General features: G+C 48.9%; 53 protein-coding genes, 1 other RNA gene and 1 riboswitch (2 of these 55 cut by a window edge). Of the genes, 25 read left to right on the top strand and 29 right to left on the bottom strand.

Features of this window, described 5'->3' with window-relative positions; all coding sequences use genetic code 11:
* A protein-coding gene (gene cobN, locus QEZ41_RS05200) for a cobaltochelatase subunit CobN (protein ID WP_289410330.1) crosses the window boundary here: on the bottom strand, positions 1-2,305 show its 5' portion. It extends 1,769 nt beyond the left edge of the window; the window shows 2,305 of its 4,074 coding nt (coding positions 1-2,305); the start codon lies at positions 2,303-2,305; the stop codon falls past the left edge of the window.
* 1 nt (position 2,306) lies between these two features.
* The gene (locus QEZ41_RS05195; RefSeq protein WP_289410329.1) at positions 2,307-4,553 is read right to left on the bottom strand and encodes a TonB-dependent receptor; all 2,247 of its coding nucleotides are present in this window, start codon (positions 4,551-4,553) and stop codon (positions 2,307-2,309) included.
* 433 nt (positions 4,554-4,986) lie between these two features.
* On the opposite strand from QEZ41_RS05195, the gene QEZ41_RS05190 reads away from it, so the two are divergent.
* Entirely contained in the window at positions 4,987-5,544 is a 558-nt protein-coding gene (locus QEZ41_RS05190) for a nitrous oxide reductase accessory protein NosL (RefSeq protein WP_289410328.1), read from the top strand.
* Positions 5,545-6,009: 465 nt separating this feature from the next.
* Here the strand turns inward: QEZ41_RS05190 and rpiA are convergent, their stop codons facing one another.
* Positions 6,010-6,693: a ribose-5-phosphate isomerase RpiA gene (gene rpiA, locus QEZ41_RS05185; RefSeq protein WP_289410361.1), complete on the bottom strand. Its 684-nt coding sequence runs from the start codon at positions 6,691-6,693 to the stop codon at positions 6,010-6,012.
* A 131-nt stretch (positions 6,694-6,824) separates the two neighbouring features.
* On the opposite strand from rpiA, the gene ilvA reads away from it, so the two are divergent.
* On the top strand, positions 6,825-8,339 hold the full coding sequence (ilvA, locus tag QEZ41_RS05180; protein WP_289410326.1) for a threonine ammonia-lyase, biosynthetic: 1,515 nt from the start codon (positions 6,825-6,827) through the stop codon (positions 8,337-8,339).
* A 10-nt stretch (positions 8,340-8,349) separates the two neighbouring features.
* A complete protein-coding gene (locus tag QEZ41_RS05175) occupies positions 8,350-8,793 on the top strand; it encodes a DUF2269 family protein (RefSeq protein WP_289410325.1) in 444 nt (147 codons plus the stop codon).
* Positions 8,794-9,264: 471 nt separating this feature from the next.
* Here the strand turns inward: QEZ41_RS05175 and glyS are convergent, their stop codons facing one another.
* Both glyS and glyQ read right to left on the bottom strand, forming a co-directional pair.
* Positions 9,265-11,310 carry a glycine--tRNA ligase subunit beta gene (glyS, locus tag QEZ41_RS05170; protein WP_289410324.1) on the bottom strand — a complete coding sequence of 682 codons (2,046 nt, stop codon included), beginning with the start codon at positions 11,308-11,310 and terminating at the stop codon, positions 9,265-9,267.
* On the bottom strand, positions 11,307-12,254 hold the full coding sequence (gene glyQ, locus QEZ41_RS05165; RefSeq protein ID WP_289410323.1) for a glycine--tRNA ligase subunit alpha: 948 nt from the start codon (positions 12,252-12,254) through the stop codon (positions 11,307-11,309). The genes glyS and glyQ overlap by 4 nt, the downstream gene beginning before the upstream one ends.
* A 224-nt stretch (positions 12,255-12,478) precedes the next feature.
* Between glyQ and QEZ41_RS05160 the strand changes: the two genes are divergently transcribed.
* The 6 genes from QEZ41_RS05160 (at position 12,479) to QEZ41_RS05135 (ending at position 18,646) form a co-directional block, all read left to right on the top strand.
* A complete protein-coding gene (locus QEZ41_RS05160; RefSeq protein ID WP_289410322.1) occupies positions 12,479-13,879 on the top strand; it encodes a coniferyl aldehyde dehydrogenase in 1,401 nt (466 codons plus the stop codon).
* A 63-nt stretch (positions 13,880-13,942) separates the two neighbouring features.
* The gene (locus QEZ41_RS05155; protein ID WP_289410321.1) at positions 13,943-15,244 is read left to right on the top strand and encodes an MFS transporter; all 1,302 of its coding nucleotides are present in this window, start codon (positions 13,943-13,945) and stop codon (positions 15,242-15,244) included.
* A 69-nt stretch (positions 15,245-15,313) separates the two neighbouring features.
* Entirely contained in the window at positions 15,314-16,099 is a 786-nt protein-coding gene (locus QEZ41_RS05150; RefSeq protein ID WP_289410320.1) for a sulfite exporter TauE/SafE family protein, read from the top strand.
* Between the two features lie 8 nt (positions 16,100-16,107).
* Positions 16,108-16,914: a prolipoprotein diacylglyceryl transferase gene (lgt, locus tag QEZ41_RS05145; RefSeq protein ID WP_289410319.1), complete on the top strand. Its 807-nt coding sequence runs from the start codon at positions 16,108-16,110 to the stop codon at positions 16,912-16,914.
* Positions 16,899-17,693, top strand: a complete 795-nt coding sequence (locus QEZ41_RS05140; protein WP_289410318.1) for a thymidylate synthase — start codon at positions 16,899-16,901, stop codon at positions 17,691-17,693. The genes lgt and QEZ41_RS05140 overlap by 16 nt, the downstream gene beginning before the upstream one ends.
* 2 nt (positions 17,694-17,695) lie before the next feature.
* On the top strand, positions 17,696-18,646 hold the full coding sequence (locus QEZ41_RS05135) for an adenosine deaminase (protein WP_289410360.1): 951 nt from the start codon (positions 17,696-17,698) through the stop codon (positions 18,644-18,646).
* 97 nt (positions 18,647-18,743) lie between these two features.
* Here the strand turns inward: QEZ41_RS05135 and QEZ41_RS05130 are convergent, their stop codons facing one another.
* Entirely contained in the window at positions 18,744-20,045 is a 1,302-nt protein-coding gene (locus QEZ41_RS05130; protein ID WP_289410317.1) for a ferredoxin reductase family protein, read from the bottom strand.
* Between the two features lie 109 nt (positions 20,046-20,154).
* On the opposite strand from QEZ41_RS05130, the gene ligB reads away from it, so the two are divergent.
* The gene (gene ligB / locus QEZ41_RS05125; protein WP_289410316.1) at positions 20,155-21,828 is read left to right on the top strand and encodes an NAD-dependent DNA ligase LigB; all 1,674 of its coding nucleotides are present in this window, start codon (positions 20,155-20,157) and stop codon (positions 21,826-21,828) included.
* 6 nt (positions 21,829-21,834) lie between these two features.
* On the opposite strand, the gene QEZ41_RS05120 is transcribed toward ligB, so the two are convergent.
* Positions 21,835-22,245 carry a c-type cytochrome gene (locus QEZ41_RS05120; protein ID WP_289410315.1) on the bottom strand — a complete coding sequence of 137 codons (411 nt, stop codon included), beginning with the start codon at positions 22,243-22,245 and terminating at the stop codon, positions 21,835-21,837.
* A gap of 167 nt (positions 22,246-22,412) precedes the next feature.
* A riboswitch (S-adenosyl-L-homocysteine riboswitch) is annotated at positions 22,413-22,507 on the top strand.
* Between the two features lie 23 nt (positions 22,508-22,530).
* Here QEZ41_RS05120 and ahcY point away from each other — a divergent pair.
* The 3 genes from ahcY to QEZ41_RS05105 all read left to right on the top strand — a co-directional run bounded on the left by ahcY (position 22,531) and on the right by QEZ41_RS05105 (position 26,996).
* Positions 22,531-23,931: an adenosylhomocysteinase gene (gene ahcY / locus QEZ41_RS05115; protein ID WP_289410314.1), complete on the top strand. Its 1,401-nt coding sequence runs from the start codon at positions 22,531-22,533 to the stop codon at positions 23,929-23,931.
* A gap of 90 nt (positions 23,932-24,021) precedes the next feature.
* The gene (gene metF / locus QEZ41_RS05110) at positions 24,022-24,867 is read left to right on the top strand and encodes a methylenetetrahydrofolate reductase [NAD(P)H] (protein WP_289410313.1); all 846 of its coding nucleotides are present in this window, start codon (positions 24,022-24,024) and stop codon (positions 24,865-24,867) included.
* Positions 24,868-25,178: 311 nt separating this feature from the next.
* Positions 25,179-26,996, top strand: a complete 1,818-nt coding sequence (locus QEZ41_RS05105) for a DEAD/DEAH box helicase (RefSeq protein ID WP_289410312.1) — start codon at positions 25,179-25,181, stop codon at positions 26,994-26,996.
* 64 nt (positions 26,997-27,060) lie between these two features.
* Here the strand turns inward: QEZ41_RS05105 and QEZ41_RS05100 are convergent, their stop codons facing one another.
* The 3 genes from QEZ41_RS05100 to gmhB form a co-directional block, all read right to left on the bottom strand.
* The gene (locus QEZ41_RS05100; protein ID WP_289410311.1) at positions 27,061-27,528 is read right to left on the bottom strand and encodes a flavodoxin family protein; all 468 of its coding nucleotides are present in this window, start codon (positions 27,526-27,528) and stop codon (positions 27,061-27,063) included.
* Between the two features lie 96 nt (positions 27,529-27,624).
* On the bottom strand, positions 27,625-28,404 hold the full coding sequence (locus tag QEZ41_RS05095) for a lysophospholipid acyltransferase family protein (RefSeq protein ID WP_289410310.1): 780 nt from the start codon (positions 28,402-28,404) through the stop codon (positions 27,625-27,627).
* Between the two features lie 10 nt (positions 28,405-28,414).
* A complete protein-coding gene (gene gmhB, locus QEZ41_RS05090; protein ID WP_289410309.1) occupies positions 28,415-28,954 on the bottom strand; it encodes a D-glycero-beta-D-manno-heptose 1,7-bisphosphate 7-phosphatase in 540 nt (179 codons plus the stop codon).
* Positions 28,955-29,364: 410 nt separating this feature from the next.
* Here gmhB and yccS point away from each other — a divergent pair, with 410 nt between their 5' ends.
* On the top strand, positions 29,365-31,563 hold the full coding sequence (yccS, locus tag QEZ41_RS05085) for a YccS family putative transporter (protein WP_289410308.1): 2,199 nt from the start codon (positions 29,365-29,367) through the stop codon (positions 31,561-31,563).
* Between the two features lie 25 nt (positions 31,564-31,588).
* Here yccS and QEZ41_RS05080 read toward each other — a convergent pair whose 3' ends face one another.
* On the bottom strand, positions 31,589-31,810 hold the full coding sequence (locus QEZ41_RS05080) for a DUF3820 family protein (protein WP_289410307.1): 222 nt from the start codon (positions 31,808-31,810) through the stop codon (positions 31,589-31,591).
* Positions 31,811-31,931: 121 nt separating this feature from the next.
* Between QEZ41_RS05080 and QEZ41_RS05075 the strand changes: the two genes are divergently transcribed.
* Complete coding sequence (locus QEZ41_RS05075; protein WP_289410306.1) at positions 31,932-32,312, top strand: glutathione S-transferase N-terminal domain-containing protein; 381 nt, start codon at positions 31,932-31,934, stop codon at positions 32,310-32,312.
* A gap of 270 nt (positions 32,313-32,582) precedes the next feature.
* Entirely contained in the window at positions 32,583-33,650 is a 1,068-nt protein-coding gene (locus QEZ41_RS05070; RefSeq protein ID WP_289410305.1) for an RNA-guided endonuclease InsQ/TnpB family protein, read from the top strand.
* 13 nt (positions 33,651-33,663) lie between these two features.
* On the opposite strand, the gene QEZ41_RS05065 is transcribed toward QEZ41_RS05070, so the two are convergent.
* The 5 genes from QEZ41_RS05065 to QEZ41_RS05045 form a co-directional block, all read right to left on the bottom strand.
* Positions 33,664-35,013 carry an adenosylmethionine--8-amino-7-oxononanoate transaminase gene (locus QEZ41_RS05065; RefSeq protein WP_434556793.1) on the bottom strand — a complete coding sequence of 450 codons (1,350 nt, stop codon included), beginning with the start codon at positions 35,011-35,013 and terminating at the stop codon, positions 33,664-33,666.
* Between the two features lie 64 nt (positions 35,014-35,077).
* Positions 35,078-36,751, bottom strand: a complete 1,674-nt coding sequence (gene ggt / locus QEZ41_RS05060) for a gamma-glutamyltransferase (protein ID WP_289410304.1) — start codon at positions 36,749-36,751, stop codon at positions 35,078-35,080.
* 6 nt (positions 36,752-36,757) lie between these two features.
* The gene (locus QEZ41_RS05055) at positions 36,758-37,009 is read right to left on the bottom strand and encodes a YfhL family 4Fe-4S dicluster ferredoxin (RefSeq protein WP_289410303.1); all 252 of its coding nucleotides are present in this window, start codon (positions 37,007-37,009) and stop codon (positions 36,758-36,760) included.
* Between the two features lie 86 nt (positions 37,010-37,095).
* Positions 37,096-37,575, bottom strand: a complete 480-nt coding sequence (coaD, locus tag QEZ41_RS05050; protein ID WP_289410302.1) for a pantetheine-phosphate adenylyltransferase — start codon at positions 37,573-37,575, stop codon at positions 37,096-37,098.
* Positions 37,576-37,729: 154 nt separating this feature from the next.
* Positions 37,730-39,049, bottom strand: a complete 1,320-nt coding sequence (locus QEZ41_RS05045) for an MvaI/BcnI family restriction endonuclease (protein ID WP_289410301.1) — start codon at positions 39,047-39,049, stop codon at positions 37,730-37,732.
* 214 nt (positions 39,050-39,263) lie between these two features.
* Here QEZ41_RS05045 and dcm point away from each other — a divergent pair, with 214 nt between their 5' ends.
* Positions 39,264-40,643, top strand: coding sequence for a DNA (cytosine-5-)-methyltransferase (gene dcm / locus QEZ41_RS05040; protein ID WP_289410300.1), 1,380 nt, complete (start codon positions 39,264-39,266; stop codon positions 40,641-40,643).
* A gap of 162 nt (positions 40,644-40,805) precedes the next feature.
* Here the strand turns inward: dcm and QEZ41_RS05035 are convergent, their stop codons facing one another.
* The 5 genes from QEZ41_RS05035 to ectA all read right to left on the bottom strand — a co-directional run bounded on the left by QEZ41_RS05035 (position 40,806) and on the right by ectA (position 45,223).
* Positions 40,806-41,225 carry a DsrE family protein gene (locus QEZ41_RS05035; RefSeq protein WP_289410299.1) on the bottom strand — a complete coding sequence of 140 codons (420 nt, stop codon included), beginning with the start codon at positions 41,223-41,225 and terminating at the stop codon, positions 40,806-40,808.
* A gap of 112 nt (positions 41,226-41,337) precedes the next feature.
* Complete coding sequence (locus QEZ41_RS05030) at positions 41,338-42,780, bottom strand: aspartate kinase (protein WP_289410298.1); 1,443 nt, start codon at positions 42,778-42,780, stop codon at positions 41,338-41,340.
* Positions 42,781-42,953: 173 nt separating this feature from the next.
* Positions 42,954-43,337 (bottom strand): ectoine synthase, encoded by a 384-nt coding sequence (locus QEZ41_RS05025; RefSeq protein ID WP_289410297.1) that lies wholly within the window; start codon positions 43,335-43,337, stop codon positions 42,954-42,956.
* Between the two features lie 84 nt (positions 43,338-43,421).
* Positions 43,422-44,699, bottom strand: coding sequence for a diaminobutyrate--2-oxoglutarate transaminase (ectB, locus tag QEZ41_RS05020; protein WP_289410296.1), 1,278 nt, complete (start codon positions 44,697-44,699; stop codon positions 43,422-43,424).
* 8 nt (positions 44,700-44,707) lie between these two features.
* Positions 44,708-45,223, bottom strand: coding sequence for a diaminobutyrate acetyltransferase (gene ectA / locus QEZ41_RS05015; RefSeq protein ID WP_289410295.1), 516 nt, complete (start codon positions 45,221-45,223; stop codon positions 44,708-44,710).
* 355 nt (positions 45,224-45,578) lie between these two features.
* Here ectA and QEZ41_RS05010 point away from each other — a divergent pair, with 355 nt between their 5' ends.
* Positions 45,579-46,337, top strand: a complete 759-nt coding sequence (locus QEZ41_RS05010; RefSeq protein ID WP_289410294.1) for an SIR2 family NAD-dependent protein deacylase — start codon at positions 45,579-45,581, stop codon at positions 46,335-46,337.
* 78 nt (positions 46,338-46,415) lie between these two features.
* On the opposite strand, the gene QEZ41_RS05005 is transcribed toward QEZ41_RS05010, so the two are convergent.
* From QEZ41_RS05005 to gabD, 4 genes are all read right to left on the bottom strand, one after another.
* Positions 46,416-46,637: a penicillin-binding protein gene (locus QEZ41_RS05005; RefSeq protein WP_289410293.1), complete on the bottom strand. Its 222-nt coding sequence runs from the start codon at positions 46,635-46,637 to the stop codon at positions 46,416-46,418.
* 17 nt (positions 46,638-46,654) lie between these two features.
* Positions 46,655-47,347: a DUF1294 domain-containing protein gene (locus QEZ41_RS05000; RefSeq protein ID WP_289410291.1), complete on the bottom strand. Its 693-nt coding sequence runs from the start codon at positions 47,345-47,347 to the stop codon at positions 46,655-46,657.
* A gap of 68 nt (positions 47,348-47,415) precedes the next feature.
* A complete protein-coding gene (locus QEZ41_RS04995) occupies positions 47,416-48,180 on the bottom strand; it encodes a TSUP family transporter (RefSeq protein ID WP_289410290.1) in 765 nt (254 codons plus the stop codon).
* A 41-nt stretch (positions 48,181-48,221) separates the two neighbouring features.
* Positions 48,222-49,667 carry an NADP-dependent succinate-semialdehyde dehydrogenase gene (gene gabD, locus QEZ41_RS04990; protein ID WP_289410289.1) on the bottom strand — a complete coding sequence of 482 codons (1,446 nt, stop codon included), beginning with the start codon at positions 49,665-49,667 and terminating at the stop codon, positions 48,222-48,224.
* Positions 49,668-49,801: 134 nt separating this feature from the next.
* Here gabD and pnuC point away from each other — a divergent pair, with 134 nt between their 5' ends.
* Both pnuC and QEZ41_RS04980 read left to right on the top strand, forming a co-directional pair.
* The gene (gene pnuC / locus QEZ41_RS04985) at positions 49,802-50,365 is read left to right on the top strand and encodes a nicotinamide riboside transporter PnuC (protein WP_289410288.1); all 564 of its coding nucleotides are present in this window, start codon (positions 49,802-49,804) and stop codon (positions 50,363-50,365) included.
* Complete coding sequence (locus QEZ41_RS04980) at positions 50,362-50,895, top strand: AAA family ATPase (protein WP_289410286.1); 534 nt, start codon at positions 50,362-50,364, stop codon at positions 50,893-50,895. Before pnuC ends, QEZ41_RS04980 begins: the two co-directional genes overlap by 4 nt.
* On the opposite strand, the gene QEZ41_RS04975 is transcribed toward QEZ41_RS04980, so the two are convergent.
* From QEZ41_RS04975 to QEZ41_RS04960, 4 genes are read right to left on the bottom strand one after another with little or no spacing between them, the layout of a single operon-like run.
* Positions 50,888-52,120, bottom strand: a complete 1,233-nt coding sequence (locus QEZ41_RS04975; RefSeq protein WP_289410285.1) for a 2-octaprenyl-3-methyl-6-methoxy-1,4-benzoquinol hydroxylase — start codon at positions 52,118-52,120, stop codon at positions 50,888-50,890. The genes QEZ41_RS04980 and QEZ41_RS04975 overlap by 8 nt on opposite strands.
* A 12-nt stretch (positions 52,121-52,132) precedes the next feature.
* Complete coding sequence (gene ubiH, locus QEZ41_RS04970; protein WP_289410284.1) at positions 52,133-53,323, bottom strand: 2-octaprenyl-6-methoxyphenyl hydroxylase; 1,191 nt, start codon at positions 53,321-53,323, stop codon at positions 52,133-52,135.
* Positions 53,324-53,325: 2 nt separating this feature from the next.
* Positions 53,326-54,657 (bottom strand): Xaa-Pro aminopeptidase, encoded by a 1,332-nt coding sequence (gene pepP, locus QEZ41_RS04965; protein WP_289410283.1) that lies wholly within the window; start codon positions 54,655-54,657, stop codon positions 53,326-53,328.
* 11 nt (positions 54,658-54,668) lie between these two features.
* Positions 54,669-55,235 (bottom strand): UPF0149 family protein, encoded by a 567-nt coding sequence (locus QEZ41_RS04960; protein ID WP_289410282.1) that lies wholly within the window; start codon positions 55,233-55,235, stop codon positions 54,669-54,671.
* A 157-nt stretch (positions 55,236-55,392) separates the two neighbouring features.
* Between QEZ41_RS04960 and QEZ41_RS04955 the strand changes: the two genes are divergently transcribed.
* From QEZ41_RS04955 to QEZ41_RS04935, 5 genes are all read left to right on the top strand, one after another.
* Positions 55,393-55,602: a TIGR02449 family protein gene (locus tag QEZ41_RS04955; protein ID WP_289410281.1), complete on the top strand. Its 210-nt coding sequence runs from the start codon at positions 55,393-55,395 to the stop codon at positions 55,600-55,602.
* Positions 55,599-55,901, top strand: a complete 303-nt coding sequence (locus QEZ41_RS04950) for a cell division protein ZapA (RefSeq protein ID WP_289410280.1) — start codon at positions 55,599-55,601, stop codon at positions 55,899-55,901. Before QEZ41_RS04955 ends, QEZ41_RS04950 begins: the two co-directional genes overlap by 4 nt.
* 36 nt (positions 55,902-55,937) lie before the next feature.
* Positions 55,938-56,116: non-coding RNA, 6S RNA (gene ssrS / locus QEZ41_RS04945), on the top strand.
* A 157-nt stretch (positions 56,117-56,273) separates the two neighbouring features.
* Complete coding sequence (locus QEZ41_RS04940) at positions 56,274-56,885, top strand: 5-formyltetrahydrofolate cyclo-ligase (RefSeq protein ID WP_289410279.1); 612 nt, start codon at positions 56,274-56,276, stop codon at positions 56,883-56,885.
* 125 nt (positions 56,886-57,010) lie between these two features.
* A protein-coding gene (locus QEZ41_RS04935; RefSeq protein ID WP_289410278.1) for an HlyD family secretion protein crosses the window boundary here: on the top strand, positions 57,011-57,671 show its 5' portion. It continues 311 nt past the right edge of the window; only the first 661 of its 972 coding nucleotides appear in the window; the start codon lies at positions 57,011-57,013; its stop codon lies beyond the right edge, outside the window.

Genomic DNA, 57,671 nt, shown 5'->3' with positions numbered 1-57,671 from the left:
TTAAGTCCTTATAATCACGCTTAAACTCTGCTGCTAAGTTATCCAAGCCTAAAGCTGTTGCTAAAGGCTCTTGTAACATCAGCATCAAGGTTAAAGTTAGGTGATCGGACTCGGCGCTTTGACCGAAAGTATGCAGGCCTAAAGGTTGGATTGCCGCTCCAAGGTCTTCGAGGTAATTCTCTAACTCTCTAGAGAATGCGGCAAAATCGGTATGTAAATTCGCAACGTCCCACTCCAAGTCTTGATGAATATTCATTTTGACCACCTGCTCGATAATCAGCGCTTGGTTGTTTTGTTTGACCATGCCCTCATCCAGCAGTTGATACTCTTCAAGTAAATTATTGATGGTGACAAAGTCATCGGATAAGCCAGCCGGTGAGAGCGGAGCGGTTTGGTGGCTAATAATCACCCCGCGACCACGACGTTTAACATGAATGGCTTCGGCAATATTATCGACAATATAGGGATAAATGACCGGCACTGAGCCAACCGCTAGATTGGGTGCATCATAGGCCCATAAGCCGCGTTCTTTACCCGGCAACCACTCCTGCGAGCCGTGTGTACCAAAGTGGATAATGGCATCAGCTTGATAGTGCTCACGAATCCATAAGTATACCGCAGCATAGTAATGACTCATCGGCACCTTAACGTCATGGAAGATATCTTTATCTTGGCTGGGGTCATTACCGCCACGACTGGGCTGCGGCATCACAATTAAGTTGCCCGCTTCTAGACGTGGAATAACAAAGCCTTGCTGGCCTTGGTAAGACACTAAGCCGCGGTAAGTATCGGCTGCTCCCCAGTAGCCATTGATTTCACTCTGCACCTCTTCGGGTAGCGTTTTAAACCAAGCTTGATAGGCCTCTAGAGGCAGAAAGCTCCACAAAGCTGTGTCCATTAATTCGTCTAAGTGGTCAGGGCGATAGCTAGGCTTTAGCATTGCAGCGACTGCATCAATCATTGTTTGTTCAGCGACTGGGCTAACCTGATAGCCCTCTTTTTGTAAATCGCTGGTGAGCTTTTCTAAAGAACGCGGCACATTTAGATTCGAAGCTCCTTGGTTGGTTTCTCCTGGAGGGTGATTCCAAAACAACAGCGCTAATTTTTTATCCTGATTGTCCTTGCGCTGTAAGCTGGCCAAATTAAGTGCTTTCTTGACCAGCAAATCCAGCTGTTCAGGTATCGGCAGCATTTCTCCACCTTCATTAGTGGTTAAAATCACCGGATCCTGCATGCCGATATATTCCGCATTGGTTAGGGTGAAAGGCAACGAAAAGCTATCAATACCTGCATTATCCGCGAGATAGGCGGCATAGTTATCCGCACGGTAGTGCACAATGTGCAAAACAGGGATGTTGAGCTGCTGGTACTTAGCTTTACGCCCTTCAGTATCACCGCCCAAAAAGGTATTGACCAAGAGCACATTGGCGATCATCTGGTTGTCGAGTTGTAACAAGGGTTCAATAGCGACAGGGCGGCGCTGGCTTTTTGGGTTAGGGAAAGCCACAGCTGCTTGGATTGTTTCGCTGGCAGGGGCAGCGGCTGGTGTGCTTGACGGGCGAGGCTGGCCGGTTAGAGATCGAGATTTAGGGTAATAGACAATCGGCAGGCCATTGTTTTGTTCAATGGCATTAATGACGGCATCTAAATGCGCGGTTTGTGCATCGGCAATATAACTGGAGGTGGTCTCCATGGCGATCACAGACTTTTCTTGCCAATCACTGTGTTGCTGTTGCTGCCACCACGCGAGGTATTCTTCTAAAGAAGTGAAAATCTTGCTCCCCGCTTGCGGGTGATAAATGCCGCCATCGGGTAAGGGTTGTGGTTTTTCCACCTGTGATAGATCCACACCTTGCAAGTAATGCTCAATATAGCTGAGCAAGCCACGCCGATTATTGTCCATGCCGGACAAATAGTAGTCCTGAATCGCTTTAGCATGCTCAAAAGGAATATTTTTATACAGCAAAGGCTGGTGCGGCGTCATACGCTGAATCTGTATGAAAGGTACGTCAACCTTGCTTAAGGCTTCTGTTAACCGGCTACTCACAACAGCTTGATCTTCACTTCGAGGTGCATCAACTATAATGAAATCAGCTTGCTCTATAAAATGGCTGTCTTCTTGCAAATTCTCTGCGTAATAATAGTTAAAATCTAACTGGCTTTTTTCCGCCAACAAAGCCAGCTGTTTAAATTTGTTTTCAATAACAAACTCAGTCGTTACTACTAATAATTTAGGCTTTTGTGCAAAAGCATTAACGCTGACGGCCATTAAGCAGCATAAAAAAGCACTTAAAAACTTTCGCATTTTAAAACCTCACCGACACACCAGCCGACCAAGTGCGGCCGGGGTCGACAATAATCGACAAGTCTTCTGAGTTATAAACGCCATCATAATTGCCATCTATGCCTGCCGAATCCTGAGCGCCATAGGCAGTACGGTAATACTTCTTGTTGGTGACGTTTTCTAGCTTTACAAAAGCAGTCACAGTACTGTCAACTGCTCTGAATAGACGAACATCTCTTTTATAGTTCGCCACTAGATTTAACAGTGTTCTTTGCTTAATTTTTTCCTGGTTGATCTCATCAGCATAGCTAGAGCTTTTATAGTCAGCTTCTGCAGTAAAATACAGATCTTTATAGGGATGCCAGTGGGTTCTAAAATTAGCACTATGTTTAGGTGTTCGGGGTACTTGGTTATTTTTATTATTGTAATGCTGAAAATATACCTGGGTGTTTGGGTTTGTTAAGCTGCTATAACCATTTACCTTAGCGCCACGTGCATTACCTAATGCGAGATAAAAATCATCATATCTCTTGTAATAACTATCTAAATATGTATAAGCAAGATCAAAAGATAGCTGATGTTTAATATCAGTGCTTAATGCAAGCTCAAGTCCCTGACTAACCACATCACCGATATTATCATACATCATATCGCTCGCCGCTTGAGCACTCACATTCTGACCTACGGTGCTAGTAATAAAGTCTTTGCGACGCATATGGAAAATTGAGCTATTAATTGAAGTGTTCCAGCCCAGTAGCGATTGCTCACTACGCAGTCCTATTTCATAGTTTCTGGTATGCTCAGGATTAAGCTTGTTATTAGTTGAGAGCTGACTTAAGGCTGGCGTTCTAAATCCCGTTGACACTCCCGCATAAACAGCAGTTCTGTCGGTTAAACTTTGGTCAATACCTAGACGCCATGATGAGATATCAAAGTTAGACTTACGTTTTTTTAAATTTAACTCATTAGTATCATTCAAAACAATATGATCAAAGCGATAGTTAGCGGTTAACGTGGTGAAATCTGTAAGGCCATACTTTAACTCAGAGTATGCAGCCTTGGTTCGCTCAGTACGTGTGTATTGACTATTGATAGTTCCCTGCCTGACCACAGGTGAAAAAAATGATGGCGAGTTTTTATAGTCTTGTTTAGCAACTGCTATATCATCAAAACTATCTTCTCTAAAATCCAATCCTCCTAGAACAGCCAGGTTTCCAAAACTTTCTTTCACTTCTAGTTTGGCACCTCGCTGTGTTTGTTCATAGTTATTTATTTCAGCATAGGCATTGTAGTTACTATTAGGCACAGGCTTGCCTAAACCATCAAACCTAACTGGAGCTGACCAGTAGGAGGTCTTATCTTTAAACTGATAGCCAACTAACGAAACATTCCCTGTATCAGAGAAATTATGCGAGTAAGTGAGGTTAAATCTTTTTAGGTCAGCATCTGTATTGCGCGTATAGCCACGATTTGCGTCTTTTGCTTTTGGATCTATTTTAGCTTGCGTCTTACCCGAAACAAAACCATCACCCTCTCTAAATCGATCGATACCTTCATAGTTGAATTTCAATGTTGAATTATCACTTAAATTTAAGTTTAGGTTTAAAAAATACGTTTCACTGTCTCGATTTGATAAATAATGATAGCCATCCGTTTCTCGTTTTGAGTATTGGAAGCGACCGGATAGTATTGATTGTGAAAAGTTAGCCGATAAGAGTTCTTTGTTATAACCAAATGAACCTTGCTCATAGCCTAAGCTAATATCATTTTTATCTTTGGCGCCTTTGGTGGTAATGATAACCGCGCCGGCTAATGCATCCTCACCGTATAAATAGGAAGCACCACCTTTAACCACGCGAATTGATTCAATATTGTCTAAGTCAATATTCACTTTTCCGGTGCGTTCAAAAATAGGTACGCCGTCAATAACAATAGCCACCCCGGGCTGCTCACCAAAAAAGCGTTGATTTTCAATACCGCGAATTTTAATTTTTACTCCGTCACCATCACCATACAAATCAGAAGTAATACCAGGTATGCCTCTTAATATTTCTTGAATATTCTTAGCATGCTGATCATCTATATTCTCACCACTAATAAATGTTGAGCTGGAGGGGTTTTGTTGGGCAGAGTCAAATCTGTCAGTAATCGCTGAACTATAGGTGGTGACTGTTTTTAATTTATATGGCTGCTCTTCAGACGCTAATGAAAGATTTATGCAAAGCATTGCCACAGGCAACACTAAGTGTTTTCTTGATAATAAAAGCATATTGCCCCCGATGTTAGGTTTAAATTTGCTTTATATTATTTATTAATTTTCCACCCGCAATATGTCGCTTTGTCACAAGGACAGTATGACGCAGTAAAGCTAAGCTAATGTTTAGTTGTGTTTTTGCGCTAATTGTACTAATCAAGACTAGCTATCGCCTGAACTGGCTAGCTTAAAGTCTTACCTGCGGAATAAGCTATTATACATATTATAATTATTTGTATATTATAAGCATGCTACGGACTCTTGCTGTTGGGCATTCGCTGAATAATTATCGATACCCTCAGAGAGGCTCTAAGGAGCAACTATTTTTAATAACAACGCTGCGACAAAATGTACTCTTGCGCTAGATGCCCAGTACCATAATATCTGCTGCTAGTTTGTAAACTAACGAGCATTGCATATTGTCACAGTCGCCAACGGGGTAAGAATTATGAAGCGTAGAACACTATTAAAAAGTACTGGGTTAGCTATCACTAGCCTAGCAGCCATGAACGGACTTAGCGGCCAAGTATTTGCAGCCGATAAACCAGCTATCAAGCCTGATACCGCTCCATTAAGCGATGAGCTGGATAAGTATCCACGCTGTGTTATTTGCAATATGGACAGGCGCAAGTTTCACTTCTCCCGTCACTTATTGCATTACGCTGACAGCCATGCCGAGGGAACCTGCTCGATCAACTGTGCCAGCGAGGCCATGCTGCGCGAACGCAAACGCGGCTTCAAAGCTATTTATGCTGCGGATTTTGGCGTTGCCGGCGAGCCGAAACCACTGACAGAAGCCTCTTCTGCCACTTACTTGATTGGTTCCAGCTTACGTGCCGTTATGAGCCCGGTCAGCAAATACGCTTTTGCGCAACGCTCCGCTGCAGAAGCGGCCATGTCCGATGCTGGTGGTCAGCTAGCTAGTTTTGAGCAAGCTGTGGCGGCCTCGTTGGAAGACTACTCCCGCATGCTTACTCAAAAATACGCCAAGGATAGAGAATCTTAAACTTTATAAATACTCTGTAGCGTGACTTTTGCGCGAACCGGCCTAGCCAGCAGTGGCTAGGCTTAATCCTGAAATTCTGGACTTGGCTTAACTAGCGCAAAAGTTCAACCAAGGCACAGTCTAATGTGGGACCTGCCTTGGCGGGGAAACAGAGCCTCTTGCTCAGGCTTGGTTTTGGTGTGCTCTTCGCTCCCCGACCAGTCGAGCTACATTGGTTTAGTGCCTGACGCAAAATCTCGTTTCAGCTCAACGTCGAGTCGCGCATTAGATGCGCTCCAACAAGGCCGATTGGACTGAACCGGCTTGCTCTGCAGCTGCAGGTTATTTTCTTTCGCGCAAAAGTTGCGCTCCCACAAAAAGCTCTTACAAAAAGCTCTTACAAAAAGCTCTTACAAAAAGCTCTTACAAAGAACTCCCACAAAGTGCTTCCACAGGGCGCTTGCCTCATTAAGCTTGGCTGATGCTTTAACTCAGTTCTGTTTTTTTGATAGTACTAACACCTGTTTTCGTACCTAGCAACAGCACATCTGCTGGTCGTGCGGCAAACAAACCACTGCAGACCACACCCACGATGGCGTTAAGCTTTTCTTCTAAGCCGCGCGGGTCGGTGATCTGCATATTGTGTACATCCAAAATCACGTTGCCGTTATCGGTCAGCACGCCGGTGCGATAAACAGGATCACCGCCCAGCCCAACAATTTCACGCGCCACATAGCTGCGCGCCATAGGAATAACTTCAACCGGCAAAGGGAATTCGCCGAGAAAATCAACTTTTTTGCTTTCATCGGCAATACAAATAAAGGTTTTCGCTACTGCCGCAACTATTTTTTCACGGGTTAGCGCTGCACCACCGCCTTTAATCAGCTCCAAGTGTTTGTTGCACTCATCCGCACCATCCACATAAAACTCGAGCTCAGGCACGCTGTTTAGATCAAACACTTCAATGCCATGACCACGCAAACGTTCAGCCGTCGCTTCAGAGCTGGCTACAGCACCAGCAAAGTCGTATTTATGCTCAGCCAACAAATCGATAAAAAAATTGGCGGTAGAACCGGTGCCCACACCAATAATCGCTTGCTTGTCTAAGCGTGGTACAACGATGTCTATGGCCGCTTGAGCTACGGCTTGCTTGAGTTGATCTTGGGTCACGATGAGGCTCCACAGGTGAATTTTGTACATTATACCCCTTCATCCATGGTTGAGCGCGCTTGTCTGGAGTAGACTTACGAACTTCTTCAAATGTTTTTTAACTTCACACACACAGCAACTACGGCCTCCTTATGCTCGAACATTACGTCAGGAAAATTCTCAACGCACGCGTGTATGACGTGGCAATTGAAACCCCGCTACAACAGGCGCATCAGCTTTCCGAACGCCTCGGCAACCAGATTTTGCTTAAGCGTGAAGACTTACAACCCGTATTTTCCTTTAAGATTCGCGGCGCCTACAACAAAATAGCCCAGCTCACTGCTGCAGAAATGGCCGGCGGCGTGGTCACTGCTTCAGCCGGCAACCATGCTCAAGGTGTAGCGTTAGCGGCTAAATTTCTGGGGATTAAAGCCACCATTGTGATGCCAAAAACCACACCTGATATTAAAGTGAAGGCGGTGCGTGCTCGCGGCGCACGGGTGGTATTGCACGGCGAAGCCTTTCCTGACGCGCTGGAATACTCACTCAAGCTGGTGGAAGAAAGAGGCTTGGTTTATATCCATCCTTATGATGATCCCGAGGTCATAGCAGGGCAGGGCACTGTAGCCATGGAAATTTTGCGTCAACACCAAGGGCCCTTGCATGCTATTTTTGTACCTTGCGGTGGTGGTGGGCTAATCGCTGGGGTAGCGGCTTACATTAAATACCTGCGCCCTGAAATTAAAGTGATTGGCGTTGAACCCAAAGATTCCAACTGTCTACAACAAGCCTTAGCCGCGGATGAGCGTGTACAGTTGGCGCAAGTGGGTTTATTTGCCGATGGTGTAGCGGTCAGCCAGATTGGCGAGCATACCTTTGAGATCTGTCGCTACTATGTGGATGAAGTAATCACCGTTAGCAACGATGAAATCTGCGCAGCAATGAAAGACATCTATGACGATACCCGCTCCATTACGGAACCGGCCGGCGCGTTGGCTTTGGCGGGGATTAAAAAATATGTGCATAAAGCTGGGGTGACTGAGCAAACACTGGTAGCTATTGATTCAGGCGCCAACGTCAACTTTGATCGCTTACGCTATGTGGCTGAGCGCGCTGAGTTGGGCGAACGTCGCGAAGCTATTATTGCAGTGACTATTCCTGAAGAGCCGGGCAGTTTTAAACGCTTCTGTGAAGCCTTAGGTAGACGACAAATTACCGAGTTTAACTATCGCTACCACACCAACGGTCAGGCACATATTTTTGTGGGCGTGCAAACCGATCCTGAAACCGATCCGCGCAAAGCCTTGATTGCCTCGTTACAGGATCAGGGTTTTCCGGTTTTAGACCTGACCAAAAACGAGCTGGCTAAGCTACATATTCGCCATCTCGTCGGCGGTCATGCACAAGCAGTTAGTCATGAGCGCGTGTTTCGCTTTGAGTTCCCAGAGCGTCCCGGGGCGTTGTTTAACTTTTTAAATAAGCTTGGTGGACGCTGGAATATTTCCATGTTCCACTACCGCAATCACGGTGCCGCTGATGCACGCGTGCTGGCAGCTTTGCAAGTCGATGAAGCAGACTATCCTGCTTTTGAACAAGCGCTGGAGGCGATTGGTTATCCCTACTGGGAAGAAACCGACAATCCGGCGTACCAATTATTTTTAGCTTAAGGGTTATACATTGAGTACTTATTTAGCCATACGTATTGGCCACGGCTTACCTGCCGTTCTATTGTTATTGGGTGTGCTGGTGCATGTGCTGATTGTATGGCGCGCTCGTAACAAGGGTGCAGAAGTGTTACAGAAAAAACTGCAACGCACGCAACACATTAGCCTGCCGCTGTTTGCTCTGTTAGCCCTGAGTTTGCCAATTAGCGGTTGGTGGATGACGCATCTTGCCGGCATTGCACTCAGTCAGAAATGGCTCATGCTGAGTATTATCTTATTGCCGCTGATATTCGTATTTATGGGTTTGTTATACAACAATCTAGCGCGCTGGCAGCATTTACTGGCCACGAAAAAAACCGCTAGCAACAAGCAGCAAATCTTCGCTTTAATCTGGGCTATTGCAGCGTTCGTGCTCGTATTGGCAATCAGTGCAATTATGGGTGCTAAGCCTATCTAGCTGATTGCGTTACTGTTTGGATGTGTTGTTGGAACGCTGGAATCAACGCAGAAATATCTTCAAACCGATGTTCGCCATATGCACAACTAATAATAGGCAAGCATTGTTGTTTGGCGCGCAACGATACTTTAAGACCGGGGCACCGGCTGCTTTATTGTGGGAGCGCTTCTTAAGCTAAGCGCGATGGTGCTTTCAGCCCGTGCAATAATTAGCTTAGTGCACATGCTAGCAGGTAGGCTTTTGTAGATTGTGGCAAATGCATAACTCAATGCTGCTGGAGAATCCCAATCGCGCAAAAGTTGCGCTCCTACAAGAGCTGTGCTGTGCTACCCCAAGCTCGGGGCACCGGCTGCTTTGCTGTAGATGCTCATACTCGCTCCTTGGATTATTGTTCATTTTATCCTTGCAGCATGCAGCGAAAGTACTGACATCAGCCATGGCGAACAAGCTTGCCCGCCACGGCTTAAGTGCTTAGTTAAGCTGTGAAATATCCGCCACGGTTAAGAACAACTGCCGTAGCTGTGCCAGCAGGGCATGGCGGTTGGTGCGGATGGCGCTGTCGTCGGTGTTGACCATGACGTCATCAAAGAACGCATCCACCGGGGCTTGCAGATGTGCCAGCCGGGTGAGGATGCCGGTGTAGTCGTGGGCGGCAGCCAGCGGGGTGACATCTTGCTGTGCCTGTTGTAGGGCGGCAAACAAGGTTTTCTCTGCTGCTTCAGCCAGCAATTGCTGCTGTACCTGGCCAGCCTCGGCATCACCGAGAATATTCGAGACACGTTTGTTCGCGGCCGCCAAGGCCTCGGCCTCGGTCAGACTGCGGAAGTGTTGCACTGCCTCTACGCGCTGGTCAAAGTCCAGCGGTGAATCAGGATGCACCGCACGCACAGCTAGGTAGACACCCACATCCACGCCAGCATCTTCGTAACGCGCACGCAGGCGGTCGAAAATAAAGTCATGCAATTGGGTTAGTAGCCCGTCTGTTTTAATCTTATCGCCGTACAGTTCGATTGATGCGTTGAGCAGCTCGGTTAATGACAACTCCAGCTGTTTCTCAATCAGAATACGCAATACACCCAGTGCCGCGCGGCGTAGGGCATAGGGGTCTTTGCTGCCGGTGGGCAACATGCCGATACCGAAAATCCCCACCAGCGTATCGATTTTATCCGCCACCGCGACTGCAGCACCGGTTTGGGTGCTCGGCAATTCAGCGCCAGCACCACGGGGCATGTATTGCTCGTTCAGCGCCAGCGCAATATCACCGGGCTCTTGATTCAGGCGAGCATAGTAAAAACCAGCAACCCCCTGCATTTCCGGGAATTCGGTGACCATTTCACTGGCCAAATCGCTCTTGGATAACAAGCCCGCACGCGCGGCATGCTCTGCATTGCTACCGATTTTTTCGGCAATCAACGCTGCTAATTTGCTTACCCGCACGGCTTTGTCGTAAACAGTGCCTAGCTGGGCTTGAAAGACTACGTTCTTTAAGCGCTCGTTAAAGCTTTCCAGCGGCTGTTTTTGGTCTTGCAGATAAAAGAACTCGGCATCGGTTAAGCGCGGGCGAATCACTTTTTCGTTACCTGAGACCACCTGCGACGGATCGCGGCTTTCTAGGTTGGCGACTGTAATAAAGCGTGGCAACAGCTTGCCCTGCTCATCCAACAAGCAAAAATACTTTTGGTTGTCCTGCATGCTGATAATCAAGGCTTCTTGTGGCACTTGCAGGAAGTGTTCTTCAAAGCTGCACACCAGCGGTACGGGCCATTCCACCAAGGCGGTGACTTCATCTAACAAGGAGTCGGGCATGATGGCTGTGCCGTTTTCCGTGGCGGATAGCTGTTCCACCCGCTGTTTAATTAGCGTACGGCGCTCGTTGAAATCCGCGATAACTTTTGCGTTACGCAAAGCCTCAACATAGTCGCTCGGCTGCTTAATCTCGACCGCTTGGTTATGGTGGAAGCGGTGACCTTGCGAGTGACGACCAGCCGTTTGACTAAGAATGGTGCAATCAACCACATCACTGCCAAACAGCATCACCAACCACTGCGTAGGACGGACAAAGTCTTCACGGCGTGCGCCCCAGCGCATGCGCTTAGGGATGGGTAATTTATCTAAGGATTGCGAAACGATTTCTGGCAGCAGATCAGTTGTCGCTTGACCTTTAATTTGTTGGCTGTAGCTCAGCTTGGCGCCACTGCGATCCAGCTCATCGACTGCAACACCGCACTTGCGCGCAAAACCTTGCGCGGCTTTGGTCGGCTGGCCTTCGGCATCAAAAGCCGCCTGTACCGGTGGGCCTTCCATGCGTTGGGTGCGATCGGCTTGGCGTGCGCTTAATTGTTTCACCCACACGGCTAAACGGCGGGGCGCAGCATAGACTTGGACTTCGGCATGGGCCAAATCAGCTTGTTTAAGGCCCGCCTTAATGCCATCGGCAAAGGCTTGCGCCAAGGTTTTTAAGGCTTTAGGTGGCAGCTCTTCGGTGCCCAGTTCAACTAAAAAATCCTGTGCACTCATTGTTCTGCCTCCAATTTAGCTAAGACTTCATCACGTAAATGATCCGGCGCCATCGGGAAGCCTAGTTTGGCGCGTACATGCAAGTAGCTGTGTGCCACGGCGCGCGCCAAAGTGCGCACACGTAAAATATAACGCTGACGCTCGGTTACAGAAATCGCCCGGCGTGCATCCAACAGGTTAAAGGTGTGTGAGGCCTTGAGCACCATTTCGTAACTCGGCAGGGGCAACTCCAACTCCATTAAGCGGCTGGCTTCGCTTTCAAAGAAATCGAACTGCTCAAACAACTTATCCACATTGGCGTGTTCAAAGTTATACGCCGATTGCTCCACTTCGTTCTGGTGGAACACATCGCCATAGGTCACCACACCAAAGGGGCCATCGGTCCACACTAAGTCATAAACCGAATCCACACCCTGCAGATACATGGCCAAACGCTCTAAACCATAGGTGATCTCGCCCGTGACGGGATAACACTCCACACCGCCCACTTGTTGGAAATAAGTAAATTGCGTCACTTCCATGCCGTTAAGCCAGACTTCCCAGCCTAAGCCCCAAGCACCCAAGGTTGGGGATTCCCAGTTGTCTTCGACAAAACGAATATCATGCACCAGCGGATCCACACCAATGCGGCGCAATGAGTCCAGATAGAGCTCTTGGATATTGTCGGGGTTGGGCTTGAGCACCACCTGAAACTGATAGTAATGCTGCAAACGGTTGGGGTTATCGCCATAACGGCCATCGGTCGGACGGCGGGAAGGCTGCACATAAGCTGCGTTCCAAGTCTCAGGGCCTATGGCACGTAAAAAGGTGGCGGTATGGAAGGTGCCGGCACCCATTTCCATGTCGTAGGGTTGCAACACCACACAGCCCTGCTCAGCCCAGAAGCTTTGCAAAGCAAGAATAAGGTCTTGAAAGGTGCGCACGGTGGGGGTTATTTGGCTCACGATGATCATCCACGAGTTGAAAATGGCAGAAAGTTACTAAGTATAGCGTAAAGTTTGCTTAAACGTGAGGTGCGCTAAGGTTGAACAACTAACCTAAAAGCCAACATACCTGCCATATCCTTTGCTTTATGCTCAATACAAAAACCCTTAAAAATAAACTACGCATCATTGGGCGAGCCTTACTACGCAAAGTAACGGGCTGAATAGGCGAAAGGATTTAAACTATGACCTGCGAATTACTACGCCAACACTTTACTAGGCTGCAACAGGCATTTGCCAAAAACCCTATGCCCTCGGCGGCAGAGCGCAGTGACTGGTTAGAGCAATTACGGCAGGCGCTTATAAAACAGCAGGATGCCATTGCGGCTGCCATCAGCCAGGATTTCGGCCATCGCAGTGCCGATGAAACACGCATGGTAGAGCTTTTGCCAAGCGTGCTGGGTATTGCTCATGCGCGGCGTAATCTGAAGCGCTGGATGCGGCCACAAAGACGCTGGCCCAGTCTGTTATTTCAACCTTCGTGCGCCAAAGTGTATTACCAGCCCGTCGGTGTAGTAGGCATTGTCGTGCCGTGGAATAGCCCAGTGTTTTTATCCATTGGCCCGCTCACCAGTGCCTTGGCCGCCGGCAATCGCGTGATGCTGAAAATGAGCGAGCACGCACCCGCCACGGCCAAGCTTATGCAGCAGCTTGTGCAGTCCATATTTCCCCAAGATTTGGTGAGCGTGGTCTTAGGCGATGCACAATTAGGCAAGGCTTTTACACAACTGCCCTTTGACCACCTGTTGTTTACCGGCTCCACGGCTGTTGGTAAGAAAGTGATGCGTGCGGCAGCAGAAAATCTTACCCCTGTCACTTTGGAGTTAGGCGGTAAGTCACCGACTATTGTGGATGAAAGTGCCAATTTGGCCGATGCGGCTGAGCGGATCGCTTTTGCTAAACTGCTTAATGCAGGTCAATTTTGTGTCGCTCCTGACTATATCTTGCTGCCAAAACAGTGTTTAAATGAATTCATTGTGCAGCTGCGCTTAGTGCTGCAGCGGTTTCAACCCACCTTGGCCGACAACCCTGACTGCACTTGGATTATTAATCAGCAACATCAACAACGCTTACGTGCGTTGGTTGAAGATGCACAAATCAAGGGAGCTAAGCTCACCAGTTTGCACGCAGAGCAAGCGCATGAACGTAATATGCCATTGCTGGTGCTTACCGAGGTCACTGATTGCATGCGCGTTATGCAAGAAGAAGTTTTCGGCCCTGTGCTGCCTATTATGGTCTATGAAGACTTTTATGATGCGGTGGCTTATGTGCAGCAACGTCCGCGGCCTTTGGCTTTGTATTTTTTTTCACACAACAAAGAACGACAACAACACATACTGGCGCAAACACATGCTGGGGGCACCTGCATCAACGAAGCCTTATTGCATGTCGCTCAGCCGGATCTGCCCTTTGGCGGAATCGGCTCTTCCGGAATAGGCAGTTATCACGGCCGCGAAGGGTTTCTAACCTTCAGTCATGCCAAGGCCGTATTAACAAAATCACGGATTAATCCGATGCGCTTAATTTACCCCCCTTATGGTGGGCGATTTCAGCGTATTATCGAATGGTTGTTTTTGCGCCGCTAACCTGCAAAGCCGGCTTGAACCCTCCGTTTCCCGTTACCCATAAACCTTAATAAAGCGTTGTTCATGTCTGTATTGAAATCATTTCGTAGTTTGTATTTTGCCACCCTGTTAATGCTGTTGGGTTCGGGCCTATTAAGCACTTATTTGGCGCTCAATGTGGCCGACCGAGCCAGTGGTATCTGGGTAGGTGCCATGATGTCCAGCTTTTACCTTGGCTTGGTTACCGGCGGCAAGTTCGGTCACCGACTGATTGCTCAGGTGGGTCATATTCGTGCTTATGTCGCGAGCGCTGGCGTGGTTACCGCAGCCGTATTGGGACACGGTTTGATTGATAATCTTTGGGTGTGGTTACTGCTGCGTGTGATTGTAGGTCTGGGCATGATGTGCCTGTATATGGTCATCGAAAGCTGGCTCAATGAGCAAAGTAACAGTGATGAGCGTGGCAGGGTATTTTCAGGTTACATGATGGCTTCTTACCTAGGTTCGGTGATCGGTCAATTAATGCTAGCGTCGCTATCGAACCTAGAAGCTCAGCTGTTATTGCTAGTGGCGCTGTGTTTTTCTCTGTGTTTGGTACCTGTTGCTTTAACCAAGCGTATTCACCCAGAACCGTTAAAACCCGCGACCTTGTCACCCAGATATTTTTATCAGCAAGTGCCTGTTTCCATGTTCACCAGTCTTATCGCTGGCGCTATTGTGGGTTCCTTTTATGGTTTAGCACCTTTGTATGCCTCGCGGATTGGCTTGCCCACTCAGCAAGTGGGTTTGTTTATGGCTGTCTGTGTGGCCGCTGGTTTCTTTGTACAAGCACCTTTGGGTTATTTATCGGATAACATTGACCGCTCCAAGCTTATCCGCTGGTGCAGCATACTGTTGTTATTTGTTGCCATGCCACAAGCGGTGAATACAGATTGGCCAATCTGGCTAACCTTTTCCTTAGGCGGCCTCACTTGCGCATTGCTGTTTAGCTTATATCCGCTAGCGGTGGCTTTTGCTAATGACAATATCGCAGCCGAAAAACGGGTTTCTCTTGCAGCGGTGCTGTTAACCATTTTCGGTTTGGGCGCCAGCATTGGTCCTTTGTTGATCGGTAGTTTAATGCGCGTCTTTGGCCCGAATATGCTCTTTGCTTTTTTCTGCTTAAGTGCAGCGGTCATTGCTATTAAAATTCGCCCACAAGTAATTACGGGCGATACTCTGGTCGAAGAAGCACCCTTGCCGCACTTGGCTATGCCTGATGGTTTAGCCAGCTCACCCTTGGTAGCTGCACTTGACCCGCGTGTTGAAGAAGAATATGTACTGAATCAAATGCATGAATATGCTATGGAGCATGTGCCAGAAGAAAATGAAGAGCAACACTATTAATACTCTTTTAATATGACCTGTGGACTCTATGCAAGCACAGACTAAACACTGCCACAGGCGATACCTTTGATGGAAATTATTTTATATATAATCGTGGGCGCTGTGTCTGGCACCTTAGCCGGTTTGTTTGGCGTGGGCGGCGGGCTGATTATTGTCCCAGCTCTGGTTTATAGCTTGACAGCACAGGGCGTTCCTCCAACGGTGCTGACCCACATTGCGGTTGGCACTTCACTGGCGGTGATTGTCTTTACCTCGATTAACTCTATTATTGCCCATCAGCGTCATGCCGCCATTCTTTGGCCTCTGGTACGTTTTATTACGGTAGGCGTGCTGATTGGCACTGTTTTAGGTGCTATTACCGCGGCTTATATCCAAGGTCCTGTGCTGCAAAAAATTATCGGTGTATTTGCCATTATTATGGCGCTACAAATGGCGCTGGAATTTAAGCCCAAAGCCAGCCTTCCACCGCCTCAAGCACCTGAATTGATCAGCGCCGGCGGCGTCATCGGTTGGGCTTCAGCTATTTTTGGTATCGCTGGAGGTTCATTAACCGTGCCTTTTTTACTGTGGCGCAGTGTGCCGATTCAAAAAGCCGTTGCCACCTCGGCGGCTTGCGGCTTTCCGATTGCTCTGGTTGGTGCTTTTTCGTATGCCGTGACCGGCTGGAGCGCTGAGGGCTTACCCGCCTGGAGTTCGGGCTTTGTTTACTGGCCGGCACTGGTCGGAATCGCGGCCACTTCTATGTTCTTTGCACGTGTCGGTGCTAAACTTGCGCACCGTTTAAACCCCAAACGCCTCAAGCAAATGTTTTCTCTAATGCTGCTGTTAATCGGCGCTAACTTCTTACTAGGTTAAGACTTTTTATGCTGGCATACCCCAATATAGACCCTGTAGCTATCGCGCTGGGCCCATTAAAAATTCATTGGTACGGTCTGATGTACCTGTTTGGTATTGGCAGTGCTTGGTGGCTGGCTAAACAAAGGCTTAATCAATTTGATCCCAGTTGGAGCAAAGACACCCTGTCTGACTTGGTGTTTTGGTGCGCGCTGGGCGTAATTGCCGGTGGGCGGCTGGGCTATGTATTGTTTTACGATTTGGCGGCTTATATTGCTAATCCAGCGTTGATTTTGCGCATCTGGGAAGGCGGCATGTCCTTTCATGGCGGTTTTTTAGGCGTCTTGTTAGCGGTCTGGTGGTTCTCACGTAAACAGAACAAACCTTTTTTTGCGCTGATGGATTTTATTGCTCCCTTGGTTCCAATCGGCTTAGGCGCTGGGCGCATCGGTAATTTTATTAACGCCGAACTCTGGGGCAAGGCAACCGATGTATCTTGGGCGATGGTTTTCCCCACGGATCCGGCCCAGCTGGCGCGCCACCCTTCGCAGCTGTATCAGTTTGCTCTGGAAGGCGTTGCCCTGTTTGTCATTCTTTGGCTGTATTCGCGCAAACCGCGCCCCATGATGGCGGTGTCAGGTATGTTTGCGCTGTGCTATGGCCTGTTTAGATTTATCGTTGAATTTGTCCGCGTGCCTGATGCACAGCTAGGTTACTTGGCCTTCGATTGGCTAACCATGGGACAGGTTCTGTGTCTGCCGATGATTATCGGTGGAATCGGCTTGGTGGTTTGGGCGTATCGACGTCAGGAGACAGCAGCATGCAACAATACTTAGACCTAATGCGCCATGTGCGTGATGAAGGCATAGACAAAAGCGATCGCACTGGCACAGGAACACGCAGTGTGTTTGCCTACCAGATGCGCTTTGATTTAACCGCTGGCTTCCCCCTAGTCACCACCAAAAAATGCCATCTGCGCTCCATTATCCATGAACTGCTGTGGTTTTTGCAGGGCGACACCAATATCAAATACCTGCAAGACAATGGCGTGCGAATTTGGGACGAATGGGCGGATGAGAACGGTGATTTAGGTCCGGTGTACGGCTATCAGTGGCGTAACTGGCCTGCCCCTAATGGCGAGTCGATTGACCAAATCAGTCATCTTATCCACGCCATCAAAACCAATCCAGACTCGCGCCGCCTGATTGTCAGTGCGTGGAATCCAGCGCTAGTCGACGACATGGCGCTGCCACCCTGTCATGCGCTGTTTCAGTTTTATGTGGCCGATGGCAAGCTCAGTTGCCAGCTGTATCAACGTTCAGCCGATATTTTCCTTGGCGTGCCGTTTAACATTGCCAGCTATGCGCTGCTTACCATGATGATCGCGCAAGTTTGTGACTTAGAGCTGGGCGAATTTATTTGGACGGGTGGTGATTGCCACCTGTACTCCAATCATATGCAGCAAGTTGAAGTGCAACTCAGCCGCACGCCTTACGCGCTACCCACGATGAAAATTAATCCAGCCATAAAAGATATTTTCGCTTTCAAGTTTGAAGATTTTGAGCTCTGTGATTATCAAGCGCACCCGCATATCAAAGCACCGGTGGCGGTATGACAATGTACGACTGGCTCAACGCCTTACCCAAAGCAGAACTGCATGTGCACTTAGAGGGCACACTTGAGCCTGAGCTCATGTTTAAGCTGGCTGAGCGCAACAAAATCAAATTGCCATGGAGCTCAGTTGAGCAAGCTCGCCAAGCCTATCAGTTCAATAACCTACAAGAGTTTCTCGATCTCTATTATCAGGGCGCTCATGTATTGCAAACCGAGCAGGACTTTTACGACCTGACTATTGCTTACCTCCAACACTGTGAAGCACAAAACGTGCTCCACGTGGAACCTTTTTTTGATCCGCAAACCCATACCCAACGCGGCATCGCCATGGAAACGGCCATTGTTGGTATCAGTGAAGCCCTGGCCGATGCACGGGATTTAATGGGTATTAGCAGCGGCTTGATACTGTGCTTTTTACGCCACCTCTCTGAGGAAGATGCCTTTGCTACCCTAAAGCAAGCGATGGCGTTTCGTGATTTGTTCTTTGCCGTCGGCTTGGATAGCTCTGAAATGGACCATCCGCCCAGCAAATTCGTGAATGTGTTCGCCAAAGCCCGTGCTGAAGGCTTGTTGGCGGTTGCCCATGCCGGTGAAGAAGGCCCGCCTGAGTATATTTGGCAAGCACTGGATTTGCTTAAAGTTAGCCGTATCGACCATGGTGTGCGTGCTTGGGAAGATCAGCGGCTGATGCAACGTCTGATTGACGAACAAATTCCGCTCACGGTCTGCCCACTGTCCAACACCAAACTTAAAGTTTATGGAAACATGAGCGAACACCCCATTCTCAAAATGCTAGAGCAGGGCGCGCTGGTTACCGTTAACTCGGATGATCCGGCGTATTTTGGTGGCTATATGACGGAAAACTTCGCTGTCTTACACCAAGCACTGGATATGTCGCATGAGCAAGCCGAACGCTTATCTGAAAACAGCTTTAAAGCACGCTTGGCACCCTAAAACTCATCTCGCCAATCCCTATCGTCAAGACATAAAAAAACCGCCTCTAAACAACGAGGCGGAAAGCTTTGAGGAATTTGTTACTGTCATAACACGACTAACGCATTTGGAAGGCTTCCTGATGGAAGTGTCTGGTACTTAGACCCAGCTTGCGCATGCCATTGCGCAGAGCCTGTGAAAACCCATAAGGCCCACAAAACCATACTCGTACATCCTGCCCGCAGCCAGCAAAAATTTTATCCGCTGTCAGAAAACCCTCATCATCGCTGTAATGGATGTGCAGTTTAATGTTCGGCAGGTGCGCGCACAGCTGTTGCAACCGCTCAGCAAATACACCTTCTTGCGCGTTATTCACGCAGTAATACAGGCGCGTTTTAGGTGCTTTGTCGGGCTGTTGCTGCAAAGCCTCCAGCCAAGCAATAAAGGGGGTAACCCCAATACCACCAGCAATCCAAATCTGCTCGCGCCCAGCCCTAGCTTTTGGCAAGGTAAAGTTACCGTAGGGGCCTTCCACCTGTACCTGTTGGCCAATCTCAATAGTGCGGGCTAAATCAGCGGTGTAGTCTCCTAAGGCTTTAATAGAAAAACGCACCTGTCCGTCCGCATGATCAGCACTGGCAATGGTAAAAGGGTGCGGCTCGCTCAGCCCAGCAAAGCGTAAGAAAGCGAACTGCCCTGCTTGGTGCCGCCAAGATGCGGGTAACTGACAGGTCAACTCAAAGGTGTCGGCATCATATTTCTTAACCGTCAAAACATGCCCTGCATAGGTACGGCTGCGGCCAATAGTGCCAGTTAAGGACAGCCATGCGCAGTACGCACCTATCACAGCAGCCAGCGCCACCAACACCCCAGCTGGTTGCAACCACCACTGAGTTGGCGTCAGTACTATGCTATGAAAAACAATCACTAAATAAAACACCGCCATGGCTTTATGCAGATAACGAAAAATATGGTAAGGAAAACGTTTCCATAAGGCGATCAGCACCATGATGGCAAAAATCCACACCGCCCACTCGCCCAGATCTTTAGCGCTACCACGAAATATTTCCAAGAAATTCTTTAAGCGTGGCTCTTTAACTCCCTGCTCAAATATCCACAGCAGCGGATCCTTAGCTAATTTCAATCCATAGTGCGTCACTGCCAAAGACACCGCCCAAATACCAGCCCATTTATGCACCTGGTACATTTTATCCAAGCCGCCCATGGGCTTTTCTAACCACTTCGGACGCACAGCCAATACCATAATCAACGTCATCAGTAAAAATGATGCCAAGCCAGTCCAATAAATTAGCTGTTTACGCCAAACCCACACATCCATGCTGCTTAACTGACCTGTGCTAAGGGTGAGCAACCATGCCAGCAACGACAGCCCGACCACCCCACCAATAATTTTTTTCATCATTCACCTCCTGACTTTATGGGTACAGCTTAATGGGCTTGGCTTAAGCGAAACTTAAAAAACGGTCTAGACTGGTTGATATATATTTCGCACTCATGGAGGAGTAGATATGCGATATCTTCTGGCTGGCTGTTGTTTATTGCTGATTACCCCTTTTTTACACGCGGCGTCAGGCTGCCCTAACTGGTCGGCGTTGCACTTACAACAAGAAATCCAAGCCTTGACTCAACGTATAAAAAACTGGGATCAGGCTTACTTTGTGCATGGACAACAGCCCGTTGACGATGAGCTGTATGATCAAGCTCACGGGCAACTTGCAAGCTGGCAGCTCTGCGCGCAACAAGCCGTTAACGAGCAGTCATTACCCACTCATGACAGTTATCGAGTTTCCCACACTTATCAACAGTCCGGCTTAACTAAACTCAAAGAAAATCAACTGCAACAATGGCTGCATGACAAACAAAACTTGTGGGTGCAACCTAAAATTGACGGGGTTGCCGTGACCCTGGTTTACCAACAGGGTCAGCTGCAACAGGTCATCAGCCGTGGCGATGGGCGTTTTGGACAAGACTGGTTACATCACGCACAACACATAGACGCTATTCCAAAACGTTTACGTACGAACCGAGCAACAGTGCATTTACAGGGCGAGCTTTACCAAAAGCTCAAACAACACCGACAAGCGCAACCAAGCACGCATAGTGCACGCAGCTCAGTAGCTGGCTGGCTAAACCGCCATGAACTGAGCCAGCAACAAGGACAGCAGATTGGGCTTTTTGTCTGGGAATGGCCAGATGGACCAGACAGCATGCCTGAGCGACTAACCGAACTCAGCGCACTCGGCTTTACCGATACACAAGGCTACAGTCATGCAGTTGCCAACTTGGCTGATATAGCACGGTGGCGGCAGCACTGGTATCAAGCAGCGCTACCCTTTGCCAGCGATGGCGTGGTCATTCGTCAGGGTCAACGCCCAGCCGCGCAACTTAAGCATGGCTATCCTCCCAGCTGGGCGGTCGCGTGGAAATACCCGTTAACACATGGGCTAACCCAGATCAAACAGTTTGAATTTACCATTGGCCGCAGCGGTCGTATTACGCCTATCGCTCTAGTGGAACCTGTTGAGCTAGACAACAAAATAATTCGCCGATTAAGTCTTGGCTCAGTCAAGCGCCTACAGGAGTTGGACGTAGGCATCCACGATCATATAAGCGTGCGCTTGTCCGGCCATGCTATTCCCCAGCTAGACCAAGTGGTCTGGCGTAGTCCTGTGCGTAGCCTCGTTGAAGCACCCAATCCAGAGCACTATCACAGCCTCTCTTGTTGGCACACTGATGCGGCTTGCAGCCAACAATTTGTGGCCCGACTCACTTGGCTTTCAGGCAAAAAAGGCTTAGGCATGCGCGGAATAAGTCAGGGCACTTGGAAACAGCTTATCGCCGCCGGAAAAATTAGTCATTTAGTTGATTGGCTAACACTAACTCAGGCTGAGTTAGAGCAAACACCGGGCTTTGCGCAAAAAAAAGCAGCGCATGTAGCACTGCAATTTAACCAAGCACGTCAGCAGCCTTTTGCCACTTGGCTCAGCGCTTTAGGTGTACCTCATGAGTTAACTTTGTTGCCGCACGACAACTGGCAGCTACTTAGTCAGCTCAGCCGCACTGATTGGCAAAAACGCGGCTATTCAGCAATAACCGCGCAAAAAATTATAGATTTCTTTAGCCATCCAGAGCTTCAACGCATTGCTCAACAGCTGCATGAGCAGCACATTGATGGTTTTTGAACAGGATTAATATACGCGGAACTCTTGATGGCAGTTTTCACAGGCTTTTTCCACCAAATCCACGCGGGTGGCCAACACATCTGGATTCAGCGGCTGTTGCACTGTGCTTTGCACTAGTCTTGCGGTAGTGCCTTCTAACTCGCGCGCCAGCTCCATGAAGCGCTCTTTTTCCTGCCACACATCATCACGGGCTGAGCTTTTATCCGCATCAGGGGCTTCTTCAAAATACTGCCAAGGTAAGCGTGAAACTTCATCAAGCTGTGCCGCTTTTTCGACAAAAGCCTGCTCATCAAACTTAATACGCCCGCGCAACATACCGCCCAAATCTTCACTGACGTTGAGCATTTGTTTAAACGCTGCTTTGCGCTTACCTAGGGGCGAATTGGGATCAACACCACCGCACGCGGCTAGAAACATAAAAATGAACAAAAGGACACCGGTTCTTAACACGTTATTACCTCAATTGACGAAAAGCAGTTATTACAAAGCGCAGAGACTAGCAGTATGCGTTAAAAAAATTAACACTCGATGCATTTTACTTGGGAATTTTTCTCAAGCTGGTTATACTCTGTGCGCATTTTAATCAGTGTGAGGGGCGCTGCAGCAGGTTCTCTGTCAGGCTCGCACTGATTTCCCAAGCAGCTCTGCTGCACCTCTGTGACAACGGCGCCCATTCGATTTTAAACGAATGGAGATCTCTATATGAGCGCTACAAACGGTTTTACCGATTATAAAGTTGCTGACATTAGCCTAGCCGATTGGGGCCGCCGCGAAATCATTATCGCCGAATCAGAAATGCCTGCCTTAATGGGCTTGCGCCACAAGTACGCGGGCGAACAGCCACTTAAAGGCGCCAAGATTCTGGGCTGTATCCACATGACCATCCAGACTGCGGTGCTGATTGAAACCCTGATCGCGCTGGGCGCAGAAGTACGCTGGTCCAGCTGTAATATTTTCTCCACCCAAGACCAAGCTGCCGCGGCCATTGCTGCTGCTGGCATTCCGGTGTTTGCGTGGAAAGGCGAAACCGAAGAAGAATACGTTTGGTGCATCGAGCAAACTATCCTCAAAGATGGCCAGCCTTGGGATGCCAATATGGTGCTCGATGACGGCGGTGACCTAACAGCCATCCTGCACGAGCGTTTCCCAGAAGTGTTGGACAATGTTCACGGTGTTACCGAAGAAACCACCACAGGCGTTCACCGTTTGCTGGAAATGCTGAAAAAAGGCACGCTGAAAGTACCTGCTATTAACGTCAACGATTCGGTAACCAAAAGCAAAAACGACAACAAGTACGGTTGCCGTCACAGCCTCAACGACGCCATCAAACGCGGCACTGACCACCTGTTATCCGGCAAACAAGCTCTGGTTATTGGTTACGGTGATGTGGGTAAGGGCTCGGCACAATCACTACGCCAAGAAGGCATGATTGTTAAAGTCACTGAAGTGGATCCCATTTGCGCCATGCAAGCCTGCATGGACGGTTTCGAGGTCGTCTCCCCCTACATTGATGGTGTTAACACCGGCACTGATGCCGGTATCGACACGCAACTTCTTGGCAAAATCGACCTGATTGTGACCACCACCGGTAACGTTAATGTCTGTGATGCGCCTATGCTCAAGGCCCTGAAAAAACGTGCTGTGGTCTGTAACATTGGTCACTTCGATAACGAAATCGATACGGCCTTCATGCGCAAAAACTGGGCATGGGAAGAAGTTAAGCCGCAAGTCCATAAAATTCACCGTACCGGCGCTGGCAGCTTTGACCCACAGAACGATGACTATTTAATTCTGCTCGCCGAGGGTCGCCTAGTGAATCTAGGTAATGCGACCGGTCACCCAAGCCGGATTATGGATGGTTCCTTTGCCAACCAAGTATTGGCGCAAATGCACCTGTTTAAGCGTCAGTTTGCCCAGTTAAGCCCTGAGCAAAAGCCGGCCGCATTAACCGTTGAGGTCTTGCCGAAAAAACTCGACGAAGAAGTAGCCCTAGAGATGGTTAAAGGTTTTGGCGGGCAGATCACCCAACTGACGCCGACGCAGGCCGAGTACATTGGCGTTCCCGTCCAAGGCCCTTACAAGCCTGACACCTATCGCTATTAATTCGAGAACCGCACAAGGGCTCGGCGCAGGATCCGTCTTGCGCCGAGTCCTTGCGCTCAGTGCTCAATCAGGTTTTCTAAAGGATTGAATATGAACAGCCAACGTATTAGTTTTGAGTTTTTCCCCACTAAAACCGATGCCGGTCACGAAAAGCTCCTGCTCACGGCGAAAAAACTCGCCGACTACCAGCCCGGTTTTTTCTCCTGCACATACGGTGCTGGCGGCTCAACCCGCGACCGCACCCTCAACACCGTGCTGCAACTCAACAGTGAAACACAAGTCCCAGCTGCACCACACATGTCCTGTGTGGGTGACAGCAAAACTGATTTGCGTGAACTGTTAAACACCTATAAAGAAGCCGGCATTAAGCGCATTGTTGCGCTACGTGGTGACTTACCCTCGGGTATGGGCATGGCCGAAGGTGAGCTACGCTACGCCAATGAGCTGGTGGAATTTATCCGTCAAGAAACAGGTGACCACTTTTATATCGAAGTGGCTGCCTATCCAGAGATGCATCCGCAAGCACGCAATTTTGAAACCGATTTGCAGAATTTCGTACAAAAAGTCAAAGCTGGCGCCGACAGCGCTATCACGCAATACTTCTTTAATGCGGATTGCTACTTTTATTTTGTTGAAAGAGTGCGTAGACTAGGTGTCGATATCCCAATCGTGCCCGGCATTATGCCAATCACCAACTACACTAAGTTGGCACGCTTCTCGGACGCATGCGGTGCAGAAATTCCACGCTGGATTCGCAAGCAATTAGAAGCTTACGGCGACGATGCAAATAGCATTCAAGCTTTCGGAACAGAAGTCATTACACAGATGTGTGAACAACTTCTAACTGGTGGCGCGCCTGGTTTGCATTTTTATACGCTAAACCAAGCGGAACCAAGCTTAGCGGTTTGGGATAATCTTCAGCTAAGAAAAAACTAAGGACGGCAATACCCTGAGCTGCGCAAATTAATTATGCCCAGCTCAGTTTGGGGCAACGTATATCAATAGCGTGTCTCATAAAATAGCAGGTTCAGTCTAGCCAGTGATAACAACCCAGCGCTTCTTTGCTGCTGTAATCCAACTAGCAAATCTTTTCTTAATCGCTGAAATATCAAATTTTGCATACGGCTGCCGTATAGCTCTTTACCTTGCGCAGGGTAGAGCGGCGAAACGGGGTGTACAACACCGTCGAACATGCTCTTAAATATGCGCCCCAAAGTCGGCGGGTCGCCGGCGGATAGGAAGACTCAATGTCATTTTCTGCCTTAGGTTTATCCCAGGCTTTAGTCAACGCTGTACACGCAGCAGGCTATACAGAACCCACCCCTGTTCAACAACAGGCAATACCAGCAGCTTTGCAAGACAAAGACTTAATGGTTGCCGCACAAACCGGAACGGGTAAAACAGCAAGCTTCGCCTTGCCCATACTGCAAAAACTTTACGCCCAACCCGATACACAACGGGTTCCAACCAAAAGCAAGCAAGTCCGCGTACTGGTGCTTACTCCAACGCGTGAGCTTGCCGCACAAGTGCATGAAAGCTTTAATCTTTACGCGCGTGAGCTACCACTGACGAGTGCTTGTATCTATGGCGGCGTGGGTGCAGCACAACAAATCCGCATTCTGAGCAAAGGTGTCGATGTTCTGGTGGCTTGCCCCGGTCGCTTACTGGACCTGATTGGCCAAAAAGCCGTTGACTTAGCTGAGGTAGACACCCTAGTACTCGATGAAGCTGACCGCATGCTGGATATGGGTTTTATTCATGATGTGAAGAAAATTTTAAAACTGTTGCCACAGCAACGGCAGAACTTGCTCTACTCTGCTACCTTCTCCAATGACATCATCGCGCTAACCAATCGTTTATTGCATAACCCGTTACGCATTGAAGTCACGCCGCCCAACACAACTGTGGAGCGTATCAAGCAGAGCTTTTTCCGCATTACCGCGCCTTACAAGCGTGCGCTGTTAGCCCACCTTATTACTGCCGGCGCATGGGAACAGGTGCTGGTCTTTACGCGTACCAAACATGGCGCTAACCGCCTAGCTGAGTACCTGACTAAAAACGGTCTGCCGGCTGCAGCCATTCATGGCAATAAAAGCCAAAATGCACGCACCAAAGCACTGGAAGAGTTCAAAGGCAATCAAGTCCGTATATTGGTAGCCACTGATATCGCTGCACGCGGGTTAGATATTGATGAGCTTCCCTATGTGGTCAACTATGAATTGCCTACCACCAGTGAAGACTATGTGCACCGCATTGGCCGTACCGGTCGTGCAGGTCGTGCGGGTGAAGCCATTTCATTGGTTGCACCCAGCGAACTACGTCTACTGAAAAGCATTGAGCAGATGACACAGCAGGAGCTTCCAGAAGGCGACTATCTTGGCTTTGATTTGAGCAGTGTAGTCGCTGAAATCAGTCGCAGCTCTGCCAACCAAGCTGATAAGCCTAGGCAGCAACCCAACAAAACCCGTAACCCACGCAACTCACGCGGCCGCAGCAATGAAGAGCAAACTGGAGCAGAAAAACCAGCTGCCAGAACAGCCAGAACCTCTCAGCGCCAAGCAAAACCAGAAGGCAAAGACGCAACACGTCCTAACCCAGCCCGCAGAGCAAATCCTAGACGCGCTGCTGAACCTAAGTTGCCCGCCGACCGTGCGCCTGACGTGTTTTTAGATGATGCCATTGATAATTTCGGTAACCGCGTGGATTACGTCAGTCCGTATCAAAATAAAGATGGCAATAGAACGCGCCAAGGCGCTAACCAAACTAGAGCCGCCAACCCGGGTGCGGCACGAAACACTCGAAGCCAAGCACCTAAGCGCGGCGGCAAACCCAATACAGGCCGTAACCAACCTAGAGGGCGTCGTCAACAAGACTCTGCTTTATTTGTCAGTGCTGATCCAACACCGGCTTATGTTGCAGTAGAGCGTGAACGGGAGCGTGCAGCAACCAATACACCTTTGATTATTCGTAAAGGTGAACGACTTCCCAGTCTTGAACAGCTTGATCAGCTCGACGCGCGCAGCAACTCCAAACGTGAGCGTCCAGCGTTGCTTAGCAAGTCTTAAGCGAGACAAATGCGGGTTCATTGAGCCCGCATTGTTTAATTTAAAAAAGGGCTTGGATCACTGGTTAGAAAATGCCGGCATCAATGCCCACAGCAATGGTTTTACCCAGCTCCTCACAGGACTGGATAAAATCATCTCGCCAGACACCGCGACACAGCAAGGGGGCTTGTGCTTGTTTCCAGCGCAAACCGGTCAAGATACTCTCGATAGCTTTTTGCGTTCCTGTGCCGTCATGCCCAGCGCGTATCACTACAGCACAAGGCAGTCCCTGCTTTTGCTCCAGTACGGGATAATAAATGCGATCGAAGAAATCTTTCAGCGCACCACTCATGTAGCCCAGGTTTTCTGGGGTAAACAAAATAACCCCATCAGCACTGAGTACATCCTGTGCGGTAGTGCTGAGGGCAGCCTGGCGTCTGACAATTAGCTGATTTACCTGAGCTTCACGTGCACCTGTGCAAATAGCTTTTACCATCAAATCGGTATTTCCCGATGGCGTGTGCGCTACTATCAATAGGCTTTTACTGGTCATATCTCCCCCCACAAACTTCAACACAACCAATAAGTTACGCCAGTTTTTTAGACCTGTAATGCCCTACTTTATACTAGTAACCTGAAGTGCTCTTTTTTAGCGCTGCACTTGGCTGTCTAAATACTCTTGCCAAGCCTCATCATCTAACGAGCCCAGGTCGCGTTGTGCTTGCGTAATCCACTCAAAAGCACGTTGATTCAGCTCGGCAATCGCACGCGAACCTGTACCCTCTGCATACAAGGCTGGTCCAATGACTACATCAATGGTACCTGGGATTTTATGCCAGCCTGCTTTGGGCCAGAAATGACCCGCATTATGCGCGATAGGTAAAACCGGTAACTGCGCATTAACAGCCAATGACGCACCGCCGCGGGAAAATTTACCCATTTTACCGGGCGCGACGCGCGTTCCTTCAGGAAATATCATTATCCAGTTACCCTGTTTTAGGCGCTCATGGCCTTGTTGGGCCAGCTGTTTCAATGCTTGTTTGGGTTGTGAGCGGTCCAAAGCAATAGGTCTTACCATAGCTAAGGTCCAGCCAAACACAGGAATTCTTAGCAGCTCACGCTTAAGTACTTGGCTTAATGGATAGAAATGCGAGGAGATAAAAAACGTTTCCCAGGCACTCTGGTGTTTAGCCAAAATAACACAGGGCTGCTGCGGAATATTTTCAGTTCCTGTTACGCGGTACTTAATGCCAAGAATATGTTTAGCCAACCAAATAGTGGTGCGACCCCAGGCAACCGCGATCAATCGGTAACGTAGCTTATAAGGGAAAAACAGCCCAAATAAAACGGACGGAATACACCAAACCAGCGTGACCAGAGCGAGAACACTATAAAACAAGAAATTTCTAAAAACCTGAAACATCACCATTAAAAATGCCTTATTGCGTATTTTTGAGCAAGCTTTCTACTGCTTCTGCTAAATTTTGAAAAACCAAAGTTCCTTCTGGTAACTGTTGCTGCGCCGTTTGCGCACCCTTGCCTGTCTTTACCAGTACCGGCACGGCTTGCACACTCATCGCTGCCTGTAAGTCACGTAAACTGTCGCCGACAAACCAAGCCCCTGTTAGCGGTTGCTGGTAATGCTGGCTGATTTGTTCTAATAAGCCTGCCTTTGGTTTGCGGCACTGGCAATCATCCTCAGGACCGTGCGGGCAGTAGGCGATAAAGCCAATTTTCGCGTGGTGTTCTGCCAGCAAAGCACGCAGTTTATCGTGCATGGCATCCAGTGTTGCGCTGTCATAATACCCTCGCGCTAAGCCAGACTGATTCGTAGCTACAGCTACTGTCCAGCCTGAGTTATACAAACGCGCAATCGCCTCAATGGAGCCGTCGATCGGAATCCATTCGGCTGGGGTTTTTATATAATCATCCGAATCATGATTAATGACACCATCTCGGTCAAGAATAATAAGCTTCATCTACGCACTGCCGCTTTACCTAAAAACATTGCGGCATTGTACAGGATTGCAAAAGCCGTGAGCACGATTATGCTCACACCTCGCGCGCAGCACTGCAGCCAGGATTATATGGGCACATCATCTATATACACGCAGGCCAAAAGGTTGCTAAGGAGCCTCTGAATAACGTTACCGAGGACGCTAACACAAGGCGAAAACGTACGAAAAAGCGCAGTTTACACATAGTAAATGAGCATTTTATTCGCTTCGCTCCCCTTCGGGCCGTGCTAAAGCACGTTCAATCTAAAGATTGTGAGTACGTTTTTAACGCGGTGGTAGCTACGCAGGTAGTTATTCAGAGGCTTCCTAAGTAATACTCAGCCGCTTTCGCTAAGATAGAACCACTTTCATCATCACTAACAGGTACAACCATGCAGTCGTCGTTCTCTTTACGACTTTCATTACGCCGCTTGTGGGCGCTGGAGAAATTTGGTCCAGGGCTACGATTTTTTATTGCCCTGAGCCTATGCACGCTTTGGGTGTGGTACAGCGAGCGGATAGACTGGCTAATTCCACTGTATCTAGGTGTGATCGGTTGCGCACTGGCAGAAACCGATGATAGCTGGCAGGGACGCTTAGTGGCGGCCGGGGTCACCCTAGTGTGCTTTTCCTTGGTGGCCACTGCAGTAGAAGCATTGCACCCTTATACGCCTTGGTTGTCACTGTTTATGGTCGTTGCCACGATAGTGTTGATCGTGCTGGGCAGTGCCGGTACGCGCTTTGCTTCTATTTCCTATGCCACGCTCATTTTTTCTATTTACACCATGATCGGCCTTGAGCACCAAAGTCAGGATGACGTCCAGTTTTGGCAATACGCGCCGGTATTGCTCAGCGGTGCGTTCATCTATGGAACACTTTCCGTGCTCTGGTATGCTCTGTTTGCACAACAGCCTTTGCAGCATAGTTTGGCGCGTTTATTCCGCGCGCAATGTGATTATTTAAAAGCCAAGTCCGCACTCTTTGAGCCTTTGCGTAATTTAGATGTAGAGGCACACCGATTGGAAATTGCTCAGCAAAATGCGCACGTGGTAGAAGCCTTAAACGACACTAAAAACATTATTCTACATCGCGTTAGCGGTAGCCGTACCAGCGCCAAAACACGTCGTTACTTAAAGCTGTATTTTCTGGCGCAGGATATTCACGAACGCGCCAGCTCATCACATTCGCCCTATCAAAAGCTCACGGAAGCCTTTTTTCACAGCGATGTGTTGTTTCGTTGTTTGCGCTTAATTCGTCAGCAGGGTGATGCCTGTAAAGCATTAGCCAAAGCCATTGAGCTGCGCCAATCCTTTGATTACGGCGCTGGGCATACACAAGCGCTGGAAGATTTGCAGGCTTCAATTGCTTATTTACATCAGCAGCAAAACCCAGAGTGGCGCGAGTTACTGCGTTCATTGCGCGCATTGGCACACAACCTCGCCACACTGGATCAATTACTGCGCGAAGCAGCCAACCCTGATGCCCTAGCCATGAATCAAGACACGGCTATTTTTGACCGTGAACCGAAAAATATTAGCGAAGCCTGGGAACGTATCAGCCAAAATATCAGCTTGGAGTCGTCAGTATTTCGCCATGCATTACGCATGGGTGTGGCCGTAGCCGCGGGTTTGGCGATTATGCATTGGTTGGCGCCCCAGCAAGGCTACTGGATTCTAATGACCACAGTGTTTGTTTGCCGACCCCACTACGGCGCAACCCGCAAACGCTTGGTACAGCGCATCATGGGTACCGTTCTAGGTTTAGCCTTAAGTTGGATGCTGTTTCAGTTAGCGCCCATTTTGTGGATACAAGCACTGTTTGCCATCGCCGCAGGTGTTGCGTATTTTGCTACGCGTAACAGTCAGTTCACCGTTTCGACTGCTTTTATGACGCTGATGATGCTGATTTGTTTTAACCAGATCGGTCATGGTTACGATCTGTTTTTGCCACGCTTTCTGGATACCATCGCGGGCAGTGTGATTGCCGGCTTAGCCGTGTTTCTAATTCTACCCGACTGGCAAGGTCGCAAATTGCATAAGGCTCTGGCACGCACACTTAAGGCCAACAGCCAGTATCTACGCCATATCATGCTGGAATATAGTCAGGGTAAAACAGACGACATGCAGTACCGTATCGCCCGCCGTGATGCGCACAATGCTGATGCCGCGTTAACCGGCAGCCTGTCCAATATGCTAAAAGAACCGGGGCATTTCCGTCGGCAAAGTGATCTAGGATTTCGTTTTTTGCTGCTATCACATACTTTGCTGGGTTATATTTCTGCGCTAGGTGCGCACCGCGAAACGCTTGCTGATACACCCAACTACCCATCACTTAACCGTGAGGCGCAGCTACTGGCTGACAGCCTGACTCAACTCGCTACACAGCTGGATACGCTGCAAAACATTGGTACACAGCCTGAGGCTGAGCAACAGCAGTGTTATCGTTTACGTGATATGCCCGAAGAGACCGATGATACGCTGCGCTTACTACAAACCCAGCTACTGCTCATCAGCCAACAATTAGGACCTCTGCGTAGCCTAGCTGAGGAAGTTATCCGCAGTTACAGCAAACAGGGTGCAGCCAAAGCCTAACAAGCAGGCTTCATGCGCTACTGTTTCATTCAGGTTTTTTGTTACGTAACGGCGTCAGCAACTCACTGAGGCCGTTATGATCGATTTCTTGCATCAGCGCCAGTAACTGGCCTAAGTTGCCGGCCGGAAATCCCTTGCGGGCGAACCAGTTCAGGTAATCACCGGGCAAGTCTGCAATCAACCGACCTCGGTATTTGCCAAAGGGCATTTTTACGGTGACTAGGCGTTGCAAATGTTCATGCTGCATAGGATTGTCTGGCACTCAGATGGAAGAATTTTATGGATTATCGCTAGGCTGGATAGACTTGCAAAGCTGTAGTGGAATATCTGTTAAAATTGTCAATTAAAACGTATTTAAAGGAGTTCAAATGATTATCAAAGCTTTGCGAAATGGCTTAGGACAACTCATTATTTTTGCTGACTGGTTAACCCGTCCTAAAGCGCTAAAACGCACGGCTGAACAGCAAGCCGCAGTGGATGCACAGGCTACTCAGTTGGCGTTGTATCAGTTTCGTGCCTGCCCATTCTGCGTCAAGGTGCGCCGTGCTATGCACGCCTTAAACTTAAATATTGAATGCCGTGACGCTCTTAATAATAGCCAGTTCCGCCAAGAGTTGCTTGAGCAGGGCGGTCAGGTCAAGGTACCGTGCTTACGCATTGAAGAAGCAGGTGAGGTGCGCTGGATGTATGAGTCCAATGATATTATTCAGTACCTACAAGAACGTTTTGCACCAACCAGCGCGGAATAATAACCACCCTACCAGCGCTCAGAAGCTGGGCTCACACAGCGGAGGTTCACTTCTTGTGGGAGCGCAGCTTGTGGGAGCGCAACTCTTGCGCGAACGAGCCCAAACCCAAACACCGCACCTGCCTTAACATCCATCGCCCAGAAGCCAGGCTCACACAGAGACTATTATCGGCTTTGCGCGAAAGACCCCGTACTTTTAGTGCGGGGATGGATAGCGCGCAAAGTACAGCTTTCCCTTGGTTTAATATGCGGCACTGGTATTATATACAGTATGGCTAAACACACAAAAACGCTCAAAGTTCGAGTGAAAGACAAGCACGTTCCACTGCTCAATACTATGGCGCGGTCAGTGAACTTTGTCTGGAACTTCGTCAATGCGTTAAGCCATCGCTCAATCAAAGAGCGCGGTGTGTTTCTATCCGCTTACGATATGCACCCCTATACGAAAGGTGCAGGCAAGGAACTGGGTTTGCACAGCCAAACCTTGCAGTGCATTGCAGGTGAGTACGTGACTCGCCGCAAACAGTTTAACAAGACTAGGCTGAACTGGCGCAAGTCAGGCGGTGCACGCCGGTCACTGGGTTGGATTCCGGTGAATAGCGGTGCAGCACAGTGGAAAAATGGACAGCTCTATCACAACGGCCAGTATTTTGGCGTGTGGGACAGCTACGGCTTGAACCAATACAAGTTTCGCTCTGCCAGTTTTAGCGAAGATGCCCGTGGCCGCTGGTACTTCAATGTGGTGGTTGAAGTTGATGTAGTGATGCCCAAGGGACAAGACTGTATCGGTATTGATCTTGGCTTAACCGACACAGCCACCTGCTCGGACGGCACAAAGCTGGAGGCGGGTCGCTTCTATCGCGGTCTTGAGGAAAAATTAGCCATAGCACAACGGGCTAGAAATAAAACTCAAGTCAAAACCATTCACGCCAAGATTGCTAACCGTAGAAAAGATACGCTGCACAAGTTCAGTCGCACGTTGGTCAACCGCTGCGGTGAAATCTATGTGGGCAATGTCAGTAGTTTAAAACTCGTTAAAACCAAGATGGCCAAGTCAGTGTTGGACGCTGGCTGGGGTCAATTAAAAACAATGCTGAAGTATAAAAGCGATCACGCTGGCATTGTTTTTAAGGAAGTGAACGAGGCATACACCACCCAAACCTGTAGCTGTTGTGGCGCACTGCCCGATAGCAGGCCGAGAGGTATCGCAGGGCTTGGAATAAGAGAATGGACGTGCAGTGCGTGTGGTGTCACGCACAGCGACCGCGATGTAAACGCGGCCAAGAACATTCTCGCGGTCGGGCATGGCCGTCTAGCTGTAGGAATCCACTTGCTTTAGCTGGGGGAGGATGTCAATTAACTGCTTTATCTATACCCACAGTTGCCACCTCGGCCAGCCAATGGATTTGCTCTGGGGTAATAATATAAGGTGGGATAAAGTACACCACATTGCCTAACGGCCGTAAGAGGGCGCCCTGCTCTAACGCATGCTCGTACACACGCAAGCCGCGGCGTTCCTGCCATGGGAAGGGCTTTTTGCTGGCCTTGTCCTGCACCATTTCAATTGCCAGCACCATGCCCGTTTGCCGCACTTCGGCCACATGCGGATGATCCACCAAGTGCGCCGTTGCCTTGCCCATTTCTTGCGCCAGCAGTTGGTTGCGCACAATCACATCATCTTCAGCAAAAATATCCAAACTGGCTAAAGCCGCCGCACAGGCCAACGGATTGGCTGTATAGGTATGTGAATGCAAAAACGCTTTCATACTGGCGTAGTCAGCATAAAAAGCCTGATACACCTGCTCGGTGGTCAGCACAGCCGCCAAAGGCAGATAACCACCCGTTAACGCCTTGGAAAGCACCATAAAATCCGGTGTTATCTGTGCTTGTTCACAGGCAAACATGCTGCCGGTACGGCCAAAACCCATAGCAATTTCATCCACAATCAGGTGCACACCAAACTCATCGCAAGCTTGGCGTAGCAGACTTAGATACACCGGGTGATACATACGCATCCCCCCAGCACCCTGCACCAGCGGTTCGACAATAACTGCGGCCAGCTCATGATGATGCTGTTCCAACGTCTGCTGCATATGAGCGAACATCTGTATCGAATAGTCTTCCCACGACTGTCCATGTTCGCGGTAATAACAATCAGGGCTCGGCACTTTAATGCAATCCATCAACAGCGCTTCATAGGTTTGGGTATAAAGCGCCACATCACTAACCGCCATAGTGCCTAGGGTCTCACCGTGATAGCCATTGCTGATGGTGGCAAAGCGTTTCTTTTGCGGCTGGCCTATATTGCGCCAATAATGGTGGCTCATTTTAAGTGCCACTTCGATGCCCGCCGAGCCATTATCCGCATAAAACACACGCGCCAGCCCCTTAGGGCACAGCTGCAACAAACGCTCTGACAACTCCACCACCGGCGCATGGGTAAAGCCGGCCAGCATCACGTGTTCAAGTTGATCAACCTGCTGTTTAATCCTCTCATTAATCCGTGGATTACAGTGGCCGAAAATGTTGGTCCACCAAGAGCTCACCGCATCCAAATAACGCTTGCCGCAATAGTCTTCCAACCAAATCCCATCCCCACGCCGAATAGGAATCAGAGGCATGCTTTCGTGATCTTTCATTTGCGTGCATGGATGCCAAACCGCTGCGAGGTCACGCCGCATCCAATGGGAATTACTGGGCAAGAGAATCTCCTTGTTAATTGTTGTTCTTGGCGAAATTTTATGTAGTTGAATAACTGGGGTTGAGTTAGTGCGTGCCTAAACTCACGCCCTGACCACGAGGATCACTGGCGGCAGCACTATGACCGCTTTGCTTATCCCAATAGAGCACCTGCTGATTGCCATAGTTGCGCGTTAGCTCTTTGACAGCATGACCCAGCTTACGCAAGGCGGTTTGAGTTTGCACATCGAGCGCGCCCGGCTCAAAACCGAGCTCATCAGGCACATATTGATGATGAATGCGTGGCGCTGCAACCCACTCAGCCGGTGATTTGCCTTCAAGATGCGCCAAAATGGCCAATAGGTTCATGCTCGGAATCCGGCTGCCTCCCGGCGTACCGAAGGCCGCAAAACTGTTTGGACCTTCGATAAAGCTTGGACTCATCGACGACAACGGACGTTTATTTGCAGCAATCTGGTTGGCTTCGCTGGCAATCAAACCATAGACATTGCTGCCCGACAGGTCTGCAGCAAAGTCATCCATTTCATCATTGAGCAAAATACCCGTACCCGGCACAGTAAACGCTGCGCCAAACATCATATTCAACGATAAGGTTGCTGCCACTGCATTTCCCTGACGGTCAATAACAGCAAAGTGCGTGGTCTGATCACCCTCATGAATAAATGGCGCGGCGGTAAGCTCACTGCTGGGCGTGGCTTGCTGCGTCTGGATACTCGCGGCCAATGCAGAGATATGTTCGCCGGACAGCAAGCGATCTACAGGGTTATCCACAAAATCAGGATCACCCAGCAAACCACGATCACGGTATGCCCGACGCAGAGTTTCAACGATTAAATGAATGCGCTGCACAGGAGCGACTTGCTGCCAAGGCAGTTGCTGCAAGATAAGCAGACTTTGCGCCAAAGTAATACCGCCTGCAGAAGGGGGTGGCGCACTGATAAGCTGACGCTCGTCCGCCAACAAGACCTGTAACGGTGTGCGCCATTGAATCTGATAGTCAGCTAGGTCTTGCATGCTCCATATACCACCAGCCTGCTGTACGGCTTGCACCATCAGTTCGGCAAGCCTGCCGTGGTAAAAACTCTGTCCCCCATGCTCGGCAAGCTGCTTAATCGTCCCTGCCAAGTCTAGCTGTGCCAGATGCCAACCCAACTCCGGCAGTTGGCCATGCTGTAAAAAAATAGCACTGGACTCAACATCCTGCTGCAACGCTGATAAACGCCAACCGGCACGCTCAAGATACAACTCGTCCACAGCAAAACCCTGCTCTGCCAGCTGTATAGCAGACTGTAGGTTTTCGCGTAAAGGTCGCTGGGCATATTCGTTTAAAGCATCCAACGCTGCTGGAATTCCGGGAATAGCCGCTGCCAAAGCACCATCAAGACTTAATCTGGGCTGCACCTGACCATCGCGCATATACAAGTCTTTGTGCGCAGCACTGGGTGCAGTTTCACGCGCATCTAAGAATAAATAGGTGGGGCTTGGCTGGCTGTTAAGACGGATAAGGTAAAACCCTCCGCCACCCAAGCCCGATCCATAGGGCTCAACCACTGCCAGTGCTGCAGTGACAGCTATGGCGGCATCAATAGCATTGCCGCCTTGCTGCAGGGCTTCAATACCAGCTATGCTGGCTAAAGGGTGTGCCGTGCTAACAAATCCCTGTTCAGGTAGCAGCTGAGCATGAGCTACTACCGAGCACAGAACTAGAGCATATAGAAAACTAAATCGTAAACAGCGCACTACAATTTAAGCTACGCCACTGATGATTTTATATTTCTCCATCAGCTCTTCTTTGCTTTCAATATGATTAGGATCGACAGGGATGCAATCTACAGGACAAACCTCAACACACTGCGGCTCATCGTAGTGGCCCACACACTCAGTGCAAAGATTGGGATCAATCTCATAAATCTCTTCACCCTGAGAAATAGCACTGTTTGGGCACTCAGGTTCACATACATCGCAGTTAATGCAATCATCAGTGATTATTAAAGCCATTGTCTAACTCCTCAAAAACTCAAACTATATAAAACAATAAACGAAACAAGATTGCACCCCTCTAGGCTTGGCAGTCTTGTTTTAGATCATTTTTTAAAGCGCTGCTGCAGCGCTTGAGACACCATAGGATGCACGAATTCAGTGATATCGCCATCTAATGCGGCAATTTCACGCACCAAAGTGGAGGAAATAAAAGAGTATTTTTCAGAGGGCGTTAAGAAGATGCTTTCCACATCGGGAGCCAACTTACGATTCATATTGGCCAGCTGGAATTCATATTCAAAATCAGATACTGCACGCAACCCACGCATCAAAATATTCGCGTCAACTTCTTTGACAAAGTGCGCCAACAGATTGTTAAAGCCATACACCTTAACGTTGGCTAGGTGCTCAGTCACCCCCTGCGCTAACTCAACGCGTTCTTGCAAACTGAATAACGGTTGTTTTTTCGGGTTAGCGGCTACTGCAATGATCACTTCATCAAAAATGCGCGCAGCACGCTCGACTAAATCAGTATGCCCACGGGTAATGGGATCAAAGGTTCCCGGATAAAGCACGCGATTCATTTGGCGTATCCTATGCATGCGGTAAAGGTGTTGGATTTTAGCGCATCACAGAGGCTAGAGCAAAAACTTAAACATTTTACTCCTAACCTTACTGTCTCAGAGGCTGTACAACCAAAAACAGGCAGCTAATAAGTCGATAATTAAGCAGTCACGCTTATAAAACGTCTAAACTCACTTCCCGCAGCTCCACGTATAAAGCATCTATATCACGCCAACTGATTCGAAACTGATTACGTTTTTTAGGTTTCCACTTGCCTTTTAACAGCTTCATATTGACGCCTGGGTCATAGTAAACAGTGCTTAAGTACAGCGCATGCAAGAACAGTTTTAGGTTTGTGCCCTTCCCTAATACCACCTTTGGTCCGTACTGATATTTTGGTGGGGTTTCTCGAATAGCACTATAAGCCACGAAGCAAGTGTTGGTATGTTTCTTTTTCCAGTGGAAAATAAGCTTATCGAACTTCCAGCCTGCTACAAGCACACCGTCATCATCGCGTAGCATTAAGCCGCCGTCTGGCTCAAGGATTTCACCACTATCTGGGTCATAGCCTTCAAAGCGCATAGTTAATGCTGTCTTCTTATTCTTCTGGCCAACATTGTGGCGACTGGCAAAATCCATTCGCTCTGGCTCAATTCTTGTGCCATAGGCTCGTAAAAAAACCTCAAGATCATCTAGGTAAGTGCCAACGTTTGGCTCCGGCGTCATTAATGTCACTGCACCAGCTGAGTGACTCTTTAGCTCCCAATCAATAAAGTCAGGATCTGATGAACCATTTGGTGTAATCCCAAACTGAGCTTCCAGCGTATAACCCGCACCATTTTGCGCTTTATAAGTGATTAACTCACCGTCAGAATTAAGACGACACGATTCAATAGGACCTTGAAGGAAGATTTCTTTTAGCTTTCTCAGCAGTTTTTCTTCACTGGATTCTTGCGTTGCTGAATACTCATAAAAAACAGGAGCGACTAGTCGCGCATTACCACTTTCAACAATCGCTTTAAGCTCATCATGTAATGCACCATCCCAGGCACTGCAGTGCGCCCAAACCTTCTGCTCATCTACACCAAGAACCAAATAACGCTTGGTATTAAGACGCGCAACTCGCTCTTGCGCTGTTGGCGGTTGCATCAGGTGGCTGGGCGCAATGCCCTTTTTTCGACTGCAGCCACTAAGAAATCCAGACAATCGTGTTTCGGGATATTTAGGGTAAAGAATGATTTGAGCATTAGGAGCTAAATCTGTCTCACCTTTAAGATCAATCCAGTACAAATCAAGCGGAGCTTTAAATATAGCGCCCTTGCTGCTCATCCCCGCTGAATAAACGTCACCAGATGGAATAGCACGAATCACTTCAAAGTCTGCACCCAAATAAATTTGCTGTTTCGAGTTGTCATTATTAGCCAAAGGCTTAATAAAAATCCGCTTAGCACCATGGTGTTTCAGTTGTTCGACAAGTATTTGAAATTCGCTCAAGTGACCTCCTTATGCCATACCTACTTTTTACTCTTCCAGCATACCAATCATCACTATTTTATAAAAATACTACAGCCAGACACCGTATGTCAGATAACAACCTTTTTTTTGCATAAATAAAAAAATTATTTATACTGTATATAAACACAGCATTATTGCTATAGAGGAACGATTGTGTGATCATTCGTCACACAAAATACCCAGAGGAAAAATCATGAACCAGCTTGAATTAGACTGCCGCCAAATCTCGCTTGATGGACCAACAGATCTTGAAGTCATTTCAAAGCTTTTGGGGATTTATGACCAAAAATTTTTAGCCGAACACCTTAACCAAATTCCTAATAATAACTGGACGAGAGAGACTATTAATCGCTGGGTTAAAGGCAAAGCAACACCCAAACTTAGCAAAATCGAATACGACCACCTAATGGCACTATTACCTAAACCTGTGGTGACACCTGACAACTACGATTTTAAATTTATCGACCTTTTCGCCGGTATTGGTGGAATCCGCAAAGGCTTTGAAGAGCAAGGTGGCTTATGCGTGTTTACTAGCGAATGGAATAAATTTGCAACACGTACCTATAAAGCTAACTTTGCCTGCGATGCATCTTTTCATACCTTCAATGAAGATATTCGTGATGTAACCCTAAGCGCCGATCCCTCAGTATCAGAACAAGAAGCATACAATCATATCAATCGTGTAATTGCGGACCACGATGTGCTGCTGGCTGGCTTCCCATGCCAGCCATTTTCACTTGCTGGTGTGTCCAAGAAAAACTCCCTAGGTGTTAAGCACGGTTTTGAGTGTGATACCCAAGGAACTCTTTTCTTCGATGTCGCACGAATTATCGCTGCAAAACGCCCCGCCGCCTTTGTTCTTGAAAACGTGAAAAACTTAAAGAGCCATGATCGTGGAAAAACTTTTAGAACCATCATGAAAACGCTTGATGAATTGGGTTACTGGATTTCTGATGCCGATCATACTGACGCTAAAGACCCGAAAATCATTAACGGCTCTAACTGGGTACCACAGAATAGAGAGCGTATTATTTTAGTGGGCTTTCGTAGAGATTTAAACGTGCACGAAGGTTTCAGTTTGAAAGACTTACCGATTCCTGAGAGCACACCGACACTTGGCAATATTTTAGAGCCTTGGGTTGATGACAAATATATCCTGACACCTAAGCTGTGGGAGTACTTGTTTAATTATGCTAAGAAACACCAAGCAAAAGGAAATGGCTTTGGTTTTGGCTTAGTAGGGCCTAATGATAGAACTCGAACACTATCAGCCCGCTATTACAAAGATGGCTCAGAGATCCTTATTGACCGCGGCTGGGACTTTAGTAAAGCTATTACAGACGAGACCAATCTACTTAATCGTCCACGCCGTTTAACGCCATTGGAGTGCGCTCGCTTGATGGGTTTCAGTTCTCCAAAAGGTAATGAGTTTAAAATACCTGTTTCAGATACCCAAGCGTATAAACAGTTTGGCAACTCCGTTGTTGCCCCTTTATTTGCCGCAATAGCTAAACATATGAAGCCGTTTATTATGGCAGCTATAGCAGCTAGAAGTAGCAAACACGCCGCTTAGTCTCTCCCATTGCACGACATATTTCATAGCTGACAGAGTGTGTATCACATTGCTCAACAGTCTCACATAAAAATGGCCGGCCATATTGGCCAGCCATAAAATCCTATGCTTCACCTATTCCTTTTGGCTCCAGCACAGGCATGCCCTACTGTTAAAATCGTTTTAGAAGCCGATAACCTTGCGGTTAGCTTCTAACAATCTGGCACCCATTTCTGCAGGGTTTGCTGGCTTGATACCATCGCGCAAGTCTTCTGCCTTATTGCCTGTATTGGGCAGGTAAAGTGCACACACTGATGCTGTTGCGCCTTTCTTAAGCGCGCCATCTAGCAGCTGTGCTGGTGTCACATTATTTGGCTTAAGTGTTTCACCCTCCGCACCCTTTAAAGCGATATCACCCGCCTTGTCGCAAAGTAAAATATCTACCTGCGCACCTTGTTCTTGCATTTGGTTGGCTAAGACCATCGCCATACCTTGGGCCATGGTGCTGGCTGAGGTAAGGGAAACAGTAACCTGTTGTTTTTCCGTCGCTATGCTGTAACTACTGATGGCGGCTAAAACTAGTGCAACGAATGTTTTTTTCATCTTGGCTCTCCAATAAAACATAATTCATTATATGGAGAGATAGATTAAACAAATATGAAGCGAATACGAATGCGCCTTAACAGCGCACTCATATTGCTAGATGGGAGCAGGACTAATAAGCCGCTGCTTGATGGATAACGCCACTGTAGTTCTCTGGCTCAATCAAGGCTCGATGCAGGGCGATAATGGCCGCATCGTAATCACTTTCTTGTACCACTATCTGCATTTCTACTTGGCGAATGGTTTGCTGCAATGCCTGAATGCTGATACCCGCATCGGCCAATGCTGTCGCGGTTTTCGCCAGAATGCCTTTGATTTTCATGTTTGAGCCAATGGCTGAAACAATCGCTACATTATGTACCGTTACTTCGGCGCTGGAGTAATGCTCTTCAATCAAGCGCGCCGCACGATTAATAATCTTGCGTGAGCCTGCACAGTAATAGGTAATGCTGTTGGCATCGCGTGATTTATTCACCACATAGAGCTTGAGTTGCTTGATGATATTGGTGATTTCGGTGTCGTAGTTCATATCGCCCAGCATTTCTTGGTCGAACACTTCAATACCAAATACATCTTTACGGCCCGCAATAATTTCTACGCGCGGTGTTTCGCTGGCATAGTCTTGGCAAATCAGAGTTCCGGTGTGCTCAGGCTCAAAAGCGTTTTTAATACGCAGCTCAACACCGGCGCGGCGCAAGGTTTTACCGGCACGAGGATGAATTGCCTCCATGCCTAGATTGGATAACTGATCCGCTACATCGTAGTTGGTCATACCAATAGTTACCACCTTATCAGCGCCAACCAAATTAGGGTCAGCCGTACTCAGGTGAAACTCTTTATGAATAATGGCTTCTTTGGCGCCAGTTGCGGCGGCAATCTGAGCAAAGGTGATCTCGGTATAACCGCGATCAAAGGTGTTCATCAGACCTTCAGTGCAGTGAGTGTAGCCAGGCGCAATCACCAGCTCTTTACTGAAATCGATACCCTGAAAATGGTGCGCTATCATTTCAGCAAATGGCAGTGGTGTCGTCGCTTGCCAACCCGTCAGGTCAACATAGCGCGCATTGATACCTTTTAACTTCAAAGCCAATACCGTATTAAAAGCACTATGAGCCTCACCCAGCGAGGCAAGCATCTCACGTACTTTAATAAGGTGCTCGGTGAGCTGGAAATGCCCGTAGTTACACAGCTGGTGCAGGCTGTGCATCACTTCAGCACAGTCATCAATACGGCTATTAATAAACTGATTAGCTTGGTCCAACGCATGGGCGCTGTCGGGGAAGATTTCAGCATTTTTAGCTAGCATGGCCGCGCGTACCACCTCTAAAGGTTCTTGCCATGCTTGTTCGCCACTGGCTTCGGCAAAACGTTGGTAGACGCCGGGCTCACCGGTTTTTTTGTGCTCCAGCAGCTGGTTGGTCATGCCACTGTATGCGGAGACCACAAAAATACGCTGATACAAGCCGTGCTCTGGATGTTGGGTTAAAAAAATATTGTTTAACACGTCCGCAAAACTGCTCATGGACGTGCCGCCAATTTTTTCTACTGTATGCATGAGGTATGAGCCTATAAATAAAGGGTAACTGTAAGCTCGAAGACAGCGGCTTCAAGTAAAATCGCCTGATTATCAGCGATGCCGCAAAACTGTGCAATTATCTTGGTGCTTTATGCTGCAATAACGTAATCATAGCTATATGCGCGGACAGCACGCCCGCGCTTGGTAAACGCTTAGCCTTCCAGTGGATAAACACCGTCTTTATCATGCACTTCTTTGCCACTAAGCGGTGGGTTGAAGACGCACGCCATTTTCATTTCACTAAAGCCGCGCAACAGGTGCTCATCGTGTTTATCTAAAATATACAGCGTGCCAGGTTTGATTGGATATACCTTGCCGTCAGCTAAGGTTTGAATTTCACCTTCGCCACTAATGCAGTACACGGACTCCAAATGGTTTTTGTACCAGATATGGGTTTCAGTGTTGGCATAAATAGTGGTGATGTGGAAAGAAAAACCCATGTTGTCATCTTTGAGCAACATGCGGGTGCTTTCCCAGTTTTGCGCAACTACACGGCGTTCGCTATTTTCACATTCGGCCAGAGTACGGACGATCATGGTTAAATTCCTTATTGGTATATGTTTAATGAATTACTCAGCGCTAACCAAAAAAAGATTAGCGCTGCATTAGTCGATCTATGTTTAGGAGGCTTTGTTAACTTGCTTGTCTGCAAAGGTGTCTGCAAAAGCGCGATCAAGAATATCCATGGCCTGATCAATCTGCTCTTCGCTAATAATCAGTGGGCATAAGCACTTAACCACCTGGCTGTAGGCACCACTGGTCTCAATGACCAAGCCGTTTTCAAACGAAAACTCACACACCTGTGCCGCCGATTCGCCATCAGGACAGTTAATACCCAGCATCATGCCACGTCCTTTTACAAACAGTTTATGCGCTGAATAACGCTTAGCGATTTGCTCCATACGGGCACGGATACGATCACCTTTGCGTTGTACGCTTTGCGCAAACTCATCGGTTTGCCAAAACTGCTCAAACGCTGCAGCGGCAGTAACAAACGCATGGTTGTTACCACGGAAAGTACCGTTATGTTCGCCCGGCTTCCATTGATCAAGCTCTGGGCGTAATAACACCACCGCAAAGGGTAGACCATAACCGCTTAAGGATTTAGACAGGGTGATCATGTCTGGCTTAATGCCCATGTTTTCAAAGCTAAAGAAGCTACCGGTACGACCACAACCGGCTTGGATATCGTCCACAATCAGCAACATTTCATGCTTGCGACACAGTTTTTCTAGTCCGCGTAACCACTGGGCTGAAGCACAGTTTAAACCGCCTTCGCCCTGCACAACCTCTACAATAACTGCAGCAGGTTTGTCGACACCACTACTGGGGTCTTCCAGTAGCTTTTCCATCATAGCTATAGTGCTGACGTCCTTACCAAAATAGTTGGCATAAGGCATGCGGCTGACATCATTCAGGTTCACACCTGCACCACCACGGTGGTGTTCATTACCTGTGGTGGCTAAAGCACCCAAAGAGACACCGTGAAAACCATTGGTAAAGCTAATAATGTTATTCCGTCCTGTCACCTTACGCGCCAGCTTTAAAGCTGCTTCAACGGCGTTGGTACCGGTAGGGCCAGTAAACTGCACGAGGTATTCCTGCATGCCGCGTGGCTTTAAAATAATGCGGTTAAAGGTTTCGAGGAAACGCTGTTTGGCTAATGAGTACATATCCAAGCCATGGGTTAAACCATCGCTTTCAATGTAATCCAACAACGCCTGTTTCAATACAGGATGGTTGTGGCCGTAGTTAAGGGTTCCTGCGCCAGCCAAGAAATCAATATAGCGGGTGCCATCTTCAGCAATCAGCTCAGCACCTTGGGCTTGTTTAAAAATCACAGGAAATGAGCGGCAGTAACTTCTTACGCCTGATTCGTTTTGTTCAAAATGTTTCATGGGGCAACCTATTTATTGTTTTCTGGGCTACGCGGCAAAGGGCCTGCGCGATACAACACTTCGTCTTCATGCAGACCAGCAAAATGCTGCTTACTTGAGAACAAGACGTGGGTGCTGTGTTCGATACCCAGTTGATGGAATGCTTTTAAAAATAAAGCTTGAGATGCAGCGTTGTTAGGTGAAATCGTTGTTTCAAGGTAACGAACGCCTTTGGGGGCTAACCGTGCAATCAGGGCCAGTAACATACGTAATGCCAAACCTTGGCCTCGCATACTGCTGTCGACAGCCACTTGCCAGACGAATAAGGTGTCTGGGCGGGCTGGAGGGCAATAACCAGAAATAAAACCGACCAACTCACCCTGTGCATTTTCCGCAGCAATCGCGGTCTGTGCAAAGTCGGTACACTGCAGTAAATTACAGTACACCGAGTTGGTGTCTAAAGGCTGGCATCGAGCTACCAGTTGATGCAGGGAATAGCCGTCGTCGTCAGTAGGTTGACGAAATGTGACGGTAGCAATACTCAAAATAAGTCCTGTTTTGTTGTGTATTTGCTGTTTAAGCCTAAACAGGTAAAACAATAAACTCAAATCGACTACTAGGTGGTTTTAGTCGTTGACAGCGTAATAAATAGCACTGCTGTGGGCAGGGTCAAAGTGGCTAGACTCCATTGCTCATAGGCGCTAGCGAAACATGCACTTTTGTTTAAAAAAGCAGTGTTTTAGCAACGTCAAAAAATATTCTATAAAACCGATGAACGGTCGTATGTGCGGAATAAGCGTTCTTTGCATCGCTGGTATTGCATCCTGTTAACAATGTACAGGTGCAGCCAAAGTGCGTTAGGGTTTAGTAGGTTTTGTTCTGGTTAGTGGGGGAGAAACAATGGCAAAAACAAAAGTTCCGACTGCTGTGATAGAGGCAGTACAGAAAGCGCGACACCTAGTGGTTTTTACCGGAGCCGGTGTTTCTGCTGAAAGTGGCGTGCCCACCTTTCGTGATGCGCTTACGGGCTTGTGGTCACAGTTTGACCCCATGCAGCTGGCAACTCCACAGGCTTTCTTGCGCGAACCCTCATTGGTTTGGGGCTGGTATGAGTGGCGTCGTCAATTACTGCTGCAAGTTAAGCCCAACCCTGCTCACAGGGCTATTGCCGAGCTAGCCCAACGCGTACCCAAACTAACCCTGATTACCCAAAACGTGGATGATCTGCATGAGCGGTCCGGCAATAGCGAAGTTATCCACTTACATGGCAGCATCTTTGCACCGCGCTGCTTCGATTGCACTCGCGCTTACCAATTCACTGATGTGCCGCAAATGGAACAAGAACAAGAAATTACACCCCCGCGCTGCGAACACTGTCAGGGCATGATTCGACCCGGCGTGGTGTGGTTTGGCGAGGCACTGCCCGAACACGCCATGCAGGCTGCCTTTGCCGCCGCAGAGGACTGTGACTGCCTGTTATCCATAGGTACCTCGGGCATGGTGCAACCCGCCGCCAGCATCCCGCTGGTTGCTGCGCAACAGGGCGCCACCGTAGTGCATATCAACCCCGAACCCATGCACGTACGTGGCACAGAGGAGTTCAGTTTGGTTGGTTTGGCTGGTGTGCTTTTACCAACGCTACTTGGTGCTATGCTTTAAGGAACTAACAGCTCAGTGGTATGTGGCTTAGCATAGTGGTTGGGGGGGAGCGCTATCAGGGTTGGGCGCGCAACACGCTTAATACATTGAGTTCGGCGAATGATCGGGATGCACCTCGCCATACACTTCCTCTGGATCCACATCATTGAGCAGCAACACTTCTTTTACCGTTTCAATATGATCCAGCACATACTGAAAATTTTCGCCATACTCGTATTTCGTCACTTCTATGGCTTTGGGCATGTAGCTAAAAGCAATTTTTAAAGCGTTTAACGCTGTTTCATTTAGTTTGTCGCTCATTATTTTTCACTCCGTACTTAAATAGTCCAACCTACAAATGCTAAGGCATGCTGGCCTAAAAACAGGGTATCAATCCAGAAAGCTAGATGAATCAACACTATCAACCAATAGGTCGCTTGGTAAGACCCTTTGCGCGTTTTATGCCGTAATAGCTTTTGTGCAATAAAGGCGCCCGGCCATCCACCCAAGAGCTCGATCAGATGCAAACTGCTTTCAGGTGTACGCCATTCATCTGTCTGCGCTTTATTCTTATCCGTCCAATACTGGATAAAACTAACCAAGCTCGCGCCCATATACGCACCCATCGGCCAGAACAAAGCATTGTGCAACAACAGCACGACCAAACCCCAAGCTGTTATTACTATACTGACAAAAAATAACAAAGCCTTCCAAGCAGCATCTTTGCCTGTTCCTGCATGCGCACGCGGACTGAATTTGGTTTGCGGCTGATGCTTTTGTGGCACAGGCTGATTATGTGGTTTGCGCCGAATCTTCGGTTTATCTATAGCCAGCTCAGCGCCACGCATGTGCGTTGCTCGCCAACGTCCTTGCTGGTCTTGTTTGGCAATGTAAAACACCTCAGTATTAACTTCAGGCCTTGTATCACCACGCACAGCAGAGATGTGCACAAACACATCACCCTGCGCGCCTTTAATAAAACCAAAGCCTTTCTCATTATTCCAATTACGCAATATGCCCTGCTGCTCCATTATTACTCCTTAAACACTGCGTTTTTTTGCTCGCAAAACACTGTAACAGGCACCCGCCCTGAGCAGCCTTACTCACCATAAAAATCATAGATATTCTTGATAATCAACACAGAAGTGACAGCAATAAACAGCAGCCGCACAAAACCAGTGCCTTTGCTTAGTGCTACACGCGTACCGACATAAGCACCAGCGATCATCGACAACCCTAGAACAATTCCGTAACTGTAGTTTACCGAGCCCAACCCCATAAACATCAACAGGGCGGCGGTGTTGCTGGTGAGATTTAACAGCTTCGAGCTGCCGGCGGCATTGACAAAATCAAAGCCCATAAACAGCAGCACAAAAATCATAAAGGATCCCGTGCCCGGGCCAAAAAAGCCGTCATAAAAACCGATGATTATAAGCAGTGTGTAGGCTAGTTTTTTCTTCCAGCCCTTGACCAGCATCGCTTTGGGCAGTTGCCCCAAGTTCTTTTTTGCCAGACTGTAAACCAGCACAGCGATTAGCATGACAATTATCAGCGGCTGCAGAATCTCCGGCGACAGCTGGTGTACAGTAAAAGCGCCACTCATGGAACTTGCAAATACCAAAGGCAGAATTGGCAGCAGCAGACGAATATTTACTTTTCCAGCTCGCATAAAAGCCAGCATACTGGTTAAGTTTCCCAAGGACGCCGCCAATTTATTGGTGCCAATCGCCACGGCAGGCGGTAAACCTACAGCCAGCAAAGCCGGCACAGTGATCAAGCCACCGCCACCGACAACCGCATTGATAAAAGCGCCGAAAAAACCACAAACAATCAGAAAAGAAATGTTAAACCAGTCAAGCGCCATGCGCAGAATGCTCCCCGAGTTCAAGCACAGCACATGCCTGTTTAGATGCCGCCCAAGTGCAGGTATTTAATTTCCATGTAGTCATCCAGCCCGTATTTTGAGCCTTCGCGCCCTAGTCCTGAGGCTTTAATACCGCCAAAGGGAGCCACTTCGTTGGAAATCATCCCGCTATTGATACCGATCATACCGTACTCCAGCGCTTCACCGACACGCAAACAACGGCCCACATCGCGACTGTAAAAATAAGCGGCCAAACCGTACTCTGTGTTGTTAGCCAGCTCAATGACCTCTGCTTCTGTGCTAAAACGAATTAAACCCGCCACCGGACCAAAGACTTCATCCCGGGTGAGCAATGCCGTATTGGGTACCTCGGTGAGCACGGTGGGCTGGAAAAACGTGCCCTGTTCTGCCTGACCGCCATAAACCAGTTGTGCGCCTTGGCTGAGTGCGTCTTGAATATGACTTTGCACTTTATCCACTGCCGCCTGATCAATCAGTGGGCCAATCTGTACGCCTTCTTGCAAGCCATCGCCCATGCGCAGTGCCTGTACGGCTTGAGTAAAGCGCTGGGCAAAGTCTTCATACACCGCCTCATGCACGTAAAACCTATTCACACAGACGCAGGTTTGCCCGGCATTGCGGTATTTAGCCGCCAAGGCCCCGGTCACCGCCGCATCCAAATCAGCGTCTTCAAACACAATAAAGGGCGCATTGCCGCCCAACTCCAACGAGACCTTTTTAATGTCTTCCGCGCACTGGCGCAGCAAGGTACGACCCACCTCGGTTGAGCCGGTAAACGACAGTTTGCGCACCAAAGAGTTACTGGTTAGCTCAGCGCCAATCTCGCGGGCACTACCCGTCACCACAGACAACACACCATCTGGCACGCCGGCACGTTGCGCCAACTCCATCAACGCCAGCGCGCTAAAGGGCGTTTGCGATGCAGGCTTAATCACCATGGTACAACCGGCTGCTAGAGCCGCCGCTGCTTTACGGGTAATCATGGCTGCAGGGAAGTTCCATGGGGTAATGGCCGCACACACACCAATGGGTTGCTTTATCACCAGCAAACGCGAACTCGCCACGGGGCTGGGAATCACATCGCCGTAGGCGCGTTTGGCTTCTTCAGCAAACCATTGGATAAACGAGGCCGCGTAGAGAATTTCACCGCGAGCTTCAGCCAACGGCTTGCCTTGCTCCAAGGTCATCAGCCGCGCCAGATCGTCCTGATGCGTCACCACTAAGGCGTACCAGCGCTGCATAATCTCACTGCGTTGCTTCGCCGTGTGCCCACGCCATGCCGGAAGTGCTTGATTCGCGGCTTCGATTGCCCGCTGTGTTTCACCAGCGCCCATGTTTGGCACTGTACCCAGCGGTTGTTGCGTCGCTGGGTTCATTACTTCCAGCGTTGCGCCTGAGTCCGCGGCACACCATTGTCCGTTAATAAATGCCTGCTGCTGAAAGAGTTTGCTGTCATGCAAGTTCATACCATTCCCCTTTTCACTAACCGTTGCATTTTATGTTGCTTACTATAAATGGCTTAAAACCAAGCGCCAAACACATTTGCTGTGCATACCTCTTCTATAATGCGGCCTCTTATAGGTATTTTGGTTGTAGCATAATGCTGTGGATTGAATCATTAGCGGCGCTGTTGGGTGTGTTATCGGTTTATCTGATGACGCGCCAACGACCTATCGCTTGGCCGATTGGTTTGGTGATGGTGCTGTTGTATAGCTGGGTCTTTTTTGTGGCACGCCTGTATTCGGAAATGCTGCTGCAGCTGATTTATGCGGTGTTGCAACTCTATGGGTGGTGGCAGTGGTGGCGTAAACCTGTTGGGCAACCAAGCTTAAGCGTTAGTTTTCTGCCCAGACTGCTGTTACTGAGAGACTTGTTGATTGGCTTAGCCATCACGCTATCGCTGGGCTTTTTTATGAGTCATTACACGCAAGCCAATGTGCCCTGGCTAGATGCAGCCTTAACCGGCTTTAGTTTGGTCGGTCAGTATTGGATGGCACACAAACGTATTCAATGTTGGTGGATGTGGCTGGTGCTCAATATTATTTACATAGTGATGTTTATCTGGGTCGAGCTATATGTCACCGCTGCGCTCTATGTGGTGTTCATTGGTTTAGCTATCTATGGTTGGCAGCAGTGGCGCAAGGCATTGGTGCAGCCCGCATGAAAGTGGTTGTCTTAACGGGTCCAGAATCAGCCGGCAAAAGTACACTCTGTACCGCACTGGCGGAGCATTTTAATGCGCCGGTGGTGCGCGAATATGTGCGCGAATACATCGATCAGGTGGGGCGTGCTACGAACTATGCCGATATCGAGATTATTGCACGTGAGCAGTTAGCGCGTGAGCGTGCGGCGCGTGAGCGTGCGGCGCGTGCGCTTAAACCGCCGCTGTTGCTGCTCGATACCCATTTGCTCAGCAATATGCTGTGGAGCCAAACCCTGTTTGCTCGCAGTCCCGATTGGATTGAGCAGAGCTTGCTTGCGCAACACTATGATGCGATTTTTTTGCTCAGCCCGGAAGGCATGCCATGGCAAGCCGATGGACAGCGCTGTCAGCCTGGGCTAAACCAGCGGCAGGATTTTTATGCCCAACTACACCGCTGGCTCACTCAACACCAACAACCGGTCGTACCGATCAGCGGTAGCTGGCAAGCAAGGCTGGACATGCTGATGGAGCACATTAACGGGCTTAGTTAAGCGGAGTAGGTGTCTGCGCTAACGGCGGCAGTTGCATGCCTAGGCCTAAAGCCTGACGAATAAAGGCTGTTTTAGCTTGCGGCATACCATCAACAGCTTTAAAGCCAAGGTTGCGCAGCAAGCGGAGCGAAAGATTGTCGGACTGAAATAGATTCTGAAAACCCTGCATGGCTGCCATCATGGCTAGGTTGTGCGGCATGCGCTGGCGCTCAAAACGACTCAATACTTGCGCGCTGGCATAGTCTTCTCCACGTTCAATCGCCTTGAGCACAACATCAGCCAAACTGGCCACATCTAAAAAGCCCAGATTGACGCCCTGCCCAGCCAGTGGATGAATAACATGCGCTGCATCGCCGACAAAGGCTAAGCCTTGTTCGATATAGCGCTTGGCATGGCGTTGACGCAGAGGAATGGATAAACGCTTATCCGCATGTGTTATTTTCCCCAAGCGCTGCTCAAACGCCTCGCCTAATTGCTGACAAAACTGCTCATCATCTAATGCCAGCACCTGCTGTGCACGCTCAGGCGGCAAGGACCAGACAATTGAGCACCAGTTGCGGCCATCTGCATGCTGCAAGGGCAGTAAGGCTAACGGGCCCTCATCGGTAAAACGCTGCCAACAGGTGTGTTGATGCGACTGTTCGCAGGCCACACTGGTAACCACTGCATGATGAAAGTAATCCCATTCGCGGGTCGCACTACCTGTAAGACGGCGCACACTGGAGTTAGCGCCATCTGCAGCAATCAATAAGCGGGTACGCAAGCTGCTGCCATCAGCCATGCTCAGTAACCAGTCTGAGCCAGAGCGTCTAAGCTGACTGAGTTGTGAATGCGCCAGCAACGCTATCGAGCTGTGCTGCAATTGTTCTAGTAGAGCATCTTGGACAATCTGGTTTTCCGTAATATGACCGAGCACTTCGGCACGGGCATCGCTAGCACTAAAATGAATGCTGCCTGTACCCGAGCCATCCCACACCTGCATTTCCCGGTAAGGACTGACACGTCGCACTAAGACGCCCGGCCAAGCACCCAAATTTTCTAAAACATTCTGACTGGCAATCGACAGCGCGCTGACGCGTGGGGCAAACGAAGACTGAGGATTAAAGGGCGGTACCGTCAATGATCCGCCGTCTAAAAGCACCACATCTAAGCCCGAGTCTTTTAGCGCCAAAGCCAGGCTACTACCGACCATGCCCGCGCCTACAATAATAATATCTGCTCGCATCGCTACAACTCCCTAGACTGCTGTGCCGCGCCCGCCCAAACCCATGGCGTAACGGGTAAAAAATGACTTCGCCGGTGGACAGAGCTCTAACCCGAGCAAGCCCAGATTACGCCCAGTAACAAGCAGCGGCTGCGCATTGGAAAACAAACGCGTACTGCGATCGGAGAAGCCAATCACCAAATCTTGGTCCTGCTGCTGACTGGTCTGATACGCCTGTAAGGTAGCCAGATCACCCAGTTCTGCTTGGCTGGCTAGTAAATGTTCCGCCAAGGCCATCGCATCGCGCAACGACAGGTTGTAACCCTGCCCAGCAATGGGGTGCAGGCTGTGGGCTGAGTTACCCAGCACCACCAGATTACGACGCACCTGTTCGCTACTTTGCACTAGGCTTAAGGGGTACAAATGTCGCGTACCCACCTGTTTAAAAGCGCCTAAACGATAGCCAAAGCAGTCTTGCAGTTCAGCTAAGAAGTCTTCATCCGCAAGCGCCGCCAAACGCTCCGCCTCAGCCGGTGGCCGCGTCCAAATCAATACGCAGCGGTTTTCTGGTAAGGGCAATAGCGCCATAGGTCCTATCGCGGTGAAACGCTCAAACGCCAGACCATCATGGGCTAACTCGGGGCTAACCGTGCTGATAATGGCGGTTTGCGCATAGGGCGTGACCTGCGCATGAATGCCGAGTTGTTCGCGCAAATTAGAACGCCCACCATCGGCCAGAATAGTCAGCTTCGCTTGCAACTCAGTGCCATCTTGCAGCTTTAACTGATAGCCCTGCGCATTAGGCTGCAGACGTTCAACCTGAGCCGGGCAGTGCCAATGCACCACCTGACTGTCCAGCGCCGCCCATAAACAATGCCCAAGCCAAGCGTTTTCTACCACATAACCCAGTGCTGGAACATTTTCTTTAGCGGCACTCATGCGCGCGGCTGCGAAATGTCCTTTATCAGATACATGAATATCGCGAATCGCTTCGGCACGTGCGGCTACTTGCGGCCAAATACCCAACCGCTGATAGATTTGCTGACTGCCATAGGTCAACGCCGAGGCGCGCACATCATAACTGGGCTGGTAGCTGTCACCCGGAGCAAAAGGCTCAATCAGCGCGATAGACCAATGACGTTGCTGAGCACCCTGCTGCAAGGCAAGCGCAAGACTTGCACCCACCAACCCACCACCAATAATGGCTATATCCACCGATTTCATTGTTAGGCTCCGCTGTTGGCTTGGCGCATCAGCTGTTCAATGTCAGCCACGGTTTTAACTGCTGCGCTAGTGAGCACTTTATGACCTGTTTTGGTCACCAGCACATTGTCTTCAATGCGTACACCAATACCACGCCACTTTTTATCTACAGTTTGGTTATCTGGAGCGATATAAATACCTGGCTCTATGGTCATGGTCATGCCCGGCTCCAGCAAACGCCATTGACCAGCGACCTTATAATCACCGACGTCATGAACGTCTAATCCCAGCCAGTGCCCAGCACGATGCATATAAAAGGGCTTGTAAGCTTCGCTGGCGATTAGTTCTTCCAGCTCACCCTGCAATAAACCAAGCTCCAGCAAGCCTGCGGTAATCACGCGCACACTGGTGTCATGGGCTTCGTTCCAGTGGCGATTCGGCGCCACACAATCAATCGCGGCGATATTGGCGGCTAGAACAAGCTCATAGATGGCTTTCTGCTCCGGGGAAAACACCCCGTTGGCCGGGAAGGTGCGGGTGATGTCACTGGCGTAGCAATCGAGCTCACAGCCGGCATCAATTAAAATAAGATCGCCGTCTTGGATGCGGGCGTTGTTTTCCACGTAGTGCAAAATACAGGCATTTTTGCCGGCAGCCACAATGGAGGAATAGGCAGGCAGGCGCGCACCTGATTTGCGAAACTCGTAATCCAGCTCGGCTTCTAACTGATATTCATACATGCCAGGCTTTACTGCCTGCATAGCCTTGATGTGCGCGCGGCATGAGATATCTGCCGCCTGCTGCATCACCTTCACTTCCGCTGGGCTTTTAAATAAGCGCATTTCATGCAGTAGATGATCCAGCATGACAAACTCTTTCGGCGGCTGTGCACCCAGACGCGCTTTGCTGCGAATGCTGTTGATCCAGTCCATTAACTGCTGATCAAAACTGTGATTTTTGCCCACGGAATAATAAACCCGCTCACGCCCTTCGATCAGGCCTGGCAGGATTTCATCAATATCGGTAAAAGGAAACGCATCGTCGGCGCCATAGTCACGCACAGCACCTTCTTGCCCAGCACGTAGACCATCCCAGAGCTCTTTTTCGGGATTGCGCTCACGACAAAACAACACAAATTCGCCATGCTCACGACCGGGAATAATCGCTAGCACCGCTTCGGGTTCGGCAAAGCCAGACAAATAAAAGAAGTCGCTGTTTTGGCGATAAGGATAATCCACACTGTTGTTGCGATTGCTCACCGGAGCTGCTGGCAGTATCGCAATACTGTTGGGCTCCATCTGCTGCATCAGTAGTTGGCGACGTTGGCGATATTCTGTCTGACTAATCAAACTCACTGAAAAGCTCCTTAGTGAACGGCGGGTTTGTCAGCTTCCTTTGCGGGTGGCTCTGGCTGGATACCATGCTCAGTGTATAAAAACACTGAGGTCATGCGTAAATACTCGCTAATTTCCATATAGCTGGCTTCATCATTCTCTTCTTCTGCTTGCTCTTCTATCTGGCTGATAGAAACGAAATCTTCGAGCACTTCCTTGACCTCAGCAGAAAGCTTGGTTTGCCCTATATGAGTACCAAAACCACTTAAAAACCCCTGACACCACTGGGCCATGGCACTAATACGCTGCTCGAGCGGGCAATCGTCATTAGGTAGCAACAGGGTTACGGCTAGGTTTTCAAAGGTGGTCAGCTCTGTTTTCAGCATATCTTGCAAGCCAGTGAGTGCTTGATGCAAACTGGCCGGCACTTCACCATCAAAAAGAATTTCTGCGTCTTTAATACAGGACTCAGCACTAAAGCTGGCGCCAGCACAGCAACGACCGAGCATCAGCCCGTGTAATTCTGCGGGTGAAACCTGTTGGCCATGCTCGAGCAACAGCTGTGCGAATGAGTGATAGATGGATGTGTGTTGTGACATAGAGTTTAATAGCTAATAAATGTTATAAAATAAAGAGGCTTAGTATAACGTGTAATTGTCAGTACTATAGGTGTTATGGCAGTTTTATTATCTGTTGATAAAAATATGTGCTTACTTCAATCCAGCCTTTCGGCAGGTCTTTAATCGTGGGGGGCGTGTGGAAACTTCGGATTTAACCCGGCTGGCGCAGGCTGTTGATCAGTTGATCCGCCGTAATGCTGAACTTAAACAGCAATACGCTGCCTTAAAACAGGCTCAGCATGACTGGCAAGAAGAGCGTGCTCAGCTAATTAATAAAAACGAGGTGGCTCGACAAAAAGTTGAGGCAATGATTTTTCGACTGAAAGCCTTGGAGCGAGATTCATGACGCAAGCGCAAACCCAGACTGTAACTGTTTATATTCTGGATAAGGAATATCACATTGTTTGCCCTACCAGCGAACGCATTAACTTGGAGCGGGCGGCTACTTATTTAGATGGCAAGATGCGCGAAATCCGCCGCGGTGGCAAGGTGATCGGCTCTGAGCGAATTGCCGTATTAGCGGCGCTCAATATTACCCACGAATTACAGAACAAACAGCAGCAATTCGAGCTGCTAGATACGGTTGATTCTCAACAAGTTCGCGAACTAATAGCGAAGGTTAGCACAGCGCTGGAAAATGATTAAGTCTTGTTAGCAAGGTTGAAGAGTGTATACTGAATGCACTCCCTGGAGTGTTTGCTAGTTGATTATGTCCCTGAGCCGATTCTCTCAACTCGGGGCTTGCGAACATAAGCTGGTGTGCATGCCTGCTCTGCAGGAAGCCTAAAAGCTTAACGCGAACTCCACCTTGAACTCTCGGGTTCAAGGGCCACGTCAACAGCGGCATCTCTGGGGAGTCTCTTTTCTATACGCTATTGTTTATACAACTGCCCCCCTACCGTCTCCTTAGTTCTGTTCTGCTGTCTGCACAAAACCCTCTGCTTTTACCACGTATTTCACAATTGGCTGTACACTAGTAAGCCAATTTAACCTCTGCAATAGCGATTGACACAGCCTATGTCACAGCAGGATGAACTGAACCAACAGCGCGCTCTTTTGCGTAAGCAGTTACGTCGCAAGCGCAACAGCCTGAGCCCCCAGCAGCAACATGCTGCGGCACAATCATTGTATCGCCAACTTGCTCAGCAGCTGGTTTTTCGTCGCGCTCAACACCTCGCTTTTTATTTGGCCTGCGATGGCGAAATCAGCCCGCATCTGCTACTCGAAGCAGCGCTTAACCAAGGCAAACAAGTGTATCTACCTGTTATTGCTCCTTGGCCTAAATATAAGATGGTGTTTCAACAGTTATTGCCTGATGAGTTGTGGGAAACCAACAGCTACGCTATCACTCAGCCTAGATGGAACCCTCAACGGCAACGGCCTATTTGGACGCTCGATTTACTCTGCATGCCACTGGTTGGTTTCGACCGAGCCGGCAACCGTTTGGGCATGGGCGGTGGCTACTATGATCGCGCTTTAGCACCTTTGATAGCTCATGAACATATTAAAATGCCAACCTTGCTGGGCTTGGCACATGCCTGCCAGGAGGTCGAACAGATTCCAACCCAAAGCTGGGATATTGCACTACAGGCTGTGGTAACAGACAGCGCTTATTTACTGCTTTCATAATCCTGACTCTTTATTTGATTTCAGTCGCTTAAGGAATATCCGCCCTAGATAGGTTCTGAGCATAAGGTTACAATGTTTGTAATTTATAGCGGTACTGAATCCATTAAATGGCCGCAGGAGCATCCATGTCTCAACAAAAAGAAATCAAAAAAATCTATGCCTTACCCTTACTTTTAGCCTTGGTCTTAGCAGCGGGCATAGGTTACTGGAAATCCATTCAAGACCGCTTACCCGAAGGCGTGTATGAAACCAATGGTCGCTTAGAGGCCACTGAAGTACAGATTGCTACCAAATTCCCGGGACGTTTAGCGCAGGTTTTAGTGGCTGAAGGTGACAGGGTTAAAGCCGGTCAGCTACTGGCACGCATGGACACTAAATCCTTAGAAGCGCAACGCGCTCAGGCACAGGCTGAGGTAATGCGCGCCGAAGAAAACCTAGCGGCGCAGCAAGCCAATGTGCACCTGCGTGAGTCCGAGCGCAAGCTGGCAAAGCAAGACTTAGCACGTTTTCAAGAACTGTATGAGCGTGGTCACGCCAGCGGTCAACAACTGGATCAACAGCAAGCGCGTGCTGATACTGCCGCTGCCGCATTAGAGGCTGCTAGAGCCCAAGTATCAGCGGCCCGAGCAGCCATAGGCGCGGCACAAGCGCAGGTATTACAGCTGAGCACTGAAATTGAAGAGAGCAGTCTGCGTGCACCCATCGCTGGTGTGGTGCAACTGCGCTTAGCAGAGCCGGGCGAAGTACTAGGTGCCGGTGGGCGCGTACTGTTATTAATTGACCCCA

Source organism: Thiopseudomonas acetoxidans, assembly GCF_030362935.1.
GTDB lineage: Bacteria > Pseudomonadota > Gammaproteobacteria > Pseudomonadales > Pseudomonadaceae > Thiopseudomonas > Thiopseudomonas acetoxidans.
The sequence above is the reverse complement of the archived record's forward strand: the minus strand, read 5'-3'. Positions and strand labels throughout refer to the sequence as shown.

Excerpts from the sequence above, each read along its gene's own strand:
- QEZ41_RS05080 (WP_289410307.1), bottom strand. The coding sequence starts at position 31,810 with ATGCAGCATGAACATTTGCAACGCCTAGTCACCGTAAAAATGCCCTTT.
- gabD (WP_289410289.1), bottom strand. The coding sequence starts at position 49,667 with ATGAACTTGCATGACAGCAAACTCTTTCAGCAGCAGGCATTTATTAAC.
- QEZ41_RS05155 (WP_289410321.1), top strand. The coding sequence starts at position 13,943 with ATGTCTGTATTGAAATCATTTCGTAGTTTGTATTTTGCCACCCTGTTA.
- ligB (WP_289410316.1), top strand. The coding sequence starts at position 20,155 with ATGCGATATCTTCTGGCTGGCTGTTGTTTATTGCTGATTACCCCTTTT.
- ectB (WP_289410296.1), bottom strand. The coding sequence starts at position 44,699 with ATGAAACATTTTGAACAAAACGAATCAGGCGTAAGAAGTTACTGCCGC.
- QEZ41_RS05150 (WP_289410320.1), top strand. The coding sequence starts at position 15,314 with ATGGAAATTATTTTATATATAATCGTGGGCGCTGTGTCTGGCACCTTA.
- metF (WP_289410313.1), top strand. The coding sequence starts at position 24,022 with ATGAACAGCCAACGTATTAGTTTTGAGTTTTTCCCCACTAAAACCGAT.
- QEZ41_RS05130 (WP_289410317.1), bottom strand. The coding sequence starts at position 20,045 with ATGAAAAAAATTATTGGTGGGGTGGTCGGGCTGTCGTTGCTGGCATGG.
- QEZ41_RS04950 (WP_289410280.1), top strand. The coding sequence starts at position 55,599 with ATGACGCAAGCGCAAACCCAGACTGTAACTGTTTATATTCTGGATAAG.
- pnuC (WP_289410288.1), top strand. The coding sequence starts at position 49,802 with ATGCTGTGGATTGAATCATTAGCGGCGCTGTTGGGTGTGTTATCGGTT.
- QEZ41_RS04980 (WP_289410286.1), top strand. The coding sequence starts at position 50,362 with ATGAAAGTGGTTGTCTTAACGGGTCCAGAATCAGCCGGCAAAAGTACA.
- glyS (WP_289410324.1), bottom strand. The coding sequence starts at position 11,310 with ATGAGTGCACAGGATTTTTTAGTTGAACTGGGCACCGAAGAGCTGCCA.
- QEZ41_RS05190 (WP_289410328.1), top strand. The coding sequence starts at position 4,987 with ATGAAGCGTAGAACACTATTAAAAAGTACTGGGTTAGCTATCACTAGC.
- QEZ41_RS05035 (WP_289410299.1), bottom strand. The coding sequence starts at position 41,225 with ATGAAAAAAACATTCGTTGCACTAGTTTTAGCCGCCATCAGTAGTTAC.
- QEZ41_RS05195 (WP_289410329.1), bottom strand. The coding sequence starts at position 4,553 with ATGCTTTTATTATCAAGAAAACACTTAGTGTTGCCTGTGGCAATGCTT.
- QEZ41_RS05120 (WP_289410315.1), bottom strand. The coding sequence starts at position 22,245 with ATGTTTCTAGCCGCGTGCGGTGGTGTTGATCCCAATTCGCCCCTAGGT.
- QEZ41_RS05070 (WP_289410305.1), top strand. The coding sequence starts at position 32,583 with ATGGCTAAACACACAAAAACGCTCAAAGTTCGAGTGAAAGACAAGCAC.
- QEZ41_RS05030 (WP_289410298.1), bottom strand. The coding sequence starts at position 42,780 with ATGCATACAGTAGAAAAAATTGGCGGCACGTCCATGAGCAGTTTTGCG.
- QEZ41_RS05055 (WP_289410303.1), bottom strand. The coding sequence starts at position 37,009 with ATGGCTTTAATAATCACTGATGATTGCATTAACTGCGATGTATGTGAA.
- dcm (WP_289410300.1), top strand. The coding sequence starts at position 39,264 with ATGAACCAGCTTGAATTAGACTGCCGCCAAATCTCGCTTGATGGACCA.
- QEZ41_RS05100 (WP_289410311.1), bottom strand. The coding sequence starts at position 27,528 with ATGACCAGTAAAAGCCTATTGATAGTAGCGCACACGCCATCGGGAAAT.
- coaD (WP_289410302.1), bottom strand. The coding sequence starts at position 37,575 with ATGAATCGCGTGCTTTATCCGGGAACCTTTGATCCCATTACCCGTGGG.
- QEZ41_RS04960 (WP_289410282.1), bottom strand. The coding sequence starts at position 55,235 with ATGTCACAACACACATCCATCTATCACTCATTCGCACAGCTGTTGCTC.
- QEZ41_RS05010 (WP_289410294.1), top strand. The coding sequence starts at position 45,579 with ATGGCAAAAACAAAAGTTCCGACTGCTGTGATAGAGGCAGTACAGAAA.
- ahcY (WP_289410314.1), top strand. The coding sequence starts at position 22,531 with ATGAGCGCTACAAACGGTTTTACCGATTATAAAGTTGCTGACATTAGC.
- ilvA (WP_289410326.1), top strand. The coding sequence starts at position 6,825 with ATGCTCGAACATTACGTCAGGAAAATTCTCAACGCACGCGTGTATGAC.
- QEZ41_RS05000 (WP_289410291.1), bottom strand. The coding sequence starts at position 47,347 with ATGGAGCAGCAGGGCATATTGCGTAATTGGAATAATGAGAAAGGCTTT.
- gmhB (WP_289410309.1), bottom strand. The coding sequence starts at position 28,954 with ATGAAGCTTATTATTCTTGACCGAGATGGTGTCATTAATCATGATTCG.
- QEZ41_RS05140 (WP_289410318.1), top strand. The coding sequence starts at position 16,899 with ATGCAACAATACTTAGACCTAATGCGCCATGTGCGTGATGAAGGCATA.
- QEZ41_RS05135 (WP_289410360.1), top strand. The coding sequence starts at position 17,696 with ATGTACGACTGGCTCAACGCCTTACCCAAAGCAGAACTGCATGTGCAC.
- QEZ41_RS05025 (WP_289410297.1), bottom strand. The coding sequence starts at position 43,337 with ATGATCGTCCGTACTCTGGCCGAATGTGAAAATAGCGAACGCCGTGTA.
- QEZ41_RS05160 (WP_289410322.1), top strand. The coding sequence starts at position 12,479 with ATGACCTGCGAATTACTACGCCAACACTTTACTAGGCTGCAACAGGCA.
- QEZ41_RS05005 (WP_289410293.1), bottom strand. The coding sequence starts at position 46,637 with ATGAGCGACAAACTAAATGAAACAGCGTTAAACGCTTTAAAAATTGCT.
- QEZ41_RS05105 (WP_289410312.1), top strand. The coding sequence starts at position 25,179 with ATGTCATTTTCTGCCTTAGGTTTATCCCAGGCTTTAGTCAACGCTGTA.
- ubiH (WP_289410284.1), bottom strand. The coding sequence starts at position 53,323 with ATGAAATCGGTGGATATAGCCATTATTGGTGGTGGGTTGGTGGGTGCA.
- QEZ41_RS04940 (WP_289410279.1), top strand. The coding sequence starts at position 56,274 with ATGTCACAGCAGGATGAACTGAACCAACAGCGCGCTCTTTTGCGTAAG.
- lgt (WP_289410319.1), top strand. The coding sequence starts at position 16,108 with ATGCTGGCATACCCCAATATAGACCCTGTAGCTATCGCGCTGGGCCCA.
- QEZ41_RS05075 (WP_289410306.1), top strand. The coding sequence starts at position 31,932 with ATGATTATCAAAGCTTTGCGAAATGGCTTAGGACAACTCATTATTTTT.
- QEZ41_RS04995 (WP_289410290.1), bottom strand. The coding sequence starts at position 48,180 with ATGGCGCTTGACTGGTTTAACATTTCTTTTCTGATTGTTTGTGGTTTT.
- QEZ41_RS05095 (WP_289410310.1), bottom strand. The coding sequence starts at position 28,404 with ATGGTGATGTTTCAGGTTTTTAGAAATTTCTTGTTTTATAGTGTTCTC.
- yccS (WP_289410308.1), top strand. The coding sequence starts at position 29,365 with ATGCAGTCGTCGTTCTCTTTACGACTTTCATTACGCCGCTTGTGGGCG.
- QEZ41_RS04975 (WP_289410285.1), bottom strand. The coding sequence starts at position 52,120 with ATGCGAGCAGATATTATTATTGTAGGCGCGGGCATGGTCGGTAGTAGC.